Annotated in this window: 57 protein-coding genes and 2 pseudogenes (1 of these 59 running past the window's edge); 48 read left to right on the top strand and 11 right to left on the bottom strand. The window is 63.6% G+C overall.

Annotated elements, in window-relative coordinates:
- From CP958_RS06105 to CP958_RS06080, 6 genes are all read left to right on the top strand, one after another.
- Window positions 1–932 carry the 3' portion of a branched-chain amino acid ABC transporter permease gene (locus CP958_RS06105; protein WP_096701097.1) on the top strand. It extends 115 nt beyond the left edge of the window, so 932 of the gene's 1,047 nt are visible here — the last part of the coding sequence; its start codon lies beyond the left edge, outside the window; the stop codon is at window positions 930–932.
- Window positions 933–975: 43 nt separating this feature from the next.
- Window positions 976–2,118: an ABC transporter substrate-binding protein gene (locus CP958_RS06100; RefSeq protein WP_096701096.1), complete on the top strand. Its 1,143-nt coding sequence runs from the start codon at window positions 976–978 to the stop codon at window positions 2,116–2,118.
- Between the two features lie 134 nt (window positions 2,119–2,252).
- The gene (locus CP958_RS06095; RefSeq protein WP_170958853.1) at window positions 2,253–3,872 is read left to right on the top strand and encodes a methylmalonyl-CoA mutase family protein; all 1,620 of its coding nucleotides are present in this window, start codon (window positions 2,253–2,255) and stop codon (window positions 3,870–3,872) included.
- A 21-nt stretch (window positions 3,873–3,893) separates the two neighbouring features.
- Window positions 3,894–4,322 (top strand): cobalamin-dependent protein, encoded by a 429-nt coding sequence (locus tag CP958_RS06090; protein ID WP_096701094.1) that lies wholly within the window; start codon window positions 3,894–3,896, stop codon window positions 4,320–4,322.
- Window positions 4,323–4,343: 21 nt separating this feature from the next.
- Window positions 4,344–5,315: a methylmalonyl Co-A mutase-associated GTPase MeaB gene (meaB, locus tag CP958_RS06085; protein ID WP_197706361.1), complete on the top strand. Its 972-nt coding sequence runs from the start codon at window positions 4,344–4,346 to the stop codon at window positions 5,313–5,315.
- A gap of 94 nt (window positions 5,316–5,409) precedes the next feature.
- Complete coding sequence (locus CP958_RS06080; RefSeq protein ID WP_141400439.1) at window positions 5,410–6,000, top strand: TetR/AcrR family transcriptional regulator; 591 nt, start codon at window positions 5,410–5,412, stop codon at window positions 5,998–6,000.
- A gap of 40 nt (window positions 6,001–6,040) precedes the next feature.
- Here CP958_RS06080 and CP958_RS06075 read toward each other — a convergent pair whose 3' ends face one another.
- Window positions 6,041–6,487 (bottom strand): acyl-CoA thioesterase, encoded by a 447-nt coding sequence (locus tag CP958_RS06075; protein ID WP_141400438.1) that lies wholly within the window; start codon window positions 6,485–6,487, stop codon window positions 6,041–6,043.
- 332 nt (window positions 6,488–6,819) lie between these two features.
- Here CP958_RS06075 and CP958_RS06070 point away from each other — a divergent pair, with 332 nt between their 5' ends.
- The 4 genes from CP958_RS06070 (at window position 6,820) to CP958_RS06055 (ending at window position 10,529) form a co-directional block, all read left to right on the top strand.
- A complete protein-coding gene (locus CP958_RS06070; RefSeq protein ID WP_096701091.1) occupies window positions 6,820–7,293 on the top strand; it encodes a MarR family transcriptional regulator in 474 nt (157 codons plus the stop codon).
- A complete protein-coding gene (locus tag CP958_RS06065) occupies window positions 7,286–8,452 on the top strand; it encodes an HlyD family secretion protein (RefSeq protein WP_242442773.1) in 1,167 nt (388 codons plus the stop codon). The genes CP958_RS06070 and CP958_RS06065 overlap by 8 nt, the downstream gene beginning before the upstream one ends.
- A complete protein-coding gene (locus CP958_RS06060) occupies window positions 8,445–9,983 on the top strand; it encodes a DHA2 family efflux MFS transporter permease subunit (RefSeq protein ID WP_096701090.1) in 1,539 nt (512 codons plus the stop codon). Before CP958_RS06065 ends, CP958_RS06060 begins: the two co-directional genes overlap by 8 nt.
- 345 nt (window positions 9,984–10,328) lie before the next feature.
- Window positions 10,329–10,529, top strand: a complete 201-nt coding sequence (locus CP958_RS06055; protein WP_141400437.1) for a hypothetical protein — start codon at window positions 10,329–10,331, stop codon at window positions 10,527–10,529.
- Here the strand turns inward: CP958_RS06055 and CP958_RS06050 are convergent, their stop codons facing one another.
- Complete coding sequence (locus tag CP958_RS06050) at window positions 10,530–10,817, bottom strand: ATP-binding protein (protein WP_242442772.1); 288 nt, start codon at window positions 10,815–10,817, stop codon at window positions 10,530–10,532. It lies immediately after the preceding gene.
- Window positions 10,818–10,866: 49 nt separating this feature from the next.
- Here CP958_RS06050 and CP958_RS06045 point away from each other — a divergent pair, with 49 nt between their 5' ends.
- The gene (locus tag CP958_RS06045) at window positions 10,867–11,484 is read left to right on the top strand and encodes an HD domain-containing protein (protein ID WP_170958852.1); all 618 of its coding nucleotides are present in this window, start codon (window positions 10,867–10,869) and stop codon (window positions 11,482–11,484) included.
- 32 nt (window positions 11,485–11,516) lie between these two features.
- Window positions 11,517–11,930, top strand: a complete 414-nt coding sequence (locus tag CP958_RS06040; protein WP_096701086.1) for a hypothetical protein — start codon at window positions 11,517–11,519, stop codon at window positions 11,928–11,930.
- On the opposite strand, the gene CP958_RS06035 is transcribed toward CP958_RS06040, so the two are convergent.
- Window positions 11,921–12,799 (bottom strand): AraC family transcriptional regulator, encoded by an 879-nt coding sequence (locus CP958_RS06035; RefSeq protein WP_170958851.1) that lies wholly within the window; start codon window positions 12,797–12,799, stop codon window positions 11,921–11,923. The two genes, CP958_RS06040 and CP958_RS06035, sit on opposite strands and share 10 nt — an antisense overlap.
- Window positions 12,800–13,412: 613 nt before the next feature.
- Here CP958_RS06035 and CP958_RS26275 point away from each other — a divergent pair.
- From CP958_RS26275 to CP958_RS06000, 7 genes are all read left to right on the top strand, one after another.
- A complete protein-coding gene (locus CP958_RS26275; RefSeq protein WP_170958850.1) occupies window positions 13,413–13,949 on the top strand; it encodes a DUF2285 domain-containing protein in 537 nt (178 codons plus the stop codon).
- A gap of 83 nt (window positions 13,950–14,032) precedes the next feature.
- Window positions 14,033–14,980 carry a zincin-like metallopeptidase domain-containing protein gene (locus CP958_RS06025; protein WP_096701083.1) on the top strand — a complete coding sequence of 316 codons (948 nt, stop codon included), beginning with the start codon at window positions 14,033–14,035 and terminating at the stop codon, window positions 14,978–14,980.
- An 84-nt stretch (window positions 14,981–15,064) separates the two neighbouring features.
- Entirely contained in the window at window positions 15,065–15,343 is a 279-nt protein-coding gene (locus CP958_RS06020) for a type II toxin-antitoxin system ParD family antitoxin (protein ID WP_096701082.1), read from the top strand.
- A complete protein-coding gene (locus CP958_RS06015; protein ID WP_096701081.1) occupies window positions 15,340–15,654 on the top strand; it encodes a type II toxin-antitoxin system RelE/ParE family toxin in 315 nt (104 codons plus the stop codon). Before CP958_RS06020 ends, CP958_RS06015 begins: the two co-directional genes overlap by 4 nt.
- A gap of 81 nt (window positions 15,655–15,735) precedes the next feature.
- The gene (locus CP958_RS06010; protein ID WP_096701080.1) at window positions 15,736–17,706 is read left to right on the top strand and encodes a ParB/RepB/Spo0J family partition protein; all 1,971 of its coding nucleotides are present in this window, start codon (window positions 15,736–15,738) and stop codon (window positions 17,704–17,706) included.
- A gap of 196 nt (window positions 17,707–17,902) precedes the next feature.
- Window positions 17,903–18,910, top strand: a complete 1,008-nt coding sequence (locus CP958_RS06005) for a toprim domain-containing protein (RefSeq protein WP_096701079.1) — start codon at window positions 17,903–17,905, stop codon at window positions 18,908–18,910.
- Window positions 18,911–19,231: 321 nt separating this feature from the next.
- The gene (locus CP958_RS06000; protein ID WP_096701078.1) at window positions 19,232–20,179 is read left to right on the top strand and encodes a DUF2493 domain-containing protein; all 948 of its coding nucleotides are present in this window, start codon (window positions 19,232–19,234) and stop codon (window positions 20,177–20,179) included.
- Window positions 20,180–20,243: 64 nt separating this feature from the next.
- Here CP958_RS06000 and CP958_RS05995 read toward each other — a convergent pair whose 3' ends face one another.
- Window positions 20,244–21,446, bottom strand: coding sequence for a hypothetical protein (locus CP958_RS05995; RefSeq protein ID WP_141400435.1), 1,203 nt, complete (start codon window positions 21,444–21,446; stop codon window positions 20,244–20,246).
- Window positions 21,447–21,616: 170 nt separating this feature from the next.
- Between CP958_RS05995 and CP958_RS05990 the strand changes: the two genes are divergently transcribed.
- The 10 genes from CP958_RS05990 (at window position 21,617) to CP958_RS05935 (ending at window position 30,395) form a co-directional block, all read left to right on the top strand.
- Entirely contained in the window at window positions 21,617–21,847 is a 231-nt protein-coding gene (locus CP958_RS05990; RefSeq protein WP_096701076.1) for an AbrB/MazE/SpoVT family DNA-binding domain-containing protein, read from the top strand.
- Window positions 21,837–22,244 (top strand): PIN domain-containing protein, encoded by a 408-nt coding sequence (locus tag CP958_RS05985; protein WP_096701075.1) that lies wholly within the window; start codon window positions 21,837–21,839, stop codon window positions 22,242–22,244. The genes CP958_RS05990 and CP958_RS05985 overlap by 11 nt, the downstream gene beginning before the upstream one ends.
- A gap of 656 nt (window positions 22,245–22,900) precedes the next feature.
- A complete protein-coding gene (locus tag CP958_RS05975; RefSeq protein ID WP_096701073.1) occupies window positions 22,901–23,239 on the top strand; it encodes a DUF736 domain-containing protein in 339 nt (112 codons plus the stop codon).
- A gap of 166 nt (window positions 23,240–23,405) precedes the next feature.
- Window positions 23,406–23,654 (top strand): DNA-binding protein, encoded by a 249-nt coding sequence (locus CP958_RS05970; protein WP_096701072.1) that lies wholly within the window; start codon window positions 23,406–23,408, stop codon window positions 23,652–23,654.
- A complete protein-coding gene (locus CP958_RS05965) occupies window positions 23,651–24,199 on the top strand; it encodes a S26 family signal peptidase (protein ID WP_096701071.1) in 549 nt (182 codons plus the stop codon). The genes CP958_RS05970 and CP958_RS05965 overlap by 4 nt, the downstream gene beginning before the upstream one ends.
- A complete protein-coding gene (locus CP958_RS05960; RefSeq protein WP_096701070.1) occupies window positions 24,187–24,780 on the top strand; it encodes a lytic transglycosylase domain-containing protein in 594 nt (197 codons plus the stop codon). The genes CP958_RS05965 and CP958_RS05960 overlap by 13 nt, the downstream gene beginning before the upstream one ends.
- Before the next feature lie 221 nt (window positions 24,781–25,001).
- Window positions 25,002–25,337, top strand: coding sequence for a hypothetical protein (locus CP958_RS05950; RefSeq protein WP_096701068.1), 336 nt, complete (start codon window positions 25,002–25,004; stop codon window positions 25,335–25,337).
- A 250-nt stretch (window positions 25,338–25,587) separates the two neighbouring features.
- Window positions 25,588–27,567: a relaxase/mobilization nuclease RlxS gene (gene rlxS, locus CP958_RS05945; protein ID WP_096701067.1), complete on the top strand. Its 1,980-nt coding sequence runs from the start codon at window positions 25,588–25,590 to the stop codon at window positions 27,565–27,567.
- 403 nt (window positions 27,568–27,970) lie between these two features.
- Window positions 27,971–28,975 carry a nucleoid-associated protein gene (locus CP958_RS05940; protein WP_197706359.1) on the top strand — a complete coding sequence of 335 codons (1,005 nt, stop codon included), beginning with the start codon at window positions 27,971–27,973 and terminating at the stop codon, window positions 28,973–28,975.
- Entirely contained in the window at window positions 28,944–30,395 is a 1,452-nt protein-coding gene (locus tag CP958_RS05935; RefSeq protein WP_141400434.1) for a hypothetical protein, read from the top strand. Before CP958_RS05940 ends, CP958_RS05935 begins: the two co-directional genes overlap by 32 nt.
- Window positions 30,396–30,474: 79 nt before the next feature.
- Here the strand turns inward: CP958_RS05935 and CP958_RS05930 are convergent, their stop codons facing one another.
- Entirely contained in the window at window positions 30,475–30,900 is a 426-nt protein-coding gene (locus CP958_RS05930; protein ID WP_096701065.1) for a DUF5615 family PIN-like protein, read from the bottom strand.
- Window positions 30,897–31,544, bottom strand: a complete 648-nt coding sequence (locus CP958_RS05925; protein WP_197706358.1) for a DUF433 domain-containing protein — start codon at window positions 31,542–31,544, stop codon at window positions 30,897–30,899. Before CP958_RS05925 ends, CP958_RS05930 begins: the two co-directional genes overlap by 4 nt.
- 241 nt (window positions 31,545–31,785) lie before the next feature.
- On the opposite strand from CP958_RS05925, the gene CP958_RS05920 reads away from it, so the two are divergent.
- The 13 genes from CP958_RS05920 to CP958_RS05860 all read left to right on the top strand — a co-directional run bounded on the left by CP958_RS05920 (window position 31,786) and on the right by CP958_RS05860 (window position 43,973).
- Entirely contained in the window at window positions 31,786–33,813 is a 2,028-nt protein-coding gene (locus CP958_RS05920; protein WP_096701063.1) for a conjugal transfer protein TraG, read from the top strand.
- An 11-nt stretch (window positions 33,814–33,824) separates the two neighbouring features.
- Window positions 33,825–34,232 (top strand): ribbon-helix-helix protein, CopG family, encoded by a 408-nt coding sequence (locus CP958_RS05915; RefSeq protein WP_170958849.1) that lies wholly within the window; start codon window positions 33,825–33,827, stop codon window positions 34,230–34,232.
- Window positions 34,229–35,326, top strand: coding sequence for a P-type conjugative transfer ATPase TrbB (gene trbB, locus CP958_RS05910; protein WP_096701062.1), 1,098 nt, complete (start codon window positions 34,229–34,231; stop codon window positions 35,324–35,326). The genes CP958_RS05915 and trbB overlap by 4 nt, the downstream gene beginning before the upstream one ends.
- A gap of 10 nt (window positions 35,327–35,336) precedes the next feature.
- On the top strand, window positions 35,337–35,630 hold the full coding sequence (locus CP958_RS05905) for a TrbC/VirB2 family protein (RefSeq protein ID WP_096701061.1): 294 nt from the start codon (window positions 35,337–35,339) through the stop codon (window positions 35,628–35,630).
- Window positions 35,630–35,890: a VirB3 family type IV secretion system protein gene (locus CP958_RS05900; RefSeq protein ID WP_096701060.1), complete on the top strand. Its 261-nt coding sequence runs from the start codon at window positions 35,630–35,632 to the stop codon at window positions 35,888–35,890. Before CP958_RS05905 ends, CP958_RS05900 begins: the two co-directional genes overlap by 1 nt.
- The gene (trbE, locus tag CP958_RS05895) at window positions 35,884–38,310 is read left to right on the top strand and encodes a conjugal transfer protein TrbE (RefSeq protein ID WP_096701059.1); all 2,427 of its coding nucleotides are present in this window, start codon (window positions 35,884–35,886) and stop codon (window positions 38,308–38,310) included. Before CP958_RS05900 ends, trbE begins: the two co-directional genes overlap by 7 nt.
- 107 nt (window positions 38,311–38,417) lie before the next feature.
- On the top strand, window positions 38,418–39,152 hold the full coding sequence (gene trbJ / locus CP958_RS05890; protein WP_096701058.1) for a P-type conjugative transfer protein TrbJ: 735 nt from the start codon (window positions 38,418–38,420) through the stop codon (window positions 39,150–39,152).
- Between the two features lie 12 nt (window positions 39,153–39,164).
- The gene (gene trbL / locus CP958_RS05885; protein ID WP_096701057.1) at window positions 39,165–40,526 is read left to right on the top strand and encodes a P-type conjugative transfer protein TrbL; all 1,362 of its coding nucleotides are present in this window, start codon (window positions 39,165–39,167) and stop codon (window positions 40,524–40,526) included.
- Window positions 40,523–41,230 (top strand): conjugal transfer protein TrbF, encoded by a 708-nt coding sequence (gene trbF / locus CP958_RS05880; RefSeq protein WP_096701056.1) that lies wholly within the window; start codon window positions 40,523–40,525, stop codon window positions 41,228–41,230. The genes trbL and trbF overlap by 4 nt, the downstream gene beginning before the upstream one ends.
- Complete coding sequence (trbG, locus tag CP958_RS05875; protein ID WP_096701055.1) at window positions 41,227–42,204, top strand: P-type conjugative transfer protein TrbG; 978 nt, start codon at window positions 41,227–41,229, stop codon at window positions 42,202–42,204. The genes trbF and trbG overlap by 4 nt, the downstream gene beginning before the upstream one ends.
- Window positions 42,201–43,367: a TrbI/VirB10 family protein gene (locus tag CP958_RS05870; protein ID WP_096701054.1), complete on the top strand. Its 1,167-nt coding sequence runs from the start codon at window positions 42,201–42,203 to the stop codon at window positions 43,365–43,367. The genes trbG and CP958_RS05870 overlap by 4 nt, the downstream gene beginning before the upstream one ends.
- Before the next feature lie 12 nt (window positions 43,368–43,379).
- Window positions 43,380–43,661, top strand: a complete 282-nt coding sequence (locus CP958_RS05865; RefSeq protein WP_096701053.1) for a DUF2274 domain-containing protein — start codon at window positions 43,380–43,382, stop codon at window positions 43,659–43,661.
- 3 nt (window positions 43,662–43,664) lie between these two features.
- Window positions 43,665–43,973 carry a DUF736 domain-containing protein gene (locus CP958_RS05860; RefSeq protein WP_170958848.1) on the top strand — a complete coding sequence of 103 codons (309 nt, stop codon included), beginning with the start codon at window positions 43,665–43,667 and terminating at the stop codon, window positions 43,971–43,973.
- Window positions 43,974–44,178: 205 nt separating this feature from the next.
- Here the strand turns inward: CP958_RS05860 and CP958_RS05855 are convergent, their stop codons facing one another.
- The 3 genes from CP958_RS05855 to CP958_RS05845 are packed head-to-tail and all read right to left on the bottom strand — an operon-like array spanning window position 44,179 to window position 46,235.
- Window positions 44,179–44,829: a DNA-binding protein gene (locus CP958_RS05855; RefSeq protein ID WP_197706357.1), complete on the bottom strand. Its 651-nt coding sequence runs from the start codon at window positions 44,827–44,829 to the stop codon at window positions 44,179–44,181.
- Window positions 44,804–45,994, bottom strand: coding sequence for an XRE family transcriptional regulator (locus tag CP958_RS05850; RefSeq protein ID WP_096701235.1), 1,191 nt, complete (start codon window positions 45,992–45,994; stop codon window positions 44,804–44,806). The genes CP958_RS05855 and CP958_RS05850 overlap by 26 nt, the downstream gene beginning before the upstream one ends.
- The gene (locus CP958_RS05845) at window positions 45,978–46,235 is read right to left on the bottom strand and encodes a hypothetical protein (protein WP_197706356.1); all 258 of its coding nucleotides are present in this window, start codon (window positions 46,233–46,235) and stop codon (window positions 45,978–45,980) included. The genes CP958_RS05850 and CP958_RS05845 overlap by 17 nt, the downstream gene beginning before the upstream one ends.
- Before the next feature lie 630 nt (window positions 46,236–46,865).
- Between CP958_RS05845 and CP958_RS05835 the strand changes: the two genes are divergently transcribed.
- The 5 genes from CP958_RS05835 (at window position 46,866) to CP958_RS05815 (ending at window position 54,857) form a co-directional block, all read left to right on the top strand.
- On the top strand, window positions 46,866–47,480 hold the full coding sequence (locus CP958_RS05835; RefSeq protein ID WP_096701050.1) for a plasmid pRiA4b ORF-3 family protein: 615 nt from the start codon (window positions 46,866–46,868) through the stop codon (window positions 47,478–47,480).
- Window positions 47,481–48,001: 521 nt separating this feature from the next.
- Window positions 48,002–50,755 (top strand): DNA methyltransferase, encoded by a 2,754-nt coding sequence (locus CP958_RS05830; RefSeq protein WP_096701049.1) that lies wholly within the window; start codon window positions 48,002–48,004, stop codon window positions 50,753–50,755.
- Window positions 50,752–51,612: a hypothetical protein gene (locus CP958_RS05825; protein WP_096701048.1), complete on the top strand. Its 861-nt coding sequence runs from the start codon at window positions 50,752–50,754 to the stop codon at window positions 51,610–51,612. Before CP958_RS05830 ends, CP958_RS05825 begins: the two co-directional genes overlap by 4 nt.
- Before the next feature lies 1 nt (window position 51,613).
- On the top strand, window positions 51,614–53,659 hold the full coding sequence (locus CP958_RS05820; protein WP_170958847.1) for a DEAD/DEAH box helicase: 2,046 nt from the start codon (window positions 51,614–51,616) through the stop codon (window positions 53,657–53,659).
- On the top strand, window positions 53,652–54,857 hold the full coding sequence (locus tag CP958_RS05815) for a GIY-YIG nuclease family protein (RefSeq protein ID WP_096701046.1): 1,206 nt from the start codon (window positions 53,652–53,654) through the stop codon (window positions 54,855–54,857). Before CP958_RS05820 ends, CP958_RS05815 begins: the two co-directional genes overlap by 8 nt.
- Here CP958_RS05815 and CP958_RS05810 read toward each other — a convergent pair.
- The gene (locus CP958_RS05810) at window positions 54,854–55,441 is read right to left on the bottom strand and encodes a hypothetical protein (protein ID WP_096701045.1); all 588 of its coding nucleotides are present in this window, start codon (window positions 55,439–55,441) and stop codon (window positions 54,854–54,856) included. The two genes, CP958_RS05815 and CP958_RS05810, sit on opposite strands and share 4 nt — an antisense overlap.
- A 123-nt stretch (window positions 55,442–55,564) precedes the next feature.
- Between CP958_RS05810 and CP958_RS05805 the strand changes: the two are divergent.
- A pseudogene (locus CP958_RS05805) lies at window positions 55,565–55,929 on the top strand (IS5 family transposase); the annotation flags it as partial.
- Here the strand turns inward: CP958_RS05805 and CP958_RS26880 are convergent.
- A pseudogene (locus CP958_RS26880) lies at window positions 55,921–56,106 on the bottom strand (IS5/IS1182 family transposase); the annotation flags it as partial. The pseudogenes CP958_RS05805 and CP958_RS26880 overlap by 9 nt on opposite strands.
- Between the last annotated feature and the right edge of the window lie 8 nt (window positions 56,107–56,114).

The following is a 56,114-nucleotide window of genomic DNA, read 5'->3' as shown; positions in this document are numbered from 1 at the left end:
TGGTCAACGCCTATGCGCTGTCGTTCATCATTCTGATCCTGATCACCGGGACGGGAGCGCTGGGGCTTCACCTGCTGACCGGATGCACCGGCCTCATCTCGCTGGGGCATGTGGGCTTCCTGATGCTGGGGGCCTACGCCTACGCGGTGCCGGTGGCCAAATTCGGCTTGTCCCCCCTCATCGGCTTCCTGCTCGCCGGTGTGGTGCCGGCCCTGGCCAGCATCGTCGTCGGGGTGCCGTCGCTGCGGCTCAAGGGGTTGTACCTCGCCATCACCACCCTGGCCTTCTCGTTCATCATCAGTCATCTCGTCCTTGCCATGAGTTGGCTGACCAACGGTGCGCGCGGCATTTCGCTGATGCGTCCGGAAATATTCGGCATCGATTTCTCCAGCGAGGCGTCGTTCGCCCATCTATGCCAACTGGTGGCGACGCTGACTCTGTTCGCGGTCCTCAACATCCAGCGCAGCCGGGTCGGGCGGGCCTTCGTCGCTATCCGCGACAACGATATCGCTGCCCGCACCATGGGGATCAACCTGGCCGGCTACAAGCTGCGGGCCTTCATGGCCAGCGCCTTCATCAGCGGAATCGCCGGGGCCTTGTTCGGCCTCTACCTCAGCTTCGTCTCGGTCGAGGGCTTCCCCTTCCTGATGAGCGTCGAGGCGCTGGCCATCCTGATCATCGGCGGCCTGGGGTCGACGGTGGGGGTGGTGTTCGGAACCATCTTCATCGTCCTTCTGCCGGAGATGGCCCGGCTCGGCTTCGGATTGCTTGGGGCGGGGGCGCAACAGCTCTTTTCTACCGCCGCCCATGAGCTGCGGACCGTGATCTACGGTCTGGCGATCATCCTCTTCCTGCGTTTCGAGCCGCGCGGCTTGGCCGGTCTTTGGGGTGACGTCAAGCGGCTTTGGGGCAATTGGCCTCTTCGCTACTAATAAAAATAAAATGTCGTCCAAGTAAACAAGATGGGAGGTTAGCATGTTCTGGAGAGTGAGCCTTATCGCAGTCTTGGCGGTATTCGCCTCGGTGGCGCATGCCGAACAGGGAGTGACCGATACCGAAATCCTTCTCGGCGAAGTCGAGCCCCTGAGCGGGCCGCCGGCCCTGCTTGGAGTCGCCTACAATGTCGGTACCAAGGTGGCCATCGCCGAAGCCAATGCGGCCGGTGGTGTCAACGGGCGCAAACTGAGGCTGATCGCCGAGGACGACGGCTATGTCGCGGCCAGGGCGGTGCAGGCGTTCCGTAAGCTGGTGGAGGTCGACAAGGTCTTCGCCCTGACCTCGCTATCCGCATCCCACGGAGTCGCCGCGCTGCCGGTGGTGGAGAAGAGTGGCATCCCCACGATGGCTTCGATCGCCCCGGTCAACGCCTTGTATTCGCCGCCGCGCAAGAACGTGTTCGTGATCGGGCAGTCCTACGAGGAAGGGACGGCCGGACTGGTGACCTATCTTGCCGCCAAATATCCCGGCAAGAAATGGGGCGTGATTACCCAGGACGATGATTATGGCATGACGGTCAAGGCGGGTTTCGCCGCCGCTGCCAAGAGAAACAACATCAATGTCGTTTATGATGCCGAATACAAGAAAGGGCAGCAGGATTTCTCATCTGAGATGCTTGCCCTTCGCTCCGCCGGGGTCGAGGTGTTCCTCATGGGCGGTATCATCTCCGAAAACGGGGCGATGATGCGTGAGCTGGAGAAGCTCAAGGCCAAACCGGTCGTCGGAATAATGTGGCCGGGCCGGCTGGAGGCGACTCTCAAGCTGATGGGGCCGCAGAGCGACGGGACCTACGCGGTGGACTACGTGGTGGCCGACCAGAGCCAGGCGGTCAAGGCGTTCCTGGAGCGTGCCAAAAGCCTGCTCAGCGAGGCGGAAGTCAAGGCCGTCAACCGCTACAGCCTGGTCGGATATGCCAGCGGCCGCGTGCTGATCGAAGCCATGCGGCGGTGCGGCAAGGATCTGACCTGGGCCTGTGCCATCAAGGAATTGGAAAGCACCAAGGGAGCCGAGACCGGAGTGATGGGACCGGTGACGTTTGGTCCTGGCGTCCGCTTCTCGGCCCAAGGATTGAGAATCATGGAGGCGGATTTCGCATCCCTCAAGTTCAGGCCTGTTCCCTGAGTCTGACGGCGTGCTGCGGCCCCGGATCATTCTGGGGCCGCCAGTCGCCACAGGGCGGCGAGGGCGAATCCATCGAATAATGAAATTGTATTAGTTTAAATATTTAGCGGACATTGCGTGTAATGGAGACTGTTATGAAGCGAGCAACAGACTATGGTTATGAACTGAAATCGGTCTACACGCCCGATGACATCAAGGGATTCGACTACCAGGCGCATCTGGGAGATCCCGGCGTGTATCCCTATGCCCGGGGATATCACGCGCAGGGCTACCGCAGCCGGACCTGGACTCAAAGAATGACGGCGGGTCTCGGGTGGTCGACCGACGCCAATAAAGTGCTGAAGAAGTATCGGGAGATGGGCCAAACCGGCGGCATCTGCGTCATCAGCGACCGTGTCTTCTCGCATTGCATCGACTCCGATCACCCGCTCGGCCGGAAGGAAGCCGGCGTCCTGGGATGGTCGGGATGCTCCCTCCTCGAATTCGAGGAACTGATGGAGGACATCCCGCTGACCGGTCAGTCCATCACGCTGCTGGGGTCCAGCGCGCCCTCCGTCATGCGCCTGGCCTATGTGGTGGCCTTGGCCGAAAAGCGGGGATTGGACGTGACCCAGATTCATGGCAGCGTCATCGAATCGCCGTTCGAGAATTATTTCGGGCAGACCGACGTCCAGCCGTTCGACCTGAACCTGAAGCTGTTCCTTGACGCCTCGGAATACGTCATCCGCAACAAGATCCGCATGCGGGCCGCGATCATCAGCCAGCACTTCCAGGAATCCGGCGGCAACAACGCCCAGGCCCTTGCCCTGGAACTGGCGACGCTCAAGGAATTGTGCGGTATGCTGGTCAACGAGCGGGGCCTGGATTTCGACGATGTCGCCAATCTGCCCTACGAACTCGTCACGGTCGGCACCCGGTTCTTCGAAGAGATCGCCAAGATGCGGGCGCTCCGCAGGATGTGGGCGAAAATGGCCAAGGAAGAGTTCAAGGCCAAGAAGGACAAGTCGTGCCAGTTGCTGATTGCGGTCCATACCTCGGGCCGGACCATGACCTATCAGCAGCCCCTCAACAACATCGTGCGCTGCGCCATCCAGACCCTGGCGGGGGCGATCGGCGGCTGCACCGCCATGGACAACGCCACCCTGGACAACGCCCATGCCGAGCCCTCGGCGCTGGCCGCCCGTATGTCTCTGAACACCCAGCACATCGTCGCGGTGGAAACCGGTGCGGTCGATGTGGTCGACCCTCTCGCCGGGTCGTATTTCGTGGAGCACCTCACCAATAAGGTCGAGGAAGAGGCATACAAAATTCTGGCGAAGATCGACGAGATGGGGGGGACGATCGCCGCCCTGAAGGCTGGATATATCCAGAAAATGCTGAGCGATGAAGCCAGTTTCAAATTCGCCGAAATCGACAGGAAGGAGCGGCTAGTGGTTGGCGTCAATCACTTGGCTATTCCGCCGGAAGAGGATTACGAGATTCCGATTCAAGAGCTCCATGCCGGCGAGTCCGAGGCCATCGGGCAGCGGATGGCGGAATGGAAGAAGACGCGGGATATTCCTGCGGTGACCGACGCCCTGCGGAAGCTTTATGCCGACGCCAAAAAGGGGGATCGGTTCAACCTGATGCCGTCGATTATCGATGCAGTGAAAGTCTACGCGACCTCGGGAGAGGTCATCGGCGTGATCAGAATGGGACGCGGGTTGAGCTACGACCCGTTCAACGTGATCGACTGCCAGTTTTCGCTCAACTGACGGCGGGGAGGGAGAAGCACTATGACAAAGGAAACTCGCGTCAAGGCGATCGTCACCATGATTGGCTTGGACGGACACACGACAGGGGGCGAGGTCGTCGCCCGGATTCTGCGGGATGCCGGTATCGAGGTGGTATATCTGGGGGTCAATCAGACCCCGGAGATGATCGTTCAGGCCGCCATCCAGGAAGACGTGGATATCATCGGCGTCAGTTCCCACGCGTCGAATTATTCGCAGATCGAGGAATTGGTTGATCTGCTGCGGAAAAAGGACGCGGATGACATCCCTGTCGTCTGCGGAGGTAATATTCCCCGGGTACAGGCCCAGAAACTGAAGGCGAAGGGGATTGCCGAGGTGTTTCCTCCCGGAGCCTCGAGCGATGAGATCGTTGGCTTCATCGTCTCCCAGGCACGAGGGAATCGGGCCGTATCGGCAACTCCCGCAGCTTGAGGCAAGGAAGTGGTTTCCAGGGTGGCAGCGACCCCGAAAATATCCGACGACACCGACGAGGTTGCCCAGGCTTTGGCCTCGGGGGATATCCGCACCTGCGCTCGACTGATAACCAGAATCGAGCGCGGCGATACCCAGTTGGTGCCGCTTTTGCAGCGGCTCTACCGGATGGGGGGGCAAGGGCGCACCGTGGGCATCACGGGGCCACCCGGAGCGGGCAAGAGCACCTTGGTCAATCAGCTGGTGAAGGTGTGGCGTCGTCGTGGCCTGAGTGTGGCGGTCCTCGCCGTTGATCCATCCAGTCCGTTCTCGGGCGGAGCGGTGCTTGGCGATCGCTTCCGCATGGTCGAACATGGCTGCGACGAGGGCGTCTTTATCCGTTCCATGGCCTCACGGGGCCAGCTGGGGGGCTTGGCCAAGGCCGCCGGTGACGCGCTTACGGCCCTGTGCGCCATGCCATGGGATATCGTCCTCATTGAAACGGTTGGTGTCGGCCAGAATGAAACCGACATCATGCGCCATGCCGAGGTAGTCGTTCTGTTGCAAACCCCCATGGGGGGCGACGACATGCAGGCGGCCAAGGCGGGGGTGCTGGAGATTGCCGATATCTTCGTCGTCAACAAGAGCGACCATCCCCAGGCGGATCAGACCGTCAGGCAACTTAGCGAGATGGTCACTCTGGGCCAATGCCTGCACCCGGATCGGAGTTGGGTGCCGCCGGTGATGAAAGTTCAGGCGAATTGTGGCGACGGAGTGGTCGATCTGGTCGATCAGATCGAACGCCGCTTCGCCCATTTGACAGCAAATCCAGAAATCGCCAAAAGATTTCAGGGCGAGCGCCTCAAACACCGGGTCGGCGAGATACTTCAGGATATGCTGCGGCAGAGAATGCGGTCGAACGACGACGGTTGGCTCAATGGTATGATTGCCCCTGTCGTCGCGCGCCAAAGCGATCCCTATGAACTTGCCGCAAGCCTGTTGGCTCGTATATAAGGCGCCCATCGATCTCGTGCGCAGCGGGAACAATCGCTCGATGAATGATCGCTGTTTATGTCGGTGATACCGTCCTATAAGGATCTCTTTGCAAGTGGCACGGCCCAGATCAAAAGATTTTCCGGAGATTAAGCGCACAATTCTCATGCGTGCTGCCGAGGTATTTGCAAAGATTGGCTATGCTACAAGCACTATTGGGGATATTACCGATGCGACAGAGCTTTCGCGTGGAGCTCTGTATCACTACTTTCCATCAAAAGAAGCTCTTCTTTATGAAATAATCGGTGATCAGCTCGCGGTTTTTCTTAATATACTCAATGAGGCATTGCGATCGGGCCAGGCTCCCGTAGAAAAATTGAGAATGGTTACAGCGGCGATCGTCCAATGCAATGTCAACTCCCGAAATGAGCAGGTTGTCGTCCTCAACGAGGTCAACAGACTTTCCGACGCCGACCGCGAGCGCCTGAAGGGGTTGGAAAGGCAAATATTTCACAAGATTGCCGACTTGATCACAATGTTGGATGTGGACGGTCGAGTGACGGACCGGAATAAGAGCGTTTACGCCATGATGTATTTGGGAATTGTTAATTATACTTTTGCCTGGTATCACCCCGATGGCCCGGTGAAGCCGGCCGAGTATGCGGAACTGGTGGCCACGCTGTTTCTTCGCGGCCTGCAGGGCTGAGGGACTGAGAGAGGGGCCTCGAGAGAAGCGGGCTGCCAGTTTAACCCAGGGTTAACTCACCGATATTGCTGCAACCAGCCATATAGGCCTGCATTTTGGAGCGCCAGTCCGCCGGAATCTTTATGGCTTGATCCTGGGCAAAGTCGATGATGCAGGAGACGTATTTGGCCCTGAAATAGATGGTGCCCCGGTCATCCTCGCCTTCCAGCCTGAAACTGATACTGGTATCTCCTAGTTTATTGATGCGGAGGGTGACAGCCATTTCCAGGCCCGGCGGCATCGGTTTCAGATAGTCGCAGGAGGCGTGAACGGTGGGTGAGCCCCGTTTATCGCGGATCATCGTCATCCAATCCACCTTGATGATCTCGGCGTACCAGCGTTCGATTGTCTGGGTGCAGTAATCGAACACTCTCGGGGTGTAGAGGATGCCCGCAGGATCGCAATCTCCCCAACTGACCCGCAACTTTAACGCATAGACACTCATCATTAACCTCAAATTGGTATGCCAGCACTGGCTATCGACCAAGACTTCGGCGACAACTAAGTAAAATTAGATTCTCATGGTTGTCCGGTTCTTCGCTTATCTGGTGTGAGGCAAGGCGCTCTATTTCTGATTTGACGGCCTTGATATGGCAAATTTGCCTTTGCATGCCGTCCCCTCAACCGTATGCATTGGAACCAACCTCTTGCCGCCGTGAACGGCATCGACGAGGCGGGTGTTGGCGTTCTCGGTCGGAGCACGCATAGCGGTCCTGCATCCCTTGCGAAGGAGTGATCTGTTTCGATATAATAAGATACCTTATCATAAGGGTAGATCTTATGTCATCTGATCGCCGCCCGACTCTCGGTTTTCTGCTCCACGATACCGCCCGCCTGTTGCGCAAGCGGTTCGAGCAGCGGGCCCGCCATCTCGGCCTGACTCGGTCGCAATGGCAGGCCATGGCCTATCTCGCTTCCAACGAGGGCATCCACCAGGGCGGCCTGGCCGAACTGCTCGACATCGAGCCCATTACCCTGGTGCCTCTGCTGGACAGGCTGGAGGCCCGCGGGCTGATCGCGCGCCGCCCCCATCCCACCGACCGGCGGTCCAAGCTGCTGTTTCTCACCGAGGCGGCCCATCCCCTGCTCGCCGCCATGCGGGTGATCGGCGAGGCGACCCGCGCCGAAGCCCTGGAGAGCCTGCCGCCCCCCGAGCGCGAGGCGCTGCTTCGGGCCCTGACCACCATGAAGGCCAATCTGCTCGAGGCGTGCGACCGCCCCGTTCCGGCCGAGGGAGCATCCGACCATGGCTGACGTTACCCGGCTCAAGACTGACGAGGAGCGTGGCGATACCCCGTCCGGGGCGGCCGAGGCTCCGCCGGCCCCGGACGGCGACGGCCCGGCCCGACCGGTGCGGCGCTTGCCGATGCGGCCGATCCTGTTCGCGCTGTTGCCGCTCGCCCTGATGGCCGGCGGTTACGGCTACACTATGGGCGGACAGACCATGTCCACCGACAACGCCTATGTGCAGGCCGATATGGTCGGCGTCGCTACCGATGTCTCCGGCATGGTCAAGGAGATCGACGTGCGGGAAAACCAGGAGGTCGGCCCCGGCGACGTGCTGTTCCGCCTCGACGACCTGCCCTACCGGCTGGCCCTGGAGCGGGCCGAGGCGCAGATCGGCATCGTGCGCAACGAACTGGCCGCCTTGCAGAACAGCTGGCGCGACATGCAGACGCAGATCCAGCAGGCGCACTCCGACATCGCCTTCCAGAGCACCGATCTCCAGCGCAAGCAGCAGCTGCTCAGCAGCAGCTACGTCCCGCGGGCGGCCTATGATCTGTCGCAGCACAACGTCCAGACCGCCCAGTTCCGGCTGGCCTCGCTCACCCAGCAGCTGGCGGCGATCGTCGCCACGCTTAACGGCAATCCCGACGCCCCGGTGGAGCAGCATCCCCGCTACAAGGACGCGGTGGCGGCCCGCGACGAGATCGCCCGTCAGCTCGCCCATTCGGTGGTCCGCGCCCCCATGGCCGGGGTGGTGACCAAGGTGTCGGCGCTTCAGGTCGGACAGTACCTGCCGGCCGCCACGCCGGCGTTCAGCCTGGTGGCCACCGACCATGTGTGGATCGAGGCCTCGCCCAAGGAGACCGAGTTGACCTATGTCCGTCCCGGCCAGGCCGTCTCGGTGTCGGTGGACACCTATCCCGGACTCGTCTGGACCGGCCGCCTCGACAGCATCAGTCCGGTGTCCGGGTCCAGCCTGTCCCTGCTGCCGGCCCAGAATACCACCGGCAATTGGGTGAAGGTGGTCCAGCGCATCCCGATCCGCATCCGCATCGACACGCCGGCCGGCAAGCCGCCGCTGCGGGGCGGCATGAGCGTCACCGTCGACGTGGAGACCGGCCATGCCCGCGGCCTGCCGGAATTCATCTCCCGCCTGTTCGACGGGGGCGCGACCGGCCATGGCTGAGGCCGGCATGCGGGTGCCGGCCGCCGGGCGCGCCATGATCACCGCCAGCCTCATCCTCGCCGTGATCATGCAGGCGCTGGACACCACCATCGCCAATGTGGCGCTGCCCTACATCCAGGGCAGCGTCGCGGCCAGCGCCGACCAGATCAACTGGGTCCTGACCTCCTATATCGTGGCGGCGGCGATCATGACGCCGCCCTCGGGCTATCTCGCCAACCGGTTCGGGCGCAAGCGCGTCCTGATGACCACCGTCGTCGGCTTCGTCCTGGCCTCGGTGCTGTGCGGCATGGCCCAATCCCTGGTCCAGATCGTCGGCTTCCGCCTGGTGCAGGGCTTGTTCGGCGCCGCCCTGGTGCCGCTGGCCCAATCGATCCTGCTCGACATCTACCCCCCCGAGGAACGGGGCTCGGCCATGGCGCTGTTCGGCGTCTCGGTGATGGTCGGCCCGGTGCTCGGCCCGGTGATCGGCGGCTGGCTCACCGACCATGCCAGCTGGCGCTGGGTGTTCTACATCAACGTGCCCATCGGCGCGCTGGCCCTGGCCGGCGTCTCGGCCTCGGTCCCGGAAAGCCGGCCCGATACGGCGACGAGACTGGACTGGCTTGGTTTTGGCCTCCTCAGCCTCGCCATCGCGGCGCTCCAGCTGTTCCTCGATCGCGGCGAGCAGCTCGACTGGCTGTCTTCGGGCGAGATCCAAATCGAGGCGCTGGTGATGGCTTCGGCGTTTTATCTCTTTCTGGTCCATACCTTCAGCAGCCGGACCTCCTTCGTCAATCCGCGCCTGTTTCTCGACCGTAATTTCACGGTGGGCATGTTGTTCATCTTCGTCGTCGGCGTCACCTATCTGGCGTCACTGGCGCTGATGACTCCCTATCTTCAGACCCTGATGGGCTATCCGGTGGTGACGGCGGGGATCGTGATGGGACCGCGCGGTCTCGGCACCATGGCCTGCATGTTCCTGGTCGGCCGGCTGATCGGCCGGGTGGATACCCGCTGGCTGCTGCTGACGGGGCTGGCCATCACCGCCTGGGGGATGTACGAGATGTCGGGCTGGACGCCGGACATCTCGCAATGGACCATCATCCGCGTCGGCTTCATCCAGGGTGCCGGCTTGGGCTTCCTCTTCGTTCCCCTGACCACCACGACCTTCGCCACCCTGGCGCCGGAGATGCGCGGCGACGGCACCGGCCTTTACAATCTCTCGCGCAATATCGGTTCCGCCGTCGGCATTTCCATCGTCATGGCGTTGCTGGTGCGCAACACCCAGATCAACCACGCCGAGATCGCCGCGTCGGTGACGCCCTACAACCGCATGCTCTCGATCCCCGGCATCGCCCAGGCACTCAGCCCGTCCAGCGCCGCCGGCCGGGCGGCGCTGGACGGCATCATCACCCAGCAGGCCACCATCATCAGCTACATGGACGATTTCAAGCTGCTGATGGTCCTGTCGCTGCTGGTCATGCCGCTGGTGCTGGTGCTGCGCAAGCCGCAGGGGCCGGCCGGAACCGATCACGGCGCGGTGATGGAGTGACGCGAAAGCCGGCGTGATGTCCTCTTCGGATCGGTTCCGGCCGCGCCGTGACGTTGTCACCCTACGTCGATCCTTTCCGGATGTTGGACCAAGCGGAAGGCTGTCATAAAGTGCCCCCTACCGCTTTTGCCGCCGCCACAGTCGGGGGGACGGGGTATTTCCTCTTCCCCCTCCTGATCGTGCTTTTGCTCCCGTGAGGCGTTAGGCGGAGGGCGGCATGACGACATTCCAGCCAGTCCAAGCTGATGGTATCAGGGAAATTTTCCGTATCCGTGACGATAATTGTTTACGCATGCAAGCTGGGCGAGCATGGGCACAGTGTTATTTTTCCCCCAGGGGGACATCATGGTGCTTGAATGTCTGGCGAGTTTGGCGATGGCCTCCCTGGCGCTGCGCGGCGGAGATTGGGGCGGATACCTCGAGCGTATTATCGATGTCGATTCCTGCGATGATCAGGAATGCCCCGGACGGCATATCTGCCGCCTGGCGGTCGATGTGGTTAAGGCGGATTATCAGGCCTCCCGTTTTCTCCAGAGGCGGCACTGATCAGCGAGGGCCAGGAATAGTGAAGCTGAAAACTGCTCCGTGCGGCTCGGCATCATCGACCGTGATGGCACCGCCGTGAAGTTCCACCAGCCCCAGGCAGATCGACAACCCCAGCCCCAGGGCGCCGGAAACCTCGCGGGTTGCCAGATCCTGACGGAATTCGTCGAAGACGCAGGGCTTGAATGCGTCGGCGATGCCCGGGCCGTTATCGGCCACCGAGCACAGGATACCGTCTTCCTCACTCGCGACGGACACATGAATGTGGCCCCCCTGAATCGACGACCTCATCCTTCCATCCCACCAAGGTCGGTTAAGCCAGTTGTCCAGCATGGTGGAAATGGCCCGCACCGGACAAGACCGCGTTACTCCAGATCTCTCCCAATCCGGGGGATATGCGCAGGTTTTATCTGCCGCCGGAATGAAATCGGCCTGGGCAAGGCCGTTGTTTGACGGCCCCGATCTCCTCGGCTTTCTGTTTCTCGACGCGACGGTGTTGAACTATTTCAACCCCAATGTCGTCGCCGACCTGCAAGTGTTCGCCGACCTGACCCGATTGATCATAATTCAGAATCTGACCGCAACGAAATTTCTACGATCCGTTGTCAAGGTCAGTCGCGAGTTCAGCCGCTATCGCGACGAAGAAACCGGCATGCATCTGGAGCGCATGTCTCATTACGCCCAGGAGATTGCGCGAGGTCTTGCTCCACGCTTCAGCCTTTCCGACGAATATGTGGCGTTCGTCCACCTTTTCGCGCCCCTGCACGATATCGGGAAGGTCGCCATTCCCGACCACATTCTCTTGAAGCCGGGTAAATACGAGCCGGAAGAGTTCTTGATCATGAAGAACCATAGCCGTCTCGGTGCAGAGATGATTGATCGGATGGCCGAGACGCGGCAGGTACCGAAATGGGTGTGCCATTGCTCGATCACCGTGGTCAGCGCCGCCGCCACATAGTCACCGCGAGTGGCGGCGACCGTGGCGACGGGATGGTGGTCGAACTCTCGCAGTTCGGGGCGCTCGACCCCGGCATCCAGGGTGCTGCGGATGGCGTGCCGGGTCGTCTCGCCGGCCATGGTGAGGTTGTTGCTGTGGTGAACCGCCGCCGTGTTGGGCACCTCGATATTGAGCGATTTGCCCAGCAAGCGCACCTTGAGCATGGGCTGGGTCAGCACCTGACAGAGCAATTCGCCGCCGAGGCCGGTTTCGCAATTTTCGGTGGAGATCAACGGATCACCGGCGATCAGGGCAGCGCCCAGACGCCTTTCCATTTCCTCCTCGGTCTTGCCCTGGGCGACGACTGCGGCGGGGCGGCCGGAGACGATCATGCTGCGGGCCTCGGCACCATGGCCTGCATGTTCCTGGTAGCCCCGGCGGTAGGCGCCTTCTGTGGTCAAAGATAGTCTTGCCGGAATCGAGATGGTGTGGTGCCGGTGGTCTTACGAAAGGCGTCGGTAAAATGACTGTGGCTGGCGAATCCAAGGCTGAGGGCGATCTCGGTGATCGATCGGCCACCATTCAGCAGCATTTCCTTGGCTCGCAGGATACGCCGTTCGTTCACGTATCGCCAGGGCGGTTGGCCAAAGCTTGCCTTGAACGCCTTGCCGAAGTGGTGGGGGCTGAGGCCGGCTTGGGTCGCCAGATCGGCGAGGCTCAGTTCATCTTCCAGATGGTCGTCGATGTAATCCATGATCCGGCGCCGGCGCGATGCCCCCAGGCCGCCGTTCATCCACGAGCGGATGGGCCGCCCGTCGCTATAGCGTCTGAACAAATGCAGTGCGAGCATTGCGCCGGCATGGTCGAGGAGCAGTCCGCTGCATGAGGTGATGTCGTTCAAGCCGTTGCGAAGAGTGGCGATTATTTCCCGGGCGGCGCGATCCTGGATCGCCGCCTGGGCTCGAAGATTGGGTAGCCGGCCATCGAACGCCTCCCCCACGGCCTTTTGGAGAAAGGCTGTGGTCATCGCCACGGTAACGGCTCCCGGCGTTTCCCGCCAGTCGAGGAAGACCGGTTGGTCGGAGGGCTGGATATGGAAGAGCCCGGCGGTAACCGCGTGCCGCATTGGCCGCTCGCCCGGTAACCGCCAGCCAAGCTCGAAAGGTGCGGTTTCATGCATGACCACGGTCAATTGTGCCGCGCCCATCCAGGAGCCGCTATTGGGCTGGAAGTTGTAACGGCTGATGCAAAAGCCGTTCCGCGCCAGCCGTGTCTCGGCTACGGCCACGGAACGCCTGTCATCCGTAGTGTAATCGATCAGCACGGCCTTTTGCATAGCTTTCCCCTCCCATCGATTGATTGAATTGGCTTTCTTGTCGCGGCTAGGTTGCCATAAGAAAAAGGAGGGATGCTGTAATAAGGGTGTGAGAATTTCGTGCGCGCCGTGACAAATCCGTGATCGAAATGGACTCATCGCGCCCGGGGATTATTCCCAGAGAGCGTTGCTGCGGCGCCGACTGGTGAAGCCGGAGGATTATCGCGACTTTTTGATAATCATCGCTTTTCTCTAGAAGCGATGAAATCAGTGGCAATCGATAGTAATCGATAGCTCCGGCATTTTTCATGACCGGGTCTCGATGAGAGGAGGGATTCCCCTATGCCCGAGGAATGGTTCGCCACATCCGGCGCGAGTCCAGGAGCCGACTGGCGCGATCCCACACGATACGAATTACTGCGCAAGGCGGATCGGGCCGGTTGGGCTTGGCAATGGCTTCGACGCAATCCCACCTTTGCCGCCACTGCCCTGCCGGTATCCCAATTTCGCGGGCAAACGAGTCTCCGCGTCATCACCTTGTCCGCCCCCTTTCCTGGTATTCCCTGGGGGATCCTTTTTCGCCGGGGAGGGGGAAAACCCGGCCATATTCTGGGACGCCCCGATCAATCCCCTGGTGCTGACCGTCACCGCCGAGCCGGTATCTCCCGGTACCGGGGATGCCTTCGATATCCATGACTTCCCGGCACTGACCACGGTTCTGCGGATGGCTAACGGTGGGGAACATCTGCTGTTCAGCGACGGCATCCGCCATCTTCAACTCCACCTGACCACCGGCAGCGTGCTGGAGGGGCCGGTCCGCTTCCATTACGCTTTGCGGGGATTCCATCAAGCGGAGCCAGGTCTGGTCACCCTGCGGCGATTGTGTCAGCTCTGGCGGCTGGGCCGGCTGCCGCGCCAGCTCTATGCGGCCGAGCCGGTGGCCGAGCGCTGGCTGCTGGCGTTGCGGGCTCATGACGGAATGGCAGCGGGGGCCAGCCGGCGCGAGATCGCCGCGGCCCTGTTCGGCGAACGGGCCGTCCGGGAGGATTGGGCGGGGCGCTCCGATTACCTCCGCCTGCGGGTCCAGCGCCTGCTGCGTATCGCCAGCCGGCTGGTGAGCGGCGGCTACCGCGACATCCTGAAGCGGAGGTGGACGGCACGGGAGGCGTGAGAGGAAGAGGGCGGCCGGTCCGGCGGTGACGGGATTGAAGGGGCGAGAGAGGGTTCTCGTCCGGCCCGTCTTGGAGATCCGCCATGACCCATGCCATAGCAGGAACACGTCCCTCTCCGGATCGTCAATCCCGGGAGCGGACCAGCCTTTATCAGGATATCACCGACCGGATCATCGCCGAACTGGAGGCCGGGCGTCTGCCCTGGGTGCAGCCCTGGGGGCATTCCGATACCGGCGCCGATCTCGGTCTGCCTCGAAACGCCTCCACCGGACGCCGCTATTCCGGCATCAACATCCTCATTTTGTGGGGGGCGGTGTTCAGACACGGCTTTTCCGGCCAGGGCTGGCTGACCTTCCGCCAAGCCTTGGCCTTGGGCGGCCATGTCCGCAAGGGCGAGATGGGTACCACGGTGGTCTATGCCGACCGCTTTATTCCCGACGGGGAACGCCGCCGGGCCGAGCGCGAGGGCAGCGAGCCGGGCGTCATCGCCTTTCTCAAGCGCTTCACCGTGTTCAATGCCGATCAATGCGACGATCTGCCCAAGGACATCGCGACCACGCTGCCGCCGATCCCGGAGGGGCTGATCCTGCCCCAGGCGGAAGCGCTGATCCGGGCCACGGGGGCGACGTTTCGCATCGGCGGCGAGCGGGCGTTCTACAGCCCGGCCCATGATTACGTCCAGGTGCCGCGCCCCGATGCCTATTTCGAGCCGATCAACTGGCACCGCACCGCCCTGCATGAGCTCGGACACTGGACCGGCCATCCCTCCCGTCTCGGCCGCGATCACTCGGGCCATTTCGGCTCGAAGTCCTACGCCCAGGAGGAACTGGTGGCCGAGATGACCAGCGCCTTCACCTGCGCGACCCTGGGCATCGTGCCGACGGTCCGGCACGCCGATTACATCGCCTCCTGGCTCGACGTGCTGCGCCAGGACAATCGCGCCATCATCCGTGCCGCCGGTGCCGCGTCGAAAGCGGCGGAGTATCTGCTGGCGTTCCGGCCGGAAAGCATGGTCGGGCAGGGGGCGTGACCGATGTCCCAACGGTACCGTTGCCATGGCCGGCGGGAGAGAAGTAGGATTGAATCCTACTGCCTTTGGCTCGTGGAGGGGTTCATGCGTTCGACCCAGCAATTCAGCATCACCTTGCCGAACGAGATGGCGGACCTTGTGAAGGCCAAGGTCGCGGCCGGGGAATATGCCAGCGAAAGCGAGGTGATCCGCGACGGATTGCGTGCCCTTCTCGCCCGCGACCGTGCCGTCGAGGGCTGGCTGCGCGATCAGGTGGGGCCGGCCTTTGACGCGCTCCAGGCCGATCCCTCCCGTGCCCGGACCGCCGATCAGGTGCGGGCGGCGCTGGCGGCGGAACACCGGAAGGGCAGCGCCCCGACGTGAGCATCCCCGTCGTCTTTTCCCCCGAGGCCCAGGACCAGCTGGTGGCGCTCTATCGCACCATCGCGGCGGCGGCATCGCCCGCGGTGGCGGCGCGCTATACCGATTCCATTGTCACCCATTGCGAAGGGTTGACGACGTTTCCGCTTCGGGGACACCGTCGCGACGACATTCGCCCCGGATTGCGCATCACCAGCTACCGTCGGCGCACAGTGATCGCCTATGCCGTGGCGGACGACCGGATCTCCGTCATCGGGGTGTTTTACGGCGGCCGGGATTACGAAGCGGCCCTGCGGCCGGGGCCGGAGGAATAGAGGAAGAGGCGGGACGGGGTTCTGGTGACGGGTTCGGGGTCGGGAGAGAGGCTTCCGGCCGGCCCGTCACGGAGAACTCCCATGGCAAACCCACGTTCCAAGCCTTCCCTGCCCCGGATCGTCCTGAGCGCGTCCCGGGATATTCCCTTCGACAAGCTGGTGCTGTCCCAGGCCAATGTCCGCCGGATCAAGGCCGGCGTTTCCATCGAGGATCTGGCCGAGGACATCGCAGCCCGCACCCTGCTGCAGGGGCTCAGCGTCCGGCCGGTGCGCGATGCCGATGGCAATGAGACCGGGCTGTTCGAGGTGCCGGCCGGCGGCCGCCGCTTCCGGGCGCTGGAACTGCTGATCAAACAGAAGCGGCTGGCCAGGACCGCGCCGATCCCCTGCGTGGTGCGGACCGAGGGCCTGGCCATCGAGGATTCGCTGGCCGAGAACATTCAGCGCGCGCCGCTGCATCCCCTCGACCAGTTCCGCGCCTTCGTGGCCCTGCGCGACAGCGGGCTGGGCGAGGAGGAGATCGCCGCCCGCTTCTTCATCACCCCGGCGGTGGTCCGGCAGCGCCTGCGTCTGGCGGCGGTGTCGCCCAAGCTGCTCGATCTCTACGGCGATGACCAGATGACGCTGGAACAGCTGATGGCCTTCACCATCGTCGCCGACCCCGCCCGCCAGGAGCAGGTGTGGGAGAACCTCGCCACCGCCTACAACAAGGAGCCCTTCTACATCCGCAAACTGCTGACCGAAGGGGCGGTGCGCGCCACCGACAAGCGGGCGCGCTTCGTCGGCATCGCGGCCTACGAGGCGGCGGGCGGCGTGGTCCAGCGCGACCTGTTCCAGTCCGATGACGGCGGCTGGCTGCACGATATCGCCGTGCTCGACCGTCTGGTCGCCGAGAGGCTGGAGGCCGAAGCGGCCAATCTCCAGGCGGAAGGTTGGAAATGGGTCGAGGCGGCGGCGGATTTCCCTTATGGCCATACCGCCGGGCTGCGTCGCCTGATCGGTGAGCCGGCGGCACTAAGCGAGGAGGAGCAGGCCGGTCTGGCGGCGCTCCACGCCGAATACGCCCAGTTGGAGGAATCCCACGCCGAGGCGGACGAGCTGCCCGAGGAGATCGATCGCCGATTGGGGGAGATCGAGGCCGCCATCGAGGCGTTCGAGACCCGGCCCATGGCCTATGATCCGGCCGAAATCGCCCGCGCCGGGGCCTTTCTCAGCATCGATCCGGCCGGGACTCCGCGGATCGAACGGGGCTTCGTCCGGCTGGAGGACGAGGCCCCGATGGAGCCCGAGCCGGAGGCCGGGATTGAGGCCGATCCGGTCGATGCCCCGGCCGCGACCTCGGGCGGTGAGCCGGTCGATGACGAGGACGATGCCGCCAAGCCGCTGCCGGATCGGCTGGTCATTGAACTGACCGCCCATCGCACCCTGGCCCTGCGCGATGCCCTGGCTCGCGATCCGGACACCGCCGTGCTGGCGGTGCTGCATGTGCTTTGCCTCAAGCTGTTCCATCACCACACCTCGGATTCCAGCCTGGAGATCGAGGCCCGCAGCGCCACCTTCGCCGCCCAGGCGCCGGGTCTGGCCGACAGCCCCTCGGCCAGGGCGATCGATGCCCGTCACCAGTCCTGGGAAAAGCAGCTTCCGGACGAGCCCGCCGAGCTGTGGCGGGTCCTGGCCGGCTTCGATCACGACAGCCGGATGGCGCTGTTGGCCCATTGCGCCGCGCTCACCGTCAATGCGGTGCGGGAGCCGTGGAACCGCCGCGCCGGGGCACTGGTCCATGCCGATCATCTGGCCCGGGCGGTGGGACTCGACATGGCGGCGGCGGGATGGGTCCCCACCGTCGACACCTATCTCGGCCGGGTCACCAAGGCGCGCATCCTGGAGGCGGTGCGCGAGGCCAAGGGCGAGACGGCGGCGCGGATGATCGATCATCTGCGTAAGCCCGATATGGCGCGGGAGGCCGAACAGGTCTTGGACGGCGCCGGCTGGCTGCCCGAGCCGCTACGTCGGCCGGCCGAGGCGGACTCGTCGGATCTTGCCGCCGAGTAGTCCCGGTCGATCCCTGGCAGCTAGCGCCCGGACCCCTCCGGGGCGATGCCCCGGTCCCCCTTTGATTCTATGCATAAAAATGGGGGTGGTTTGGAGGCGCCAGCCTCCAACCGGGGCCGGAGCGGGAGCCCCGATTCTCTCTCTTCCTGGCCCGGTCCCGTCGCCGGGCCTTTCTTACGTTCGGGGAGATCCCGTCATGTCCATCGCCGCCGATCTCGCCCACCGCCTTGCCGGAAACGCCGAGGCGGTGTGCCGGGCCTATCTGTCCCAGGGGCGCCGCCAGGGAAATTGGTGGGTGGTGGGCGACGTCCTCAATGCGCCGGGACGCAGTCTGTATGTCCGGCTGTCCGGCGACCGGGCCGGCCACTGGAGCGATGCCGCCACCGGTGAACATGGCGATCTGCTCGATCTCATCGCCCGCAATCGCCGGCTGGACTTTCGCGCAGCCATCGACGAGGCCCGCGCCTTTCTCGCCGTGCCGCGCCCGCCTTTGCCGTCAGACCCGGCTCCGTCGGGATCGCCCGAGGCGGCCCGCCGGCTGTTCCGTTTGGGCCGGCCGATCCCCGGCACGATGGCGGAAACCTATCTGCGGGCGCGCGGCATCCTCGGCCCGCTCCGCTGGCCGTGCCTGCGCTTTCATCCCGCCGTCTGGCATCGCGCCCATGCTGGTGCCCCCAGCGAGGCCTGGCCCGCTTTGCTGGCCGCCGTCACCGATCACAGCGGCACCATCACCGGCCTGCAGCGCACCTGGCTCGCTCCATCGGGCCGGGGCAAGGCGCCGTTGGCCGATCCGCGCCGGGCGCTAGGCTCTCTGCTCGGCAACGGCGTGCGCTTCGGTATCGCCACCGAGGTGCTGGCGGCGGGGGAGGGGATCGAAACCGTGCTGGCGCTGAAATCCGTCCTGCCCGCCCTGTCGATGATCGCCGCCCTGTCGGCCAACCACCTCGCCGCCCTGGTCTTCCCGCCGTCGCTGGCCCGGCTCTATGTCGTCCGCGACAACGACGCCGCCGGCCGCATGGCGGTGGAGAGCCTGTCGGCGCGCGGAAACGCGGCCGGCGTCGAGGTCCGCCCGCTGGTGCCCTGGGGCGAGGATTTCAACGCCGATCTGCTGCGGCTCGGCGCCGATCACATGCTTGCCCGGCTGGCGGATCAGCTCGCTCCCGAAGACGCGCGGCGGTTCCTGCCTCATCGCGATGCGGTCTGAGGGTGCATCGCGTCCGGTGACGGGCCGGGGGCAGGCGGCGGGGCCGGGGCTCCGGATTCGCCCAGGGGACCGCGCCGGCGACCTTCCGGGATGGGGATCTGCCAGGGTCCGACCGGGAACCGGCAAGGACGCGCCGCTTGCTTTCTTCCCCGCCGGGCTTGGGCCCGGCTTCCTCGCGGGACAAGAACGCGCGGCGCATCCTCCTCTGCGGTGCTGCGGCCCCTCGCCCATGGCTCGGGGTGCGGTCCCGGTGGCGGCCCTGGCGGGCGATCCCCGTGAAGGCCGCGATAGGCGCGGCCAGACCGGTAGCAGGAGCCCGCCATGACCCACGACACCCTCCCGTTTGGTCCCGAACCGGAAGCGAAATCCCACCCGTCCGCGACAGGGTATCTGCTCGATGAACTGGCCCTCTACGGCTATCGCCCCGGCCAGGACGAGCCCGATCCCCGTCCGTTGCCCGAGGCCGACATGGTCCGCGCCGAACTGGCCGGTATCGTTGATACCATCGCCGGCATGCTGGCCGACACCCGGCTGGAGGACGATCTCGACGACCTGCTGTGGTCGCTGGTCGCCGTCTTCCACCGCAAGATCGACCGGCTGGAACGCGATCTCGATGCCAACGAGCAGGCCCAGACCCGTTCGCGCCGCGACCAGAACGGCTCGGAGATCGCCTCGGTCGAGCTGGAACGGCTGATCGAGCAGGGCATCGGCTTGATCGAGCGCCGCAACGCCTTCGAGTTCTTCCGCGACACCGCCGCCGAGCGCTACGAGGCGGTCACCGGCTCGACCTGGCGGCCGCGCGTCGGTTCCATGGTCAATCACCGGACCCTGACCGCCGCCATGATCGACAGCCGCGACTTCCTCGCCGCCCGCCACCGCGCCGACACCCAGCTGCTGATGCCGCCCGGCCCCCGCATCGCTTTCACCGGCGGCCTGGAGTGCAACGACCACGCCCGCATCTGGGAGGTGCTCGACCGCGTCCGCGCCAAGCATCCCGGCATGGTGCTGCTGCATGGCGGCAGTCCCAAGGGCGCCGAACGCATCGCCGCCTGCTGGGCCGACAGCCGCGCGGTGCCGCAGGTGGTGTTCAAGCCCGACTGGACCCGCCATAAGAACGCCGCGCCGTTCAAGCGCAACGACCGGATGCTGGAGGTCCTGCCCATCGGGGTGATCGCCTTCCCCGGCTCCGGCATCTCCGAAAACCTCGCCGACAAGGCCCGCAAGATGGGCATCCCGGTATGGCGGTTCGCAGCGGGGGGCGGCGCGTGAGCGCCCTCTGGTCGCCATGAGCACGGCCAGCAAGATCGTGCCCCGACCGTGAGTGCAGCACCGATTACTGAATTTGTGAAGTTTGACCTGGATCTTGACCAAGAGCCTCGAGCGCCTGCACGTAGCTTTTTCGCTGTGTCGGATTGGTCGGGCTCCAATTGAGAGGGGCAAATTGCCGCTCCAGAGGGACCATTTTCTCGCAGACCAGCATCGCCGTATGTCGGTATCCCCGATTCGGATCAACGCTGTCGGCGCATGCTTCAAAATCAACAAGGCAGAATTTTTTTGCCATTTCGACGACTTCCCCGAATTTTTCCCGCAACTTCTTCGCCGCACAATATTTTGGGTCCCGCATACGGACTTTTTCGGCCTCGGCGGCGTCGATTTGGGCGACGAGGGCGGAAAATTCGTGGGCCATGGGCTTTGTCGTCGCCCCAAGGCGCATCAGCAGGCGAAGCGTGGCAAATCTGCCGTGCATGGCTGCGACATAAACCGGCGTCTTCCATTGTGCACTGGGATAGAGCGCGTACGAGCCATCGTGCAAATCCATTGGCTGATCGAGGTCGAGCCCCATTTGGACGAAGCGCCTTAACGTCCATTCAAGATCGGGGGAGTTGCTGACGATGGCGTAGAAAAGTACGGACTGATCGGTTCGCACGTCGGGTCGCATGCCGCCCGCCAAGTAAAGGTCGATGCTTCTCCGGTCACCAAGTTCGATGGATTTGAGGAAACTCTCGGCCGTCCACGGCAGGCCCATATTGGCCAGTTCTTTCCTGGGATCTTCGCTTGTTTCCCGCTTCACGCTCCGGTTGATCCTCTCGATCCCCGCGTCGGCCGATGCCGCGGAATCTCGCAAGGCATGGAGGTCGATGACCATCCCGGGAAGCAGGTTCTGCAATGGGGCCAGTTCCGGTGCCTTTGCTACGATGACGCCTTGCTGCGGGTTGCCGGCTATTTGTTGCCATGTCCAGACACTGCCGAACCCCAAGCCAAGCACGACCGCGACAAGAAGACCATTTCCATAGAGTCGTAGCGGATTGGCTTGGGGATCGCTTGCCTTGGACCGTGCCGCTAGAAAGAAAGTCGCCACTGCGGCGGAAAGACAGACCACGAACGCCCAGCCGGCAACGGGTGCCAGTGGTGTGAGCAGATTTGATGCTGCGGCGCTCAGGAGGCTGATGAGCGCCCATGGTGTGATTGTCAGGTCCGCATTCGCGACCATTGCCTTAAATGGTTTGGAAAAATCGAGTGCAGGCATGTCGGCCATGGATGCTGGTCGGTGTGAGATTGCCCCAAAGGTTGTGATTTTGATGCGCAGAAAGCGGTTTCGGTGTCAATCGGCCGGTCGTCCTGTCTGCTCGCCTGCGATGCCGGTTCCCTTGATCACGGTTCCTGCCGGATATACATTTCATCAAACGTCTATCATCGGAGGGTGCCATGCAGGTCGCGAAATGGGGCAACAGTCTCGCCGTCCGTCTTCCCGCCTCGGTCGTCGAGGCCCTGGAATTGAAGGAGGGTGACGAGATCGAAATCCATGTGGAGGATGCGCGGGAATTCTCCGTGGCGCGCAAGCCCGGCCGGGACGAGATGCTGAAGCGCCTGCATGCCTTCCGGGGACGGCTTCCCGCCGATTTCAAGTTCGACCGGGACGAGGCCAATGCCCGGTAGTTTCATCGACACCAATGTCCTGGTCTATCTCGCCTCCGGCGATCTGGACAAGGCGGACCGGGCGGAGACGGTGATCCGGGATGGCGGCGCCATCAGCGTGCAGGTGCTCAACGAATTCACCCATGTCGCCCGCCGCAAGATGCGGCTGTCGTGGACGGAAATTCAGACCTTCCTGTCGGTGATCCGGGCCCTGCTGGAGGTCCGTCCCCTCACCGTGGAGATCCACGAAACCGGCCTGGCCCTGGCCGAACGCCATAGCCTGTCGATCTGGGACGCGATGATCGTCGCCTCGGCGCTCCACGCCGATTGCGACCGGCTGTGGTCGGAAGACATGCAGGATGGGAGGATGATCGAGAACCGGCTGCGGATCGCCAACCCGTTTCGTCCGGCGAGCTGAGGGAATATCGCGGGCGGATTACCGTTTGCTCCGCCATGACCGATCCACCGGGGGCCTGCCGCCAATACCGATGTCGGATCGGTTCCCACGGATTCATGCGGGCTCCGTCTTTTCCTGCTGGTTCATGACGCTGACGGCGGGTTTGTTCCCGCCGAACGCACCGGTCATCGCCCGTGGTGATGAGGTGTCCCGCAGTTCATCGCGACCGGACGGTTCCGGTGCAGTCCTCTCCGGATTGTCCCTCGGGCAGGTCCCCGTGATGGGGAGATGATGCTCGTCGTCTGCTCCCGGAAACCGGCCGGGGCAGGCGGGAAAGCGGGCCTTCGGGCCGGCGGGAATCGTGGCCGTGGTCGGGGCGGAATCCCTCCGGTGATGGGCCGCCGTCTCCTGGTGTCCATCGTGGACCATCCCTGCTGGCTCTTGAGGGCTAAATCCCGCGTCGCGTCCGTCCAACCCTTCGGGGGCGGAAAATTTCCCCTGCCGCGTTTCGCGGCATTCCTCGCGCCCGCTACGCTCTCAAATTTTCCTGCCCTCCGGGTTCTCCACGCCGTTCCGGCCCTTCGCCTGCGGCTGCGGGTGGACGGCCACGCCTGGCGGTCTTGTCGCCCGAGCCATCGCAGGGACGGTCCCCGCGACGAACGCTTAGGAGACTTATCATGGCCATCACCCTCGGCACCTTCACCAAGCTCGACGACGGCGTCTTCACCGGCACCCTCAAGACCCTCAACGTTACCGCCAACCTGACCATCATCCCCGTGGACAAGCAGTCCGACAACGCCCCCGATCACCGGGTCTATGCCGGCAACGGCCAGCGTTTCGAGGTCGGCGCCGCCTGGAGCCAGGTCGCCAAGACCAGCGGCGAGACCTATCTCAACCTCAAGATCGGCGCCCCGGAATTCGGCCCCAACTGGGTCCGCGCCCGCCTGGTCAAGCTTGAACACGCCACCGAGGACGGGGCCACCCACATGGCCCTGTGGGAGCCGCGCGACCGGTAAGGCCCTCGGCAGCCCCGCCGCGGATCGCCGTGGCGGGGCTGTTTCCCTAGCCCGCCCGCTCGAAATCCCGGGGGGCCGGTTTCAGAGCGTCCCGCGGCACGCCGCCCTCCGCCATCCTTGCCCCATTCGCGGCGATGCCCGCCGCTGCACCCGATGGAGAGCAAGAATGGACGACGAAATCCTCCGGGCCGCCCAGGCCCGAAAAGGCAGCCCGTTCCTCAACACCGCCCAGGCCGCCTTCTATGTCGGCCTGTCCGGCCGGACGCTGGAAAAGATGCGGACAATGGGCGGCGGACCACGCTTCCGCAAGCACGGCCGCTATGTCCGTTACCATATCGACGACCTCGACGGCTGGTCGAAAACCCACGGCCAAGCCTCTACCTCCGACACCGGGGCGGGCGCGGCACGGCGATGATCGCGCTCCGCCTGATCCGCCCGCGGCGGCACCGGCGCGGGCACCACCACCCGCGCGTCATCCTCGCCCTGACCCTGGTCGGGCTCGGCTGGGTCGGCCTTGCCGGGTTCGGCCGACCGGCGCCGCTGCTGGTGTGGAACGCCAGTGCCAGCGCCCCCATCGGCCTCTACCGGGTGCTGCCGGCCGCGCCGTTGCGGCGCGGCGATCTGATGCTGCTGTGGCCGCCCGCCGGCATCCGTGACCTCGCCGCCGCGCGGGGCTATCTGCCGCCGCAGGTGCCGCTGGTGAAGCGTGTCGCGGCGCTGGCCGGCGATACGGTCTGCGCCCTCGGTGATGACCTGTTCATCAACGGCGAAGCGGTCGCCATCCGGCTGGAGCGCGACCGTCTGGGCCGGTCTTTGCCGCGCTGGGAAGGGTGCGCGTGCCTCGGGGACGAACTGTTGCCGTTGATGGCGGAGGTGGCGGATTCGTTCGATGGCCGCCTGTTCGGGCCGGTTCCGATCTCCGCCGTGATCGGTCGGCTGGTGCCGTTATGGACCGACTGAGCCTCCTGGTCGCCGGACTCCTGGCGGTGATGCCGGCGCAGGCGGCGGATCGCTGGCAGCCGGCCATCACCGAAGCCGCCCAGCGTTTCGTCCTTCCCGAGAGCTGGATTCGGGCGGTCCTGAAAGCCGAAAGCGGCGGCAATCCCCGCGCCGTTTCGCCCAAGGGCGCCATGGGGCTGATGCAGATCATGCCCGGCACCTGGGCCGAACTGCGCCTCCACCTTGGCCTCGGCCCCGATCCTTTCGATCCCCGCGACAATATCCTGGCGGGGGCGGCGTATCTGCGGGCGATGCATGACCGCTACGGCTCCCCCGGCCTGTTCGCCGCCTACAATGCCGGGCCGGCTCGTTATGACCGGTATCTCAGGAGTGGAACACCGCTTCCCGCCGAGACCCGCCGCTATCTCGCCACCCTGGCCCGGGCCCCCACCGATGCGACCCTGCCACCCGCGCTGCGGTCGGGGACGCGGCTGTTCTTTCATCTGCGGACTGTCGAGAACGCCCCATTGGACGACCCGAAGGCAGCTGGGTCCGGCGATCTGTTCGTGCCCCTGACCACCGGGCCGGGGGAAGGAAAATGAGAGGCGCGGCGCCGGTGGAGAGAGGGGCTTCGTCTCGGCTTGGTCAGTCTACCAGCCAGGGCGAAGCGCCGGTCAAGGAGGCGCGGTTCCCCCAAAATGCGGGCGCATTTTGGCTCCCCCACGCCCCGCTGCGCGGCGCGTGCCGCGTCCCTGACCGGCGTTTCGCCGGCTGCTCCGGGGAGGTGTCCTCGATGAGGAGGACGTCCATCCAGGAGGTTGCCATGTCATCCCATGCCATTCACCCGCACGCCGAGTTCGATCATTTCCCGCGACTGCTCGAGCATTTCGGCGGCGATATCGACACCATTATCGCCGCCGAATGGGCCGATTTTGTCTGGGATAGCCGCTTCGTCGAACGCGATCTCGGGGCCTGGGACGGCTTCGATGACGACGAGGCGAGCGGCGTGATCGTGCGGATCATCGGTTATTTCCGCCGCCGTTACCTCGTGGCGACCTGCGTCGTCGATGGCGAACGGCGAGTCCGGGCCCTGCTGACGCAGCGCGGCTTCGATTGTTTCGAGGATGCCGAACAGGCCTTCCTCGACGGCGGGGGATGACCCCGCCGACCTCCTCCGGGGCGGTGGTTCCGAGCCTCGCCTCGGGCTTCCGTCAGGCATGAGGTCGCAAATGAGCGGGAATGATGCGGTGGAGGCTCCGGAATGCCGCGTAAGGCAAGATTAAAGGTCTGTCTCGTCGAGACGCCCAAGTCCTTGTCTGCACATCGTTTTTCAGGGAGACCGCCCTTGCGGCCGTGGAGATGCGATCCCGCAAAGCATTGATTTTCCACGAGGTGATGGAGATAGGGCCATGACCCAGGACGACGACTTCGAACCCAGGCCCGGCAAGATCCGCTCCCGGGGCAGCCGCCGGGGCCGCAAATATCTGCATCGGGTGTTGCAGGCCACTGCGCTGGCCGGTGGGCGGATGCGCGGCGGCGGTAAGTCCAAATTTCACGGCGGCCGGATCGGACGCGGCGCCGGCATCGGCCGGGTGCTGTCCGCCCGCGACCGTCATGCCGCCTTCCGCGTCCGCCGTGTCATCGTCAAATCCCGCATTGTCAAACTGGCCGGCAAGGGGATGCAGGGGGCGCGGGCCCATCTGCGCTATATCCAGCGCGATGGCGTGACCCGTGACGGCCAGCCCGGCCAATTATACGATGCCGGGCAGGACCGCGCCGACGGCAAGGCCTTCCTCGCCCGCGCCGAGGGCGACCGCCATCAGTTCCGTTTCATCGTCGCCCCGGAGGACGGCGCCGAATACGACGATCTAAAGCCGCTGACTCGCCGCCTGATGGCGCAGATGGAGCAGGATCTGGCCACCCGGCTCGATTGGGTGGCGGTCGATCACTACAATACCGGCCATCCCCACAGCCATGTCATCCTCCGTGGCCGCGACGACCGGGGCAAGGATCTGGTCATCGCCCGCGACTACCTCACCCAGGGCATCCGGGAGCGGGCGGCGGAGCTGGTGACGCTCGATCTGGGGCCGCGCACCGACCTGGAGATCGAGAACCGGCTGCGGCGCGAGGTGGAGCAGGAGCGCCTGACCAGCCTCGATCGCCGCCTGCTGCGCGACATCGGCGGCGATGGCCTGGTCCGCTCCGGCGACCGCGACGCCTTCCAGCAGAGTCTGCGGGCCGGCCGTCTGCGCAAGCTGAATCGCCTCGGTCTGGCCGAGGAGGTGGCGCCGGGGCAGTGGCGGCTGGCGGGGGGCTTGGAGGACACGCTACGGCGCATGGGCGAGCGCGGCGACATCATCAAGACGCTGCACCGCGAAATGACCGCCCGGGGGCTGGCGCGGGCCGCCGGCGAGACCGTCATCCACGATCCGGCGGAATCCTCGGCGCGATCCATCCTCGGCCGCGTCGTCGCCCGGGGTCTTGCCGACGAGATCAACGACTGCCATTACCTGATCGTCGATGGGGTGGATGGCCGCACCCATTACGTCGATATAGGCCAGGGCGAGGCCACCCCACCGATCCCCGAAGGCGGCATCATCCGCATCGAGCCCAAGCGAGCCGAACCGCGTGCCGTCGACCGCACCATCACCGAGATCGCCGCCGCCCATGACGGGCGCTACAGCATCGACATCCATCTGCGCCATGATCCCTCGGCCAGCGAGAGCTTCGCCGAGACTCATGTCCGTCGCCTGGAAGCGATGCGGCGGCTGGCTGGCGCCGTCGAACGCCAGCCCGACGGGACCTGGATCATCGCCGCCGATCATCTCGAGCGGGCGGCGGAATTCGAGCGGCAGCAGGCCAGGGCCGCCCCGGTGGTGGTGCGAACCCTGTCCTCATTGCCGCTGGAGCGCCAGATCGCTGCCATTGGGGCCACTTGGCTCGACCGCGAACTGGTGTCGGCCACTCCGGAACCCTTGCGCGAGTCCGGCTTCGGCCAGGAGGTGCGCGACGCCCAGGCCCGGCGGCGGCAATGGCTGATCGCCGAAGGACTGGCCCGGGAGGAGCAGGGCCGCGTCGTCTATCGCGCCGGTCTGCTCGACATTTTACGATGGCGCGAACTGGCCCGTGTCGCCGGTCAGCTGTCCGGGGAATTGGGGCTGGGCTATGCGGAAACCGGGCAGGGCGATCGGGTCGAGGGCATCTATCGCCGCGCCGTCGATCTCGCCAGCGGCAAATTCGCGATCATCGAGACCAGCCGGGACTTCACCCTGGTGCCGTGGCGGCCGGTGCTGGAACACCATCTCGGCAAACAGGTGTCCGGCATCATGCGCGGCGACGGGATTTCCTGGACCATCGGACGACAGCGGAGCGGGCCAAGCGTGTCATGATGGGGAAATGGCTGAAGGGTGGCTCGTGACCATTCTCTGCCATTCAAAGCGTTTGCCTTATTCCGGCCTCGCGTCAGGATATCGCTGAAGCGGATATTGGCTCCAGCAGCGCGTCATAGCTGCAACGGGGCTTACGATATGCGCTCTGGCCCCCAGTTCTTCGTTAAATATTGACGGAAGAGCGAGAAAACAAGATGATTCTCGGAAGAGTCGCACGGGGGCTGGGCTCTTTGCCCGCAGATCGTTCGCTTGGGAACTGTCCGAGGACGCGGGGTCACGCCGTCCTTGAAACATTGATGTGTGCGAGAGGCTCTCGCCGCCTCTCTTGCGCTTCGGCTGGATGGGGAGAGAATGCGTGGGCTTCTTTACTGACGAGGAGATAAGCTCTCTGAGGATCACTAATATGATCCTGCATGTCGTGGGCGAAGGCGAATTTGTGGCTGAACCCGCGCGTCGCGTTGAGCATGAAGAATTCTTTATTGATCGGATTCGCGACACAGACGTTGCTGCTGTCTTCAGCTTTGATCCCAGTTCGCAAACGAAGACGCAACTTGAACGGATTGCCTCCGGTGCTGACACGTTTGAAGCCGGAACTCAGGCATTGTCGCGCGAATTCGCTAGGCTCCATCTTGGCCATGTTCGCGACGGTGCTTTCTTCATCTTCGAACTTGCGACGGCAACCCAAGGTGTTCGAATCTACGGCCTGATCAAATATGACTATAGGGAGGCCATCGAACAGGCGGATGTTGATCAGGGTGGGCTGCTGCGCCGCATCGTTCACGCATTCATCGCCGACAAAAAAGCCATCCAAAAATCAGCTCTGATCCGGGTTGTTGATAACGTCGCCGAACAAACATTGTCTGCGCGGGATCGAATGAAGCACGCGCCCGATATCGGTGACTATTTCGCTGCCTTCCTTCATGTGAAGCGGACCCGGAGCGACCAAGAACTTAACCAGCAGATGGTCAACGTTGTCCGCGAGACGTTGCAGGCCTGCCAGGACGCGTTGCCGGATCGCGATGTCCCGCGCGCGTTTCGCCGTGCGAAGGATGTGCTGCGTGATCGACAGGAGATCACCGAGGAGGCGATCGCCGATGCCATCCTTGCTGCGGCGGGCAATCCCGAGGACGAGAATACGCGCGCTGACCTGCTGGCGCGGACTCGCCGGAAAGTCCGTTCTGCCAAGCTTGAGGGGCTCGTCTTTCCTCCAGACCGCCAGGTTCTGCGTCGCCCGCCGTTGCGTCGCCTCAAGACTACGGAAGGCATCACGCTGATCTATCCCGATGACGCAATCGGAGCAACTGTCCGAAGAGAGTCTCGTCCCGGCGGTGGCGAAACGATCACCATCCAGACTGAACGCGTAACGGAGGATCGCGTTGTCGCTGACAACACTCGCAACACTGCTTGACGATCTCGCGGTCGGCAATCGAGCTGTGCTCAATGAGGCGAAGCCGACGGTCGGGGTGTCGGAACTCGCGGTCGGTGACGCGCGCGCAGTGCTGGCCGAATGTGCCGATCTTAATTGGAATGCGCTGATCGTCGATCGCGAGAATACGCCGTGGGACGTGAACACGATCAGCGAGCACTTCGCACCATTCCGGATTACAATCCACAAGCCTGACTATGGCCTTGACACGATAGCCCTGCTAACGCGGTCCGGATTCACTCAGTGGCTCACGGAACCCCGAGACGAGCCGCGGTGTCTCCTCGCGCGGCTGCCACAACCCTTCGCGACTCAGCGCGTCATTTTCACACCATGGGGCGACGTGACTCAGTTTGAGCCTCTGCCGCCGACAAAGAGCCCCCGGTCGCTTGTCCGTGAATATGGCGAACTTCGTGTCGTTCCCAACGACATTCGTCCCTGGCTACTCCAAGCAGACGAGTTGCCCATCTTCGACGATCCCACTTTCCGGTTATGGGCGGGCATTGCAACCGTTGCCTTGCTCCGGTCACTCCCGGACGAGGTCGAGATGGAATCCTACGCACTTAAATTCAAGGGGCCGCCGCGTTTGGTCCTTATGGGGCCGGTTCATCCTACTGATGCGCTCGCAGCCCTCGGCCGCGATGGATTCCTTAGTCTTCAGCGCGCCCAACGCTGGATATTCGAGAATGAGCGCGAAGCCGAGATGCGCCATGTTCTCCTGGCGACAGAACTCGCCCAAACCGGAGGCACGCATCTTCAAGCCGAGGAATGCGCACGTATCCATATCGCAGCCGCACTAGACGGGGCGAAGATCGCCTATCAAATGTCACTGTCCGACTTGAGCCGGGACACGCTTAAGGCGCTCGGCGATCTCCGCAAAGCGGTCACAGAAGAGACGGCAAAAGTGACCGATGCAACTCGCCAAACCATAGCTGCGGTCGCGAGCGCGCTTGCTATCGGCATCGGTCTTATCGCGACCCGGGTTGCGACGAACGTCTATCCCGCAGTGATGATCGCCGTGATGGCTGTCGCGCTGGCGTATGTTTTTATCGTCGCCTTATCTGGCACGCAGTTCATCTTGCTCCAGCGCAGCCTTCGTATCGACTGGCAGCCGCGGCTGTACCGATTCCTGATCCCTGAAGACTATAAACGCATGGTCACGAAGCCGATTGGGAGGGCAGAATATGCGTTCTGGTGGACTGCAGGGATTGGCTTAGCCTCGGTCGTCGTTCTCCTGGTTGTCATCCTGTGTATCCCAAGGTCGGAAGATACCAAGCCTCCGCCGGTCGCCAATAATCAGGCCGGTAATATTCAGCCGCAGATCTCGGCGCCAAAGCAGACGACACCGACCGAGCCAGTGCCAGCAAGCAACGCCAACAAAGAGCCTTCGCAGATCCATCCTTGATCGGTCAACAGCGACGTTCGCCTCCGGTCCAAATGAGGCATTCGCCGACATCAAGGAAACCGGAAGCCGAGGTTCCCCATCACCCCTCATCCGGCAGCGCATACCGCGCCACCCGCATCTCCGCGTCGGCATCGTTCTCCAGGCTAACCTCCAGCACCTGATTGACCAGATCGGGCTGGGTATCGATCTCGTCGAGCGCCACCTCGAACATCTCCATCTGGAGGTCGAGGTCCATGCCGACCGGGCCGTTGAGGCAGATGAGGCCGGCATGGAGATCGAGACCGGCATATTCGCCGGCTTGTCCCGGCGCATCGGCGGAGCCGCGGAAATCGATGGAATTCTTGGTGACGAAGGTCCAGTCGCCCGCGATGATGACCGGCATCAACTCCCAGTCCTTGGCGCCGCCCTTGCCGATCCAGCGGATGTGGGAGGCGTCGGGATGGCCGCGCTCGCGGGCGAGCTTGGCCAATTCCTCGCTCAGGCATTCATCGATCAGCAGCTTCATGCCCGGCGGCGCCTCGGGACGGTGCGCTCGGCGGTGATGGTGGCGCCGGGGGGCAGGACGGTGAAGCGGCGGGGGCGGCCGCGCACCGGATTGGCCTCGGCATAGAGGGTGGCGAGATCGAGGGCGGTTGCGTTCAGGCCAGGATAGGCGGCGAAGATGCGCTCGCGGGGAAGTCCGGCGGCGACCGAGGCCACCAGATCGTAGAGCGGGATGCGGGTGCCGCGGAGGACGGGGGTTCCGCTCAGGATTGCCGGATCCTCGACCACCATCGCCCGGGCGGCGGCCAGCCGGGTGGAGCGGTCGTCGGCCTCCGCCACGAAGCCCGACAGGCTGACGCTGAGGAAGCCGTCGTGGACGGTCCAGTCGGCGGTGCTCCAACCGGCGAAGGGGTGATCGGCCATGTCGCCGGTGATGCGCTCGGCGAAGCGGAGGATCAGCAGCAGACGCTCCTCCGCCGTCAGCGCCTTGGCGGCGCGGAAGTAGAACCCCACCAGCGGACAGGCGGCCAGCTGGATGCGGCGGCCATCCCCGACGGTGGTGAAGCCCGCCGGCAGGATCTTCTCATCGATGACCCGGTTGATGTCGCGCAGGCTGACGCCAGCGATGACGGCGGCCTCGGCGGGGGTCAGCAGGGCGGCGCCCATGGGGGACCTCATAAATATTCCGTTGGATCGGAAGATAATGCCGATCGCCCGTCACCGCAAGGGGGTTGCGGCTTTTCCGGCCGGGACCATCCCCGATTCCCGCCCGACCGCCCTCCGGATGCGCTCCGGCCGAATCGTCGTAACCCATCGTAAGTGAACGCGATTTCCGATTCCGGTGTTCTGCCGGACCCTTGTCCCGCTGCCGTGGCGCTGGTGCCAGGCCGGATACGGGACAGGTCCCATGACCCCCACCAAGCTGCTGATCGGCCAGATCGCGGTCGTTTTCGCCATCACCCTCCTCGGGGTCTGGGCGGCGACCCAGTGGGCGGCGGCGATGCTGGGCTATCAGGCCCAACTGGGGGCGCCATGGGGGGTGATCTTCGGCTTTCCGCTCTACCGGCCATGGCAGCTGTTCCCCTGGTGGTATGCCTTCGACGCCTATGCGCCCCGGGTGTTCGATCGGGCGGGGATGCTGGCCGGGGCCAGCGGCTTCATGGGCTGCGCCGCCGCCATCGCCGGCTCGCTGTGGCGGGCGCGGCAGACCCGGCTGGTCACCACCTACGGCTCGTCGCGCTGGGCGACCGCGCGGGAGATCGAAACCGCCGGGCTGTTCCGGCCGGCGGGAGTGTTCCTCGGCCGGCTGGGCCATCGCTATCTCCGCCATGACGGGCCGGAGCATGTCATGGCCTTCGCGCCCACCCGTTCCGGCAAGGGCGTCGGGCTGGTGGTGCCGACTCTGCTGTCCTGGACCGGCTCGGCGGTCATCCACGACATCAAGGGCGAGAACTGGCAACTGACGGCGGGCTGGCGGTCGCGGTTCTCGCACTGCCTGCTGTTCAATCCCACCGACCCGCGCTCGGCCCGCTACAACCCGCTGCTGGAGGTGCGCCAGGGCCCCGACGAGGTCCGCGACGTCCAGAACATTGCCGACATCCTGGTCGATCCCGAAGGGGCGCTGGAGCGGCGCAGCCACTGGGAGAAGACCAGCCACAGCCTGCTGGTCGGCGCCATCCTGCATGTGCTCTATGCCGAGGAGGAGAAGACTCTGGCCCGGGTCGCCACCGTGCTGTCCGACCCGCAGCGCAGCTTCGCCCATACCCTGCGCCGGATGATGGCCACCAACCATCTCGGCACGCAGGACGCACCCCGGGTCCATCCGGTGGTGGCCTCGGCGGCGCGCGAGGTGCTGAACAAATCCGAGAACGAGCGCTCCGGCGTGCTGTCGACCGCCATGTCGTTCCTCGGCCTTTACCGCGATCCGGTGGTGGCGGCGACCACTTCGGCCTGCGACTGGCGCATCGCCGATCTGGTCGATGCCGAGCGGCCGGTGTCGCTCTATCTGGTGATCCCGCCGTCCGACATCTCGCGGACCAAGCCGCTGGTGCGGCTGGTGCTCAACCAGATCGGCCGCCGGCTGACCGAGCGGCTGGAGGGAGACCCGGCCAAGCGGCGCAAATACCAGCTGCTGATGATGCTGGACGAGTTCCCCGCCCTGGGGCGGCTGGACTTCTTCGAGACGGCGTTGGCCTTCATGGCCGGCTACGGCATCCGCGCCTATCTGATCGCCCAAAGCCTCAACCAGATTTCCAAGGCCTATGGCGAGACCAACGCCATCCTCGACAACTGCCATGTCCGCATCGCGTTCTCGTCCAATGACGAGCGCACCGCCAAGCGCATTTCCGACGCGCTGGGCACCGCCACCGAATTGCGGGCCCAGCGCAACTATGCCGGCCACCGGCTGGCGCCGTGGCTCAGCCACGTCATGGTCAGCCGCCAGGAGACGGCGCGGCCGCTGCTGACCCCCGGCGAGGTGATGCAATTGCCGCCCGCCGACGAACTGGTGCTGGTCTCCGGCCTGGCGCCGATCCGGGCCAGCAAGCTGCGCTATTACGAGGACGGCAATTTCATCCCCCGCGTCGTTGCCGCCCCGTTGCTGGCCGAGGACGGCTATAGCGATAAGCCGGCGCCGCGTCTCGACGATTGGGGCGGGCAGGTGCGGGGGCCGCATGCCGGTCTCGCCGCCGCCGTTATCGATGAGGAAGCCGGCGCGCCGGATGACGAGGGCGGGGTACAGCAGCAACGCCATCCCGGCCTGCCCGAGGCGGGCGCCGGCAAACCCGCCGCCCCGGCGCAGGGCGATCTGTTCGGCCTCGCCGAGGACGATGGCGACGTCGTCGCCGACCAGCGGCTGATGGACCGGCTGTCCAGCCTCACCCGCGCCCACGCCATGACCGAAGGCGGCGGTGACGACCTGCTGCCGTCGTTCTGAGGGAGGCCGAGATGATCCGCGCCAAGATCCGCCATCAGCTGTTCCTCGATGCCGATCTCAGCGCCCGGCTGGAGGCGCTGGCGGCCAGGCCGGGCGCCTCAAAATCGGCGATCCTGGCCGATGCGGTGACGGCCTGGCTCAACCGCCGGGGCGCCCACGAACTGGACGACCGCTTCGGCCTGCGCCTCAACCGGATCGGCGCTCAGCTGGAGCGCATCGAGCGCGACGGCCAGGTGCTGCTGGAAAGCCTGGCGCTGCTGGTGCGCTACCAGTTGACGGTGACGGCGCCCTTGCCCGAGCCCGACGCCGCCGCCCGCGCGGTGGGCCGCGACCGCTTCCAGGCCTTCATCGATCAGGTCGGACGGCAGATGGCCGGGGGCGGCAGGACGCTCGACCGCCATGGGGAGAATCCGTCATGAGCGGGCTTCTCCATCCCGAAGCCGAAAGCCGCCGCCATGCCATGCTGCGCACCGCCTTGGGGGCGGCGATCGGTGCCGCCCTGGCCGATCCCGCCGTGATCGAGGTGATGGTCAATCCCGACGGCAGCCTGCGTCTCGACCGACTCGGCCTGGGCCGGGTGGATACCGGCGAAAGGCTGGCCCCGGCGGAAGTGGAGCGGATCATCCGGTTGGTCGCCTCGCATGTGCGGGCTGAAATCCATGCCGGTAATCCCATCGTCAGCGCCGAACTGCCGTCGCGCGGGGAGGGATTGGCCGGCGAGCGCTTCGAAGGCCTGCTGCCGCCGGTGGCGGCGGCGCCGTGCTTCGCCATCCGCAAGCCGGCGGCACGGATCTACACCCTGGCCGACTATGTCGCCGATCGCATCATGACGCCGTTCCAGGCGGAGGCCTTGACGGCGGCGGTGCGTGATCGTCGCAACATCCTGGTGGCGGGCGGCACCTCCTCGGGCAAGACCACTTTGGCCAATGCCCTGCTGGCCGAAATGGCCGGTCTCGATGAGCGGGTGATCATCCTCGAGGATACCCGGGAGCTGCAATGCGCGGCTCCCGATTGCGTCGCCCTGCGCACCCGGCCGGGGGTGGTGTCGCTGGCCGATCTGGTGCGCTCGACGCTGCGGCTGCGGCCCGACCGCATCATCATCGGCGAGGTGCGGGGGCCGGAAGCGCTCGACATGCTGAAGGCGTGGAACACCGGCCATCCCGGCGGCATCGCCACCGTGCATGCCAATTCCGCCCGTGCCGCCTTCACCCGCATCGAACAGCTCTGCCAGGAAGCCGTGGTCACCGTGCCGCGCCGGCTGATCGCCGAGGCCATCGACCTGGTGGTGTTCATCGCCGGGCGCGGCGCCGGCCGGCGGATCGAGACCATCGCCGCGGTCGGCGGGCTGGACGGCAATGGCGATTACGCCATCGGCGAGATGGCTTTGCCATCGGGCTGCCGCCCGGACCCGCTCGGGGAGGCACTGCCCGAACCCCTCGCTTGTTCATCAATGGGGTCTGGGGCCCCGCCCCAGGCCGGCGCGGGCAGCAGCCCGCCCAAGCCGAAGGCTTAAGGAGATCGCCATGCGCGCGCTGCTGACCATCGCCACCCTGCTGCTCACCACCCCCGCTTTGGCCGCCGGTTCCGGCATGCCGTGGGAAACCCCGCTGCAGCAGATTCTCGAATCGGTGCAGGGACCGGTGGCCAAGATCATCGCGGTGATCATCATCATCACCACCGGCCTGACTTTGGCCTTCGGCGAAACCTCGGGCGGTTTCCGCCGGTTGATCCAGATCGTGTTCGGCCTGTCCATCGCCTTCGCGGCGTCGAGCTTCTTCCTGTCGTTCTTCTCGTTCGGCGGCGGAGCGCTGGTGTGATGGCCGCCATCGACGGCTTCGAGGTTCCGCTGCACCGGTCGCTGACCGAACCGATCCTGCTGGGCGGGGCGCCGCGCACGGTGGCCATCGTTAACGGCACGCTGGCGGCGGCCATCGGGCTCGGCCTGCAGATGTGGATCGCCGGATTGGGGCTGTGGCTGGCCGGGCATACCCTGGCGGTGTTCGCCGCCAAGCGCGATCCCGACTTCTGGGCCGTGCTGATCCGCCATCTGCGCCAGAAGGGGGGGCTGGCATGCTGAATTTCGGCGAATACCGGCCCCGCGCCGACCGGCTGGCCGACCATCTGCCCTGGGCGGCGCTGGTGGCGCCGGGGGTGGTGCTCGACAAGGATGGCAGCTTCCAGCGGACGCTGCGCTTTCGCGGTCCCGATCTCGACAGCGCCACCGAGGCCGAGCTGGTGGGCGCCTGCGCCCGGGCCAACAACGCGCTGAAGCGCTTCGGTTCCGGCTGGGCCCTGTTCTTCGAGGCGGAGCGGGCCGAGGCGCTGGGCTATCCCCAGTCCCGTTTCGCCGATGCCGCCTCCTGGCTGGTGGATCAGGAGCGCCGGGCCGCCTTCGAGGGCCGCACCGGCCATCATTTCGAGAGCCGGACCCATCTGACCCTGCTCTTCCTGCCGCCGGCCGATCAAATCGCCCGCGCCGAGAGCGCGCTGGTGGAGACCGGCCGGGACGGGAAGGGGCGGGACTGGCGGCGGGAGCTGGCGGGGTTCGTGGTGGAGACCGACCGGGTGCGGGACCTGCTGGCCGGCTTCATGCCGGAGGTGCGGGGGCTGGACGACGGGGAAACCCTGACCTATCTGCACGGCACCATCTCGACCAGGCGCCATGCGGTGGCGGTGCCCGAGACGCCGTTCTATCTCGATGGCCTGCTGGTGGACAGCCCGCTGACCGGCGGGCTGGAGCCCATGCTGGGCGGGCGTCATCTGCGCACGCTCACCATCCTGGGCTTTCCCAATCTGACCCGGCCGGGACTGCTCGACGCTCTCAACCACCAGGATTTCGCCTATCGCTGGGTCAGCCGCTTCATCTGCCTCGACAAGACCCAGGCGATCCGGGAACTGACCCGGCTGCGGCGGCATTGGTTCGCCAAGCGCAAGTCGATCGCCGCCCTGCTGCGGGAGGTGCTCTATAACGAACCGGCGCAACTGCTCGATTCCGACGCCGACAACAAGGTGGCCGATGCCGATCTGGCGTTGCAGGCGCTGGGCGGCGACCATGTCGCCTACGGCCATCTCACCGCCACCATCACCGTGTCGGACGAGGACCGCCAGACCGTCGAGGACAAGGTCCGCGCCGTCGAGCGCATCGTCAACGGCCTCGGCTTCACCTGCATCCGCGAAAGCGTCAACGCGGTGGAGGCCTGGCTGGGCAGCCTGCCCGGCCATGTCTACGCCAATATCCGCCAGCCGCTGGTCCATACCCTCAATCTGGCCCATCTGATGCCGCTGTCCTCGGTCTGGGCGGGGCCGGCCCGCAACCGCCATCTCGACGGGCCACCGCTGCTGGTGGCCGAGACCTCCGGCTCGACCCCGTTCCGCCTCTCCACCCATGTGGGCGATGTCGGCCATCTGCTGATCGTCGGCCCCACCGGTGCCGGCAAATCGGTGTTGCTGGCCCTGCTGGCGTTGCAGTTCCGCCGCTATGCCGGGGCTCGGGTGACCCTGTTCGACAAGGGCAATTCGGCCCGCGCCGCCGTGCTCGCCATGGGCGGAATCCACCATGCCCTGGGGGCGGGCGGTTCGCTGGCCTTTCAGCCGCTGCGCCGTATCCATGAACCGGCGGAGCGGTCCTGGGCGGCGGCATGGCTGGCGGAGCTGCTAGCCCACGAGAAGGTGACCGTCACCCCCGAGGTCAAGGAGGCGTTGTGGTCGGCGCTGACCAGCCTGGCCTCGGCGCCGCCGGAGGAGCGCACCCTGACCGGCCTCGCCGTGCTGGTGCAGTCCAACGCGCTGAAATCGGCGCTGATGCCTTACACCCTGGAAGGGCCGTTCGGCCGCCTGCTCGATGCCGCCGAGAACACTCTGGCGTTGGCCGACATCCAGTGCTTCGAGACCGAGGAACTGATGCATCAGGCCGGGGTGGTGGCGCCGGTGCTGACCTATCTGTTCCACCGGCTGGAGGAAAGCTTCGACGGGCGGCCGACCCTGCTGATCCTCGACGAGGCCTGGGTGTTTCTCGACAACCCGCTGTTCGCCGCCCGCATCCGCGAATGGCTGAAGGTGCTGCGCAAGAAGAATGTCGCGGTGGTGTTCGCCACCCAGTCGCTGGCCGATATCGCCAGCAGTTCCATCGCGCCCGCCATCGTCGAGTCCTGCCCGCAGCGCATCTTCCTGCCCAACGACCGCGCCATCGAACCGCAGGCCCGCGCCGCCTATGAGCGTTTCGGCCTCAATGCCCGCCAGATCGAGCTGATCGCCCAGGCTACTCCCAAGCGTCATTACTACCTGCAATCCCGGCGCGGCAACCGGCTGTTCGAACTGGGTCTCGGCCCCGTCGCCCTGGCCCTGTGCGGTGCGTCTTCGCCCGACGATCAGGCCCTGATCGACCGGTTGCGGGCCGAGCCCGGCTCCGCCCCCTTCGCCGCCACCTTCCTCGGGGCCAAGGGGCTGGATTGGGCGGCGGAGCTGTTGGGGGATTTCTCCATGGAGGTGATGCCATGATCCGCTGGATGTCCGGCGGGGCTCCCGCCCCGCGCCCCGGCCGGGAGGCAGGGCCTCCCGGATCCGCCATTCCCATGATGAATAAAAAGACGGTGGGTTTGGGAGCTATGCTCCCAAGCGGGTGCGGGCGGCAGCCCGCAGCGAAGCTCCTGTTCATTGCCGGAATGGCATTTTCTCTGCTCGGCTCCCCCGCCGCTGCCCAATGGGCGGTGTTCGATGCCTCGAACTTTGCCGAGAACATGCTGCAGGCGGCGCGGGCGCTGGAGCAGATCGACAACCAGATTCGGTCGCTGCAGAACGAGGCGGCGATGCTGGAGACCATGACCCGGAATCTCCGTTCGCTGGACGTGTCGTCCTTGGGCGAGATGAACGCGGCGCTGGCGCGGGTCAACGGGCTGATGAACCAGGCCGAGGGCATCGCCTTCACCATCGGCGCCACCGACGCAGCGTTCCGGCGGCAGTTTCCCTCCTCCTATGACGCGGCGATGACCACCGATCAGGCGGTGGCCGAGGCGCGGACCCGCTGGCAGAGCGCCATGAGCGCCTATCGCCAGACCATGCTGGTCCAGGCCCAGGTGGACGAGAACGTCCAGGCCGACGCCGCCACCCTCGCCGGTCTGGTGACCGCCAGCCAGGGGGCGGTGGGCAGTTTGCAGGCGCAACAGGCGGCCAACCAGCTGATCGCCCTGTCGATCAAGCAGCAGATGCAGACCCAGACCCTGATGGAGGCGCAATACCGGGCCGAGGCGCTCGACCGGGCGCGTCAGGCGCAGGGACAGGCGGCGGGGCAGGCGGCGACGGCCCAGTTCCTGGGCTCGGGCACCGCCTATACGGCGCGATAGGGCCGCAGAATCATGAACGACCTCAATGTCATCGACAGCTTCATGGCCAGCTTCAGCCGCGTCATCGACGGCGGCTTCGGGCTGCTGTCGGGCGAGGTGGCGACGCTGACCACCATCCTGATCGGCATCGACATCACCCTGGCCGGGCTGTTCTGGTCGCTGGACGAGGGCTCCGACATCGTCGCCCGGCTGCTCCGCAAGGTGCTGTATGTCGGGGTGTTCGCCTTCATCCTCGGCAATTTCGCCGGCCTCGCCGACATCGTCTTCCGCTCCTTCGCCCGGCTGGGATTGCAAGCCAGCGCCACCGGCCTGTCGGTGGAGGATCTGCTGAGGCCGGGCAAGCTGGCCGGGACCGGCTTCCAGGCGGCGTGGCCGCTGCTGCATCAGGCCGGGCAGTTGCTGGGCTTCGCCAGCTTCTTCGACAATTTCCTGACCATCGTCGTGCTGCTGATCGCCTGGCTCATCGTCATCCTCGCCTTCTTCATTCTCAGCGTTCAGCTGTTCATCACCATCCTGGAGTTCAAACTCACCGCCCTGGCCGGCTTCGTGCTGGTGCCCTTCGCCCTGTGGACCAAGACCGCCTTCCTGGCCGAGCGGGTGCTGGGCAACGTCATCGCCTCGGGCATCAAGGTGATGGTGCTGGCGGTGATCGTCGGCATCGGCTCGAGCGTGTTCGACCCGTTGGTGTCGGCGCTGAAAGGGCAGGAGCCCAGCATCAATCAGGCCATGGCGCTGGTGCTGGCCGCGCTGGCCCTGTTCGGCCTCGGCATCTTCGGTCCCGGCCTCGCCGCCGGTCTGGTTTCCGGCGCGCCGCAGCTGGGGGCGGGGGCCGCCATCGGGCCCAAGGTGCCGATGGCGGGCGCGGCCTTGCTGACCGGCGGTGCCACCGCCGGTGGGATACGCGCCCTCGGCGGCGCCGGCTCGGTCGGCCTGGCCGCCATCCGCGCCGGCACCACCCTGGGCGCGGCGACCGCTTCCGCCTACCAGCTCGGCCAGGCGACCTCCGGCGCCGGCGGCGTGGCCGGAATGGCCGCCGGTATGGGCGGTGTCGCCCGGGCCGGGGCGAGCGCCATGGCGCGGAAGGCGGAGACCTTGGCCGGCCGTGCCGGGGACTCGCTGTCGCAGCGTGCCCAGGCCGGACGCGAAGCGGCATGGCGGGCTACCGGCGGCACCCCGACCTCCGGTATGGCTCTGGCCGCCGCCTCGTCGGTATCGTTCCGGCCGGCCGATTCCGCCCCCGCCTGGGCGCAACGGCTGCGCTCCGAACAGGCGCTCCGCGCCCACCGCCATGCTACCGCCCAGGCGATCAAGGAGGGCGACCGCCCCGGTGCCGCCGCCCATCCCGATCTCTCCAGCCGGGAGGACAGGGCATGATCTTCCGACGTCCTCTCCAGCGCTATGGCCAGACTCCCGAGCCGGTGACGCCCTACCAGAAGGCGGCACAGCTGTGGGACGAGCGCATCGGTTCGGCCCGGGTCCAGGCGAAGAATTGGCGGCTGATGGCCTTCGGCTGCCTGATCCTGGCCATGGCGCTTGCCGGGGGATTGATCCGGCAATCGACTCAGAGCCGGGTCACCCCCTATGTGGTCGAGGTGGACAAGCTGGGCGAGGCCCGCGCCGTCGCGCCTGCCCTCCAGGACTACCAGCCCAGCGATGCCCAGATCGCCTGGCATCTGGCCCGCTTCGTCGCCGACATCCGCTCGCTTTCCACCGATCCGGTGCTGGTGCGGCAGAACTGGCTGGAGGCCTATGATTTCGCCACCGACAAGGCGGCGATCTTCCTCAACGATTACGCCAAGGCCAATGATCCGTTCCGCGTAATCGGCACCCGCAGCGTGGCGGTGCAGGTGACCAGCGTGGTGCGGGCCTCCGATACCTCGTTCCAGGTCAAATGGAGCGAGCAGGTCTATGAGCGCGGCAGCCTGGTCGAGACCTCCCGCTGGACCGCCATCCTGTCGATCATCACCCAGCCGCCGCGCAGCGCCGAGGTGCTGCGGAAGAATCCGCTCGGCCTCTACGTCAACGCCATCGCCTGGTCGCGCGACCTCGATCCCCGTCCGGAAGGGAGAACGCCATGACGCGGTTCCGTTCCATCCTGATCCTGTCCCTGTCCGCCCTGGTGCCGGCCGCTTGCGCCGGGAAAGTGCCGCCGCCGGTCATCGCCTATGACGCCGCCGATTTCCGGCTGGCCGCCGCCGCACCGGAGCCGTCCAGGCCGGTGGCGGCGGTGGAGGTTCCCATCCCGCTGCCATTGCCGAGCCAGTTCCAGCCGCAGCCCGCCACGGTGAAACCGGATAGGCGCCCGCCCATCGCCCGCGTCGCCGCCGCCAACAAGGCGGCGACCCAGGAGCCCACCGCGCATGGCTCCATCAACGCCATCCAGGTCTATCCCTTCCTGGAGGGCGCCCTTTACCGCCTCTACGCCGCGCCGGAACAGGTCAGCGACATCCTCCTGCAGCCGGGCGAGCAACTCACCGCCGTCTCGGCCGGCGACACCGTGCGCTGGGTGATCGGCGACACCACCAGCGGCGCCGCCGAATCCAGGCGGGTGCATGTGCTGGTCAAGCCCTTCGCCCCCGGCCTCAAGACCAATCTGGTGATCACCACCGACCGCCGCTCCTATCACCTGTCGCTGCTCAGCACGGAGGCCACCAGCATGGCGGCGCTGTCCTGGACCTATCCCCAGGACCAGATGCTGATGCTCCGGCACCGGACCGAGCAGGCCGAGGCGTCCGCCCCCATCGCCGCCGGGGTGGCGCTGGAGAGCCTGCGGTTCCGCTACGCCATTGCCGGCGACAGCCCGGCCTGGCGGCCGCTGCGGGCCTTCGACGACGGGACCAAGGTCTATATCGAATTCCCCGCCCGTCTCGACCAGGGCGAGGCGCCGCCCTTGTTCGTGGTGGGGGCCGGTGGCGGCAGCGAGTTGGTCAATTACCGGCTGCGGCGCAATTACTACATCGTTGACCGCCTGTTCGCCGCCGCCGAACTGCGCCTGGGGGCCGATCCCCAGCAGGTGGTGCGCATCACCCGCACCGATGGCGACCGGCCATGACCGGGAAATCCGATCCCGATTCCCTGGTGCTGAAGGCGCCGCCCCGCCGGCCGATTCGCTTCAAGCGCGGCCTGCTGATCGGCATCGCCGCCGTCGGTTCGGCGGCGATCCTCACCGTGGTGGGGCTGGCGCTCCGGGGCCCGGGCCTGCGCCTGGGCCAACCGGTGGAGGAGCTCTACAGCACCGGGCGCAAAGCCACGCCCGACGGCCTGGCCGGCCTGCCCGGCAGCTACGGCCAGATCAAGCCCGCCCCGCCGCAATTGGGGCCACCTCTGCCCGGCGATCTCGGCCGGCCGATCCTGGAGCGGCAGCGCCAGCTGGGTCTGGCTCCCTTGACCGATCACGCGGCGGAGGCCGAGCGCCAGCGTCTGGCCAGCCAAGCGCTGAAGGCCCGTGAGGCCGGGGTGTTCTTCCCCATCGTCGCCCGGCCGCCGGCCGCGACCGCCGTCGCCATGGGGCCGGGGAGCGCGGCGCCCGAGACGCCGCGTCTCGCCCTCGATCCCGAGCGTGACCCCAACGGCCAGCAGCGCAAGCTCGACTTCGTGAACCAGAAGCCGGAGACCGGCATCACCAATCCCCACGCCCTGCAAATCCCGGTCTCGCCCTGGCAGGTGATGGCCGGCAGCGTCATCGCCGCCAGCCTGATCACCGGGCTGAATTCCGACCTGCCGGGTCTGGTGGTGGCCCAGATTACCGAGAACGTCTACGACAGCGTCACCGGCAAGATCCTGCTGATCCCGCAAGGCGCAAGGCTGATCGGCGGCTATGACAGCGTGGTCGCCTTCGGCCAATCCCGGGCATTGGTGGTGTGGCGGCGCATCGTCATGCCCGACGGAACCTCGATCCAGGTCGATAATCTGCCCGCCAGCGATGCCGCCGGCCTCGCCGGGCTGGAGGATGGCGTCGATTACCACACCGGGGCGCTGTTGAAGGGAGTGGTGCTCTCCACCCTGCTGGGAATCGGCACCGAGCTCAGCCTCGGCTCCGGCGAGAGCGGCCTTCTGCGCGCCATCCGCCAGTCCACCCAGCAGAGCGTCAACCAGGCCGGCCAGCGCCTCACCGAGAAGACCCTCGCCATCCAGCCGACCCTGACCATCCGTCCCGGCTGGCCGCTCCGCGTCATCGTCCACCAGGATCTGATCCTGCGCCCCTACCGGGGCTGAAAGGAGATCGCCATGCTGAAGCTTGCCAAACTGCCCGACCGCACCCCGGTCCGCATCGTCCTCACGGTCGGTCCCGACCTCAACCGCGACCTCGCCGCCTATGCCGAGGCCTACCGCCAGGCCTATGGCCGCACTGAGAGCATCGCCGAGTTGATCCCCTTCATGCTCGACGCCTTCCTCGCCAGCGACCGCGACTTCGCCCGGTTGCGCAAGGAAGGGATCGCCGTGCCCGCGCCGGAATCCCGCCGCGCCCGCGGGCCCAAGCCGTCCATTACCCCTGTCTCGGAGGAATAGATCATGATCATCGGCACCTTCACCCTCGCCAAGGATGGCGGCTGGACCGGAACCATCCGCACCCTAACCCTCAATGCCAAGCTCCGCCTGGTCCCCAACGACAACCGCGAGACCGAGACCGCGCCGGCCTTCCGGGTCTTTGCCGGCCTGTCCCGCATCGGCGATGCCTGGGAAGCCCGCTCGGCCGGCGAGCCCCCCAAGGACTATCTCCGGATCAGGCTGGACGACCCCGGCCTGCCCGAACCCATCAGCGCGGCGCTGTTCCCGTCGGAGGAGGGGGATCAGGCGCAACTGGTGTGGAGCCGGAAGTGAGCCGCCAGGAAGGCTGTTCGGCGATTGCAGTTACGGGCAGGACCAAGCGCCGGAACCCGTATGATTTGTAGAATGCTTTGGCGTTTCCATCTTTAGTTCAGACGACGAGGGCGCAGGCTGTGATCTCGCTCCGCAAGATTTGGGCGAAAGTATCGAGCCGCGGCAATGTGTTAACGTCGAGGCAATGATGCGGATGTTCAAATTTTTATGGTACTGATACCTCATGGTGGGCAGATTTATTATGTTCAGCACCAAACCGTTCTCGATAATTGGGAAGGCATGTGCAATCGATAGAACGCTCCATGCCGATAAGTCCAATGACGTGTTCTGCACTATCCGATGGAATTCGCATTCGACCATCGCGGAGGGCGAGATAGAGCGCTTCGATGGCGGTTTGATCGCCGAGGACAGAGGTGACTAAAGGATGACGGAGAATATCTAGGGACCAACTCGGCTCGCGCGTTTCCATAAGGGCACTCGCGCGGGCGCGTCCCCTCCTTTCATCGATGACGGGGAAGATGTGTCGCATTGCCGCAATGGCAATTGTCGCGGCTTCGCCGTCGTCGAGGGAGGGGGAGCAGGATGTGAGTTGATGAAATATATCGTATTCCTCGTCGGTCAAAGTGGTGAGCGCCACAGTTCCAGTGGCTATGAGGCGGTGCAGGAAGCCCTGCTCGCCATTTCGGAGGCTCGTTTCGTGCCCCAATTCTTCAGCGACGATTTTTGGTACAATAATATCGTTGGGGATGGCCGTGAGAATTCGTTCGCCGTAGGTGCAGGCGTGGAGGTTGATCAAAACACTCGTGTCGAGAACCAGCGGTCGCAGGTTATCAGTCAGGGAGCTTGAGCAACTCATCCGTCTCTCTTTCCTCAAGCTCGATCTGGTCGATGATACCACGCAGTTCCACCCGGCCCACTTTTAGTAGGTCAGCCAACTGGCCTTCCGACATGAGTTCACGCTTCCAGGCGGCATGAGCCATCAAGCTCATACGATGGGAGACGGAGCGGTCCGCATCGCTTTTGACTGGATCAATGCGGTACGTCATTTCGCCGAGAACCTCTCGAACATGCTCCTCGGTGATTCCGCCATTGTTTTCAAACCACGCCCAAGTGCCTTTTTTAACAAGGCCCAATTCCTCCAATCGAAGACCGCAGGCTTGGCGCGAGATGTTGTATTGTTGGGATAGGAGAATGATTAGGCGTCGGGTCGTTTTACCCGTGATTTCCTTCAATTGACGGAAGCTCTCCGAGAAGCTTTCGGTGGACGTCAGGAATGCACGACCAAAGGCATTGGCGTAGCGTTCATCGCGTGACAGGAATTTTTCATCCTCTTCGAGCACTTCCGGGCTGTGGCGGGTGCCATAGAAATGGCCGAGTTCGTGTGCGGCCGACTGGATTCGACGTGGCAGCGGATGATTGGCATTCAGAAAAATGCAGGCGCCGACGGCTTCGTCAAAGGTGAATAGTCCCGCAACCTTCGAAGCGGACGAGAGGCGGCGCTGGTACAATCGGATACCAAGCCCCAGTTCGATGACCGAGAAAATGTCAGCAATTGGCCCAGGGCCAAGACCCAGCCAGTCACGTAGCTCCTTGGCATGCCTTTCGGCGAGGGCTAGCACGTCACCCTCGTTGATGCCGCGTTCCGGCGGATAGTTTCGTCGTCGCTCGATGCCGAGCATGTTTTCCATCTCAACATCGGCCTTGATCAGGTCGTTGAGCAACCGAATGGCTTCTGTCGTGTGCGTGTCCTCCGTTTCCTTCAATTTGCGGAAGCGGGGCATCAAATCCGTATGGACGGCTTCGCGGCGGAGGAGGGCGTTCACTGACACGCCATAGTAGTGTGCAAGCATCTGAATCTCTTGAATGCGCACACGGCGCACGCCCTTCTCAATGGAAACCAGGGTCGGGCGCGACATGCCGATGACTAGAGCTGCGTCATCCTGGCGGATTCCTGCATTCTCCCGTGCCAATCGTAGGCGCCGGCCAATCTCCTGTGCGCTCAGCTCATTCAAATCGGCCATAGCGCCCTCCATCCATCCAGTTCTTCAAAAAACTTTCCTTTCCTTGAGCGGATAGAAATACCCCCCATTCTTCCGCATGTGTTCTCAAAAGCATCCTCAAGTTCTTTAGGGTCTCTTGGTGGGTTGCACCCGTCGCTGCCGCGATTTCCGAGACATATACTCGAAATTTATTGTCAGGTAGGTTCGCCATATCTGCTAGGTGTTGCAGATGGCGCATACCGACGCTGCCATACTCGACCATGACGTCTCGGTCGGCCCTCTGAGAGATGACCGACAAAGCTTCGTTTACGTCCGGAGCGCTTAAGTCCGCAACCACATAGGTGTCGGGCCTCTCTTCGACGCCTGCAGCGTACAGGCTACCTTCATGTCCACATCACCGAGCATGCTGTGGCAAGCCTGTGCGGTGCGCTCTTCCGAACTCGTGGCGTCGCTGACCAAATCCTTGCCGTATCGCTTCCAACGGCTACTCAGCTCTGAGTTTCTGAACGGTCCATCGGTCATGGCAACCTCCCATGTCGGCAATGTAATGCCAAAATCAGACAAAGTCAAAATATCTATTAAAATATCTGACATGCGGTCGGGATAATCGCAACTGCCTCAGCCTCGCTCCTGAAGGAGCAGGAGGATGGAAGGTAAGACGGGAGATATTTGCCGCGGCTGGGTGACGGAGAAATTCGAAAGGCGCCCTTATGTCGGCTTGAACGGTGGTAGGCCCCATAGGGCTCAGTGCCCTGGCCCAGACTGGCCATTCGGCAGATTCAGCAAGTTGGTGGTGAACCGTCGCGCTGTTGAGCGCGTCGAAAAGTAAGGCTCTTTTTCACGCGCTGTGCATACTCGCTGTCAGTCAAGCAGACAGAGGGATAAGACCGACATGGTCGCTCGGAAAAAATCCTCACGGAGTAAGAACGGGACGTTCCAGTTAAAAATCGAGCTTCTCGACATCCAGCCGCCCATCTGGCGCCGCATTATCGTGCCCGACTCACTGACGCTGCTGGAACTGCATGCAATCATCCAGGGAGCGATGGGCTGGCGCGATTATCATCTGCATATGTTCGAGATCGGGGAGCGGCGCTTCGAGGTTCCGGAAGACGATCAACCGAGATCGGAGGAGGGGTGCGAAGATGAGCGGAGGCACAAACTGAAGACGGTTCTCGGCAAAGCCACCGAGTTCTTCTACGTGTACGATTTCGGAGATGGTTGGCGACATCGAGTCACCATCGAAGCCGACGTCACGCCCGTTCCTGAACGCTATTTACCGTTCTGCGTCGGCGGAGAAAGAGCGTGTCCTCCTGAGGATTGCGGCGGGGCTTACAGCTATCCGGAATTTCTGGACGCCGTGGCCGACCCACGGCATCCGGAACATCTAGCCATGCGGGAATGGGCTCTCGGGTTCGAGGCGGAGTCCTTCAACATTACCCAGGCCAATGCGCTCATCCAACTCGTCTGCGCCTTATACCGGGAGCGGGGATGGGGATTTGACGATTGATCTTCTGGCTCTGGGCTTATGTGGGGGCGTGCGTGGCCGTTTAGAGGGGAAATCTGAGTCGGCCAAGGCGGTCGTAAGTGGAATATAGTCGTATTTACGACGTTAAGTGGGAATCGAACCTGCCTATTTTAGCCGCCGGTTGGTATTTTTGTTGGTATGTACGAGAGTGAATTTCTAGGGAAAACCATTGTAAAACAATGTGATGGCATGGCCTGAGCGATTCCGCCCCTGGGCACCACTTTAAGCCCCTGAAAGGTAACGCCTTTCGGGGGCTTTCCATTTCTGGGCCGAGGATGGTGCTTCGGCTTGGGGTGGCACCGGGGCGGCACGGCGATTTTGCAACGTGCTGCAAGGTGGTGCTATTCAGTGGTCAGAATGGCCGTGAAAGGCGTGCAGCCAAAGTAGGCTCACATGGGGCGATCTGGAAAAGCCTTCTCCGAGCGGCTACCATGCGTTTCGCTTTTGCGCCTGCCAGTCGCAAGACTTTCACGCACAGTACACAAAGAGAGCGAGCGCCGTCCGTGAACGCCGTCGAAATCGAGCAAGCAATATCCGCCCTGGCCGATCAGCCCTTTGATCCGGCGGAGTTCCCCTTCGCCTTCTTGCAGGCCTTCGGCAACAAGGACGCCACCATCAAGAAGCTGCGGGCCGGGGCGTCCAACCTGTCCGATGTGACCGGCGCCATCTGTCAGCGCAACCATATCCACATGGCGGTAGCCGCCTCCGGAGCGGTGTCCGAGACCTTGGCGGCGTTGCGGGCCAGCCCGGCCACCGCCAAGGGCAAGATCAAGTTCGTCCTGGCCACCGATGGCGACGATTTCCAGGCCGAGGATTTGAACTCCGGCGAGACGGTGGCCTGCGCCTATGCCGACTTCCCCAATCATTTCGGCTTTTTCCTGCCGCTGGCCGGCATCACCACCGTCAAGCAAATCCGCGAGAACGCTTTCGACATCCGCGCCACCAGCCGCTTGAACCGGCTGTATGTGGAATTGCTGAAGGACAATCCTGACTGGGCCACCGCCGAGCGCCGGTCGGATATGAACCATTTCATGGCGCGGCTGATCTTTTGCTTCTTTGCCGAAGATACCGACATCTTCAACGGCACCGGCCTGTTCACCGCCACCATCGACCAGATGAGCGCACGCGATTCGTCCAACACCCACGAGGTGATGAGCGAAGTCTTCCGCGCTATGAACACCCATTTCAATGACCGCCCCGCCGCCAATCTACCGCGCTGGGCCGGGGTGTTCCCCTACGTCAACGGCGGCCTATTCTCCGGCAGTACCGATGTGCCGAAATTCAGCCGCGTCGCCCGATCCTATCTGATCCATATCGGTGGCCTGGATTGGCAGCAGATCAACCCCGACATCTTCGGGTCCATGATCCAGGCGGTGGCCGATGACGAGGAACGCGGCGCGCTGGGCATGCATTACACCAGCGTGCCCAACATTTTGAAGGTGCTGAACCCGCTGTTCCTGGACGATCTGCGGGCCAAGCTGGACGAGGCTGGCGACAACCCGCGCACCCTGCTGAACCTGCGTAAGCGCCTGTCCAGAATTCGGGTCTTCGACCCGGCGTGCGGATCGGGCAATTTCCTGGTCATCGCTTATAAGCAGATGCGGGAGATCGAGGCCGAGATCAATCGCCGTCGCGGTGAGTCCGACCGCGCATCCGACATTCCACTAACCAATTTTCGCGGCATTGAACTGCGCGAATTCCCCGCCGAGATCGCCCGCCTGGCCCTGATCATCGCCGAATACCAATGCGACGTGCTGTATCGCGGTCAGAAACTGGCCCTGGCCGAGTTCCTGCCGCTGGATGCCCAGAACTGGATCATCTGCGGCAACGCCTTGCGCCTGGATTGGCTGAGCATCTGCCCGCCCGTTGGTACCGGAGTGAAACTGGCCGCCGATGATCTGTTCCACACGCCGCTGGAGCAGGCTCAGATCGATTTCGAAAATGAAGGGGGCGAGACGTATATTTGCGGAAATCCGCCATACCTGGGTGCCAAAAAGAAATCGACACTGCAAACAGAGGACATGGTTGCGGCGGGATTGGGTAATCTGCAGCTATTGGATTATGTATCTGCATTTATTGTAAAAGGGCTGAGCGTTATACAGAAAACAAATTGTGGCATGGCTCTAGTATCTACAAGTTCAATTAACCAAGGCGAGCAAGTATCACTGCTATGGCCCATAATTTTTGAGAAAGCTGAGATCGTATTTGCGTACAGGCCATTCAAGTGGTCGAATTCTGCGGCGGACAATGCAGGGGTTTGGTGCACTATCGTCGGCCTAGAAGCCTCTGCAAGGAGAGGAAAGAAAATTTATTCTGATGACACAGTGCAGGTGTGCGACAATATATCGCCGTATTTAACTCCTGGGCCAAATGTTTATTGTTTCCCCGCAGATGATCCTATCAGCGATCTCCCCATCATGAAAATGGGGAGCAATGCTGTTGATGGTAAAAGACTTATATTGGAGCGTGGCGATGTTGAAAAACTAATAAATGATGCGCCAGAGACACAGCATTACATACGGAAGTACGGCGGCACGCAGGAACTATTGTCTGGCGCTCACCGCTGGTGCGTTTGGATTGATGACACTGACTTGCCTGATGCAGAAAAGATAGCGGCGCTTCGCGATGTAATTGAGAAATGCAAAAAATACCGTGAAGGTGCTGGCCGAGATGCCAAAAAAGCTGCGCGCCGACCACATGCATTTTGCTATTCAACGTTTGAGCATCGTGACTTTATCCACGTCGGGAATACTATCGGAAATGCGCTCCCATTCGTTCCAGCAGACCTAAAACCGGCTGGATACGTCTCTAATCATAATGCATTTGTTATTTATGGTGCGCCGCTCGATGCATTTGCGATTGTTATGTCTACCTTACATCGTATATGGGCGGACACCATAGCTGGACGGCTCGGGAACGGAACAAGGTATGGCAATACTGTCGTGTACAACACCTTCCCCATCCCGCCGCTGACCGGGAAGAACAAGGAAGACCTGACCCGCTGCGCCGAGGACATCTTGCTGATCCGCGAAGCCCATTTCCCGGCCACCATCGCCGATCTGTACGACCCGGAAAAGATGCCCGAGGATCTGCGTGCCGTCCATGACCGCAATGACGAGGTGCTGGAACGCATCTATATCGGGCGCCGCTTCAAGAACGACACGGAACGGCTGGAAAAGCTGTTCGACATGTACAGCAAGATGGTCGCCGCCCAGGGTGGTGCGAAGAAGGCTAAGGGGAAGAAGGGGGCGTCATGAGCGGGTTCAATCGCATGACGGTCGTTGCGGCTGCCGAAGTGGTTGCCGACTTCAAGTCCCACGATGATATGGGGGTGTTTGAGGTCCAATGGGGAATACAGGGGCGGTGTGCTTCCTCAAGCAAATCTGCGCGAGTTGCGGATTGGGCGCGAATTGCTATCGAAGAAGACTTTGACGTAATGACCGAGAACGGTCGTGCGCCGCTCAGCCGCGCCATCGTCGAAGCCGCAATTCTGGCGCCGCAGAAAAGTCAGCGGAGCGATGCATGGAAAAAACTCATCGCTGGGCTTCGTTTCGACGGTTACGAGCGTGTTGATATGGCGAAAGATGAAGCCTGGGCCAATTGGCCCACCCTTGGAGAAGGCGCCATAGTAAGGCCGCATCTTGTACGGATGCTGCCCGACGACATTCCCGGCCTGGATTTTCGTGAAGCCGAGAGCGAAGTGTTCGCGCTGTTGGATAGACACGATCTCCGTGTTGCAATGGGGCACTTGAAACAAGCCCTGTCAGCATTTGAGAGGGGGGAATGGTCTTCTGCAAACGGCGAGCTTCGGAATTTTTTCGAGAACTATTTGAACGAAATGGCGGATTCTATGGGATGCGCTGCCTCGGGTGACGGCAAGGCCAAGCGTGACTTTCTTGGGAAGCTCCAGCCCCCTTTCTTGCTGGAAGAATATAATGAGTGGAATCCAAACAATCAGAAGCCTCAATACGTCCAAGGTCTCATGAGCAGGATGCATCCTCATGGAGGTCATCCGGGGCTTTCCGAAGAGGACGATGCGACCTTTCGGCTTCAGATCACACTGGTAACCGCCCGCCTTTTCTTGCGCAGATTCGACAATAGAAAGAATGACTAAGATGAGCGTGCACGTCCCCTCCGTCTCGGTCAACTATGCCCAAACCGGCAAGTCGGCCAAGGCCAATGAACTGGGCATGCGGCCCATGCAGGAACGCGCCTATGACCGACGGGGCGAGCAATATCTGCTGATCAAGTCGCCGCCGGCCTCGGGCAAGAGCCGGGCGCTGATGTTCATCGCGCTCGACAAGCTGCACAACCAGGGTCTGAAGCAGGTGATCATCACCGTGCCGGAAAAATCCATCGGCTCCAGCTTCAATGACGAGCCCTTGTCCCAATACGGCTTTTGGGCCGATTGGTCCGTGGTTCCCAAATGGAATTTGTGCAACGCGCCTGGCGAGGATGGCGGCAAGGTCAATTCTGTGCGGGCGTTTCTGGACAGCGACGACCGCGTGCTGGTCTGCCCGCACGCCACCTTCCGCTTTGCCGTCGAACGCTTTGGCATCGAGGCCTTCGACGACCGCCTGATCGCGGTGGATGAATTCCACCATGTCAGCGCCGGCGAGGACAACAAGCTGGGCGCCCAGATCGGCCAGTTCATTGCGCGGGACAAGGTGCATCTGGTCGCCATGACCGGCTCGTTCTTTCGCGGCGATGGTGTGCCGGTGCTGGCGCCCACCGACGAGGCTCGGTTCGAGACCGTCACCTATACCTATTACGAACAATTGAACGGCTATGAATATCTGAAGGCGCTGGATATCGGCTATTTTTTCTATACCGATTCCTATACCGACCACATCATGAAGGTGCTGGACCCGGTTCTGAAAACCATCGTCCACATCCCCAGCGTCAATTCCCGCGAAAGCCTGAAGGACAAAATCCGCGAGGTGGAGCATATCCTGTTTGGCCTGGGCGATTGGCAGGGAATCGACCCCGTCACCGGCTTTCAATTGATCAAGGCGCCCGACGGGCGGCTGCTGAAGGTGGCCGATCTGGTCGATGACGATTCGGCCAAGCGCGACCGGGTGATTTCTTCCTTGAAAGACCCGGCCCACAAGAACAACCGCGACCATGTGGACATCATCATCGCGCTGGGCATGGCCAAGGAAGGGTTCGACTGGATCTGGTGCGAACATGCCCTGACCGTCGGCTATCGCTCCAGCCTGACCGAGATCGTGCAGATTATCGGCCGCGCCACCCGCGACGCCAAGGGCAAGACCCGCGCGCGTTTCACCAATCTGATCGCCCAGCCCGACGCCGCCGACGAGGCGGTGAACGAGGCCGTCAACGACACCCTGAAGGCCATCGCCGCCAGCCTGCTGATGGAACAGGTGCTGGCGCCGCGCTACACCTTTGTCCCCAAGGCATCGCAAAGCGGCCCGCAGGAAGGCTTCGACTATGGCGAGGGGGGCTATGACCCCAAACGCTGCAACGTCGGCTTCAACGAGGAAACGGCGCAGTTCCAGATCGAGATCAAGGGACTGAACGCACCAAAAAGCAAGGAAGCCGCCCGTATCTGCCAGGAAGATCTGAACGAGGTCATCACCGCTTTTGTTCAGGACAAGACAGCGCTGGAGCGCGGCCTGTTCGACCCGGAAACGGTGCCCGAGGATTTGACCGTCGTCCGCATGGGCAAGATCATCAAGGACCGCTATCCCGAACTGGATGCCGAAGACCAGGAAGCGGTGCGCCAGCACGCCATCGCCGCCCTGAATCTGACCCAGCAGGCCAAGGCGCTGGTGGTGGAGAATGAGGAACTGCGCGCCAGCTCGAATACCGCCCTGATCGACGGCGTCCGTAAATTCGCCGTCGATGTGCGTGAACTGGACATCGACATGATCGACCGCATCAACCCGTTCGGCGAGGCCCGCGCCATTCTGGCCAAGACCATGAGCGAGGACAGCCTGAAGCAGGTTGAGGCCATCATTGGCGCCAAACGCGTTTCGCTGACCTTGGAAGAAGCCCGGGAACTGGCGAACCGTGCCCTGACCTTCAAGAAGGAACGAGGGCGTCTGCCGTCACTGACCTCGGCCGACGCCTGGGAAAAGCGCATGGCCGAGGGCGTCGCCTTCCTTCAGCGCAAGGCTGCCGAGGCCAAGAATGGTTGAACAATCCGATCTGGAGTTGTTGGCCGAATTGGGGGTTGAGATCGAGCCTGAGCGCAAAGGCTCGCGCACGGCCCGCGAGGAACGCATCATCGCCGGTTTCGAGGATATCCAGCGATTCTACGAACAGCATGGCCGTGCCCCCCGTCATGGCGAGGGAAACGACATCTTTGAACGAATGTATGCCGTGCGCCTGGACCGCCTGCGCGAACAGGAAGAATGCCGCGCCTTGCTGCTGCCAATGGATCGGCAGGAATTGCTGAGCAGTGACGGTGCTGCCGACGCAGGGGCCGCCAAAGCCATGGATGACGATGCTTTGTTGGCAGCGCTTGGTGTTGAGGCCGGTGGCGAAGACGATTTAAGTAATCTGCGTCACGTCCGCTCGGTGGCCGAAAAACGCGCCGCCGAAGAAATCGCCAATCGCACCAAATGCGATGATTTTGACCGTTTCAAGGCGCTGTTCGTTCAGGTCCAAAAGGAACTGGATGCGGGCATTCGGCAGACCCGGCCATTCGTCAAAGACGCGGGCTTTCTGAAGGCGGACATCCAGGCCGGTCAGTTCTTTGTATTGGGAGGCCAGACCGCTTATGTCGCCGAAATTGGCAAGCCAATCAAAGCGCCCAATGGCGAAACGGATGCTCGGCTTCGGGTGATCTATTCCAACGGCACGGAAAGCGATCTCTTATTACGTTCGCTCCAACGCGCACTTTACAAGGACGATGCAGGCCGAAGAATCTCTGAGCCATCCGCTGGCCCGTTATTCGACAACGTGCAGGCGGAAGGCGATACGGAAAGTGGCACGATTTATGTTCTGCGCAGCAAGTCGGACCATCCCGTGGTCGCCTCGCATCGGGAGGTATTGCACAAGATCGGCGTGACCGGGGGCAGCGTCGAACAACGGGTCGCCAATGCCAAGCTTGACCCCACCTATTTGTTGGCCGAGGTCGAGGTGGTTGCCACCTACAAGCTCTGCAACATCAACCGCTCCAGGCTGGAACACCTGATCCATCGGTTCTTTGAACCGGCCCGGCTGAAAATCGAAATCACGGATCGTTTCGGCCACCCGGTTTCGCCCAAGGAATGGTTTCTGGTCCCCCGCTTCGCCATTGATGAAGCGGTTGACCGGATACGGGACGGAACGATTGCCAATTTCACCTATGACCCCAGCCGCGCCAAGCTGGTGGCTCACGAAGGGGGTTAGGTTTTCGCGAACAGCTCCGCGATATCGACATCAGTGGCCTTTGCGCCAATTAAGCGAATCTTCTTGGCCTGAAAGCCATCGAGCCCATTGATCTGGATAGGAGTATATTGATCGGCTGATGTCCGGAATACTTTTTCCATCCGATCCCGAAAGGCTGGCGTGGCGGCCTCTGGGGCGATGATATCGATTCTACGATCCGAATGGTTGCGCAGGATGTCATTGAAGTGCTCATCGGCACTGTTGAACGAGTAGCCCACGACCACAATGTGAGCGGCCTCGCTCACCCACTTGGATGCCTTAGCCCAAAGCTCAATGTAACGATGGGATAAAATGGGTTTTAGGCGAAGCGGCGGAACCAAGGCAGGAATAACATGACGTTGCTGGGCAATGTCATCCGATTTGAAGTCGGTGCTGGCCATGACGATCTTACGGATGAATGTCTCCGGATCGCATTCAAGCGGCCTGTCAACCGGCAGTAAATCCCGCGTATCCATGCGGACGTAATCCGCAAGACCACCATGAAAGTAGACACTGTTGGCCGTTCCGAGCTTTTGCTGAAGAAACGCCGTATAGTTCAGTGTCACGGCTCTCAGTTCATCAGGGATTGCTCCGTAGAAGGGCAGTGGGTTAGGCCGTAAACTCATAAACAGGCTTCCCCTTCGTCGCGCGTCGTGATTCAACGATTCCCTCTGGCACGGAGGGCATTGATGGCACGGCGGCGGTACGAGTTGACGGATCACGAATGGTCGATCATCGAGCCCTTGCTTCCGAACAAGCCTCGCGGCGTGCCTCGGGTTGATGACCGTCGGGTCCTGAACGGTATCCTGTGGCGGTTCCGCACGGGCTCGCCTTGGGCGGAAGTTCCCGAGCGCTACGGCCCATCGACCACCTGCTACAACCGGTTCGTCCGCTGGCGCAAGGCGGGCGTCTGGGACCGGCTTCTGGAGGAAATCTCCAAGGCTTACGATGGCGACATCATCATGATCGACTCGACCTGTGTCCGCGTTCACCAACACGGGGCCACGGGAAAAAAGGGGCTCTCGACGATGGCAGCATGGGACGTTCCCGTGGCCCCGTGTTGGTGAACGCGGACACAGGTCGAGTCGATCATGATGATGTCGCCATCGTAAGCCTTGGAGATTTCCTCCAGAAGCCGGTCCCAGACGCCCGCCGCCATTGTGGCCGGGACAGGTCCACAACTGGTTTCCCTCCTCGGCATAATCCACCAGGGCGCCGAAGAACGGGGTTTTCAGGGTC

The organism is Magnetospirillum sp. 15-1, from assembly GCF_900184795.1.
Classification (GTDB): domain Bacteria; phylum Pseudomonadota; class Alphaproteobacteria; order Rhodospirillales; family Magnetospirillaceae; genus Phaeospirillum.
This window is presented reverse-complemented; position numbering and strand designations above follow the sequence as displayed.

Coding starts and splice junctions, on each gene's coding strand:
- CP958_RS05905 (WP_096701061.1), top strand. CDS start 35,337: ATGCGCGCGCTGCTGACCATCGCCACCCTGCTGCTCACCACCCCCGCT.
- trbE (WP_096701059.1), top strand. CDS start 35,884: ATGCTGAATTTCGGCGAATACCGGCCCCGCGCCGACCGGCTGGCCGAC.
- trbG (WP_096701055.1), top strand. CDS start 41,227: ATGACGCGGTTCCGTTCCATCCTGATCCTGTCCCTGTCCGCCCTGGTG.
- CP958_RS06020 (WP_096701082.1), top strand. CDS start 15,065: ATGCGTTCGACCCAGCAATTCAGCATCACCTTGCCGAACGAGATGGCG.
- CP958_RS05985 (WP_096701075.1), top strand. CDS start 21,837: ATGCCCGGTAGTTTCATCGACACCAATGTCCTGGTCTATCTCGCCTCC.
- CP958_RS05870 (WP_096701054.1), top strand. CDS start 42,201: ATGACCGGGAAATCCGATCCCGATTCCCTGGTGCTGAAGGCGCCGCCC.
- CP958_RS05920 (WP_096701063.1), top strand. CDS start 31,786: ATGACCCCCACCAAGCTGCTGATCGGCCAGATCGCGGTCGTTTTCGCC.
- rlxS (WP_096701067.1), top strand. CDS start 25,588: ATGACCCAGGACGACGACTTCGAACCCAGGCCCGGCAAGATCCGCTCC.
- CP958_RS06050 (WP_242442772.1), bottom strand. CDS start 10,817: ATGAGGTCGTCGATTCAGGGGGGCCACATTCATGTGTCCGTCGCGAGT.
- CP958_RS06055 (WP_141400437.1), top strand. CDS start 10,329: ATGGTGCTTGAATGTCTGGCGAGTTTGGCGATGGCCTCCCTGGCGCTG.
- CP958_RS05845 (WP_197706356.1), bottom strand. CDS start 46,235: ATGGTCGAGTATGGCAGCGTCGGTATGCGCCATCTGCAACACCTAGCA.
- CP958_RS06090 (WP_096701094.1), top strand. CDS start 3,894: ATGACAAAGGAAACTCGCGTCAAGGCGATCGTCACCATGATTGGCTTG.
- CP958_RS06010 (WP_096701080.1), top strand. CDS start 15,736: ATGGCAAACCCACGTTCCAAGCCTTCCCTGCCCCGGATCGTCCTGAGC.
- CP958_RS05965 (WP_096701071.1), top strand. CDS start 23,651: ATGATCGCGCTCCGCCTGATCCGCCCGCGGCGGCACCGGCGCGGGCAC.
- trbL (WP_096701057.1), top strand. CDS start 39,165: ATGAACGACCTCAATGTCATCGACAGCTTCATGGCCAGCTTCAGCCGC.
- CP958_RS05970 (WP_096701072.1), top strand. CDS start 23,406: ATGGACGACGAAATCCTCCGGGCCGCCCAGGCCCGAAAAGGCAGCCCG.
- CP958_RS06070 (WP_096701091.1), top strand. CDS start 6,820: ATGTCATCTGATCGCCGCCCGACTCTCGGTTTTCTGCTCCACGATACC.
- trbJ (WP_096701058.1), top strand. CDS start 38,418: ATGCTCCCAAGCGGGTGCGGGCGGCAGCCCGCAGCGAAGCTCCTGTTC.
- CP958_RS06095 (WP_170958853.1), top strand. CDS start 2,253: ATGAAGCGAGCAACAGACTATGGTTATGAACTGAAATCGGTCTACACG.
- CP958_RS05925 (WP_197706358.1), bottom strand. CDS start 31,544: ATGGGCGCCGCCCTGCTGACCCCCGCCGAGGCCGCCGTCATCGCTGGC.
- CP958_RS05940 (WP_197706359.1), top strand. CDS start 27,971: ATGATCCTGCATGTCGTGGGCGAAGGCGAATTTGTGGCTGAACCCGCG.
- CP958_RS05930 (WP_096701065.1), bottom strand. CDS start 30,900: ATGAAGCTGCTGATCGATGAATGCCTGAGCGAGGAATTGGCCAAGCTC.
- CP958_RS06100 (WP_096701096.1), top strand. CDS start 976: ATGTTCTGGAGAGTGAGCCTTATCGCAGTCTTGGCGGTATTCGCCTCG.
- CP958_RS05865 (WP_096701053.1), top strand. CDS start 43,380: ATGCTGAAGCTTGCCAAACTGCCCGACCGCACCCCGGTCCGCATCGTC.
- CP958_RS06005 (WP_096701079.1), top strand. CDS start 17,903: ATGTCCATCGCCGCCGATCTCGCCCACCGCCTTGCCGGAAACGCCGAG.
- CP958_RS06065 (WP_242442773.1), top strand. CDS start 7,286: ATGGCTGACGTTACCCGGCTCAAGACTGACGAGGAGCGTGGCGATACC.
- CP958_RS05860 (WP_170958848.1), top strand. CDS start 43,665: ATGATCATCGGCACCTTCACCCTCGCCAAGGATGGCGGCTGGACCGGA.
- CP958_RS05820 (WP_170958847.1), top strand. CDS start 51,614: ATGAGCGTGCACGTCCCCTCCGTCTCGGTCAACTATGCCCAAACCGGC.
- CP958_RS06060 (WP_096701090.1), top strand. CDS start 8,445: ATGGCTGAGGCCGGCATGCGGGTGCCGGCCGCCGGGCGCGCCATGATC.
- CP958_RS05835 (WP_096701050.1), top strand. CDS start 46,866: ATGGTCGCTCGGAAAAAATCCTCACGGAGTAAGAACGGGACGTTCCAG.
- CP958_RS05960 (WP_096701070.1), top strand. CDS start 24,187: ATGGACCGACTGAGCCTCCTGGTCGCCGGACTCCTGGCGGTGATGCCG.
- CP958_RS06045 (WP_170958852.1), top strand. CDS start 10,867: ATGGCCCGCACCGGACAAGACCGCGTTACTCCAGATCTCTCCCAATCC.
- CP958_RS05825 (WP_096701048.1), top strand. CDS start 50,752: ATGAGCGGGTTCAATCGCATGACGGTCGTTGCGGCTGCCGAAGTGGTT.
- CP958_RS05850 (WP_096701235.1), bottom strand. CDS start 45,994: ATGGCCGATTTGAATGAGCTGAGCGCACAGGAGATTGGCCGGCGCCTA.
- CP958_RS06000 (WP_096701078.1), top strand. CDS start 19,232: ATGACCCACGACACCCTCCCGTTTGGTCCCGAACCGGAAGCGAAATCC.
- CP958_RS05975 (WP_096701073.1), top strand. CDS start 22,901: ATGGCCATCACCCTCGGCACCTTCACCAAGCTCGACGACGGCGTCTTC.
- CP958_RS06040 (WP_096701086.1), top strand. CDS start 11,517: ATGGTGGTCGAACTCTCGCAGTTCGGGGCGCTCGACCCCGGCATCCAG.
- CP958_RS05995 (WP_141400435.1), bottom strand. CDS start 21,446: ATGGCCGACATGCCTGCACTCGATTTTTCCAAACCATTTAAGGCAATG.
- CP958_RS05990 (WP_096701076.1), top strand. CDS start 21,617: ATGCAGGTCGCGAAATGGGGCAACAGTCTCGCCGTCCGTCTTCCCGCC.
- trbB (WP_096701062.1), top strand. CDS start 34,229: ATGAGCGGGCTTCTCCATCCCGAAGCCGAAAGCCGCCGCCATGCCATG.
- CP958_RS05950 (WP_096701068.1), top strand. CDS start 25,002: ATGTCATCCCATGCCATTCACCCGCACGCCGAGTTCGATCATTTCCCG.
- CP958_RS05900 (WP_096701060.1), top strand. CDS start 35,630: ATGGCCGCCATCGACGGCTTCGAGGTTCCGCTGCACCGGTCGCTGACC.
- trbF (WP_096701056.1), top strand. CDS start 40,523: ATGATCTTCCGACGTCCTCTCCAGCGCTATGGCCAGACTCCCGAGCCG.
- CP958_RS06075 (WP_141400438.1), bottom strand. CDS start 6,487: ATGATGAGTGTCTATGCGTTAAAGTTGCGGGTCAGTTGGGGAGATTGC.
- CP958_RS05915 (WP_170958849.1), top strand. CDS start 33,825: ATGATCCGCGCCAAGATCCGCCATCAGCTGTTCCTCGATGCCGATCTC.
- CP958_RS06025 (WP_096701083.1), top strand. CDS start 14,033: ATGACCCATGCCATAGCAGGAACACGTCCCTCTCCGGATCGTCAATCC.
- CP958_RS05815 (WP_096701046.1), top strand. CDS start 53,652: ATGGTTGAACAATCCGATCTGGAGTTGTTGGCCGAATTGGGGGTTGAG.
- CP958_RS06035 (WP_170958851.1), bottom strand. CDS start 12,799: ATGCAAAAGGCCGTGCTGATCGATTACACTACGGATGACAGGCGTTCC.
- CP958_RS05855 (WP_197706357.1), bottom strand. CDS start 44,829: ATGAGTTGCTCAAGCTCCCTGACTGATAACCTGCGACCGCTGGTTCTC.